Origin of the sequence: Enhydrobacter aerosaccus (genome assembly GCF_900167455.1) — a bacterium.
GTDB classification, from domain to species: Bacteria; Pseudomonadota; Alphaproteobacteria; order Reyranellales; family Reyranellaceae; genus Reyranella; species Reyranella aerosaccus.
This window is the reverse complement of record NZ_FUWJ01000007.1, coordinates 224,708-272,888: the sequence shown is the minus strand read 5'-3', so window position 1 is coordinate 272,888 and position 48,181 is coordinate 224,708. Positions and strand designations below refer to the sequence as shown.

Below are 48,181 nucleotides of genomic sequence, written 5' to 3'. Positions count from 1 at the left end.
CGCAAGTTGGCGGTGATCATGCATCGGATGTGGCGCGACGGTACGCCGTTCCGCTGGACTGCACAGGAGGCCTGATAGAGTTCCCACAGCAATCGGTCGACGGCAGATCAAAGCCTGACCGATCCGAGGTCCCGGCAGGGACGGGGATGAGACGAAGGCCGCACGAGTGCCTGGGCCATCAATGCTAGCTATCGAGCCCGCCGTTTAGCTTGGTCCGTCTCACCTTCGAAGCCCATCATGCGGCGACAACGACCGCGGACAGAAGCGTGACCCCATGCCGGGAACCGGATCAATTGCCCTTGACGCCCAGACCCCGACTACAGATGCAGTTCGTCCCGGAGCTTGCCGTTGAAGCTCTCGATGAAGCCGTTCTGCTGCGACTTGCCTGGCGCGATATAATGCCAGCCGACGCAGGTCTGCTGCGACCAGGCGAGGATCGCCATGCTGGTGAGCTCCGTTCCATTATCCAAGACGCAGCTGAGCGGCCGGCCGCGACGGGCGATCACCAAGTCTAACTCGCGGGTGACCCGGATGCCGGACAGTGATGTATCGGCGACCGGCACAGGCACTCGCGGGTGAAGTTATCGACGACGGCAAGAATGCGGAAGCGCCGTCCGTCGGTCAGCGTGTCGCTCAGGAAGTCGAGCGACCGACGCTGGTTGCGGCCCTGCGGCAACAGCATCGGCGCCCGCGTTCCCAGGGCCCGCTTGCGGCCGCCGCGCCGACGCACCTGTAGCCGCTCCTCGCGATAGAGCCGCCGGAGCATCTTGTGATTGAGCCGGACGCCTTCGCGATCGAGCAGCACGTGCAGCCGCCGATAGCCGAAGCGGCGCCGAGTCGCGGCCAGTTCCCACAACCGGGTTCGGATCGCCGCGTCGTCCGGCCGCCGGCTCCAGTAGCGAATCGAGCTGCGGTCGCTGCCGATTACCACACACGCCCGCCGATCGCTCACCGCGTACGCCTGACGCAGGTGAGCGACGGCCTCTCTTCAGGCGACCGGCGCCATACTTCGCCTTCCACTTGTAGGACGTCGTCTCGCTGATCCCGTGCTTGCGGCACACTTCCGCCGTCGCCACACCGGCCTCCTACTCTCGCAGGATCCCGATAACCTGCTCCTACGTAAACCGCGATCGCCTCTCATCCGTCTCCTCTCCGCGACGGACTCTACTTAATTCCGGAGGAATTCCGAGGGCGCAGGTCACACTGCATATGACGCAGGCTAAAGGAGGTGTATCGGGGTTTGCTTAAATGGAGAGCGACACCTTCGCTGCGTACATGTCAATTTGCGCACATTTTTAAAGCTTACTTGACGCTTTCGCCAGATGGACGTGAAATATCAAAAATAAATATAAGTAGCTGAGATGGTCGGGAGCGATCGAGATAATTATGATTTTCCTAATTGGAACCCAAAAGTCAGGGACTACGTGGCTACGGAACTGCTTTTCGCATGTGTGTACGGTCCCGCTGCAACAAGAGCTTTATTTTGTGGAGTTGTATGAGCACATCTCACAGCATATCCATACTTATGGCCATTTGGGCGAGGAAGAGACGCTAGAGGCTATTCGCAGAGTGTCAGCGTCGTCGTGGCGATCATTACTCGATTGCGTTAAACCGGGCACTGAATTTGATAAGAGTGCTTACCCGTGTGCGACAGCGCATGCGCCTATTCGTAATGATCTCCACCCATATGCGGTGCGAAGAGCGAAAGAAGTATTTCCCGATGCGCGAACAGTTGTAATCGTGCGGGATCCGAGAGCAGTATATAGCTCCCTAGTTGAGTACCTTAATGGCTTTCAGTCCGGATGGGGACAGAAGATCGATCCAGTTGAATTTGGCCAAACCTGGCAGCTACAGAATACGATCTGGCTTAACGATAGGCCCTCTATTTACGTTAGATATGAGGACTTAAAGAAGGACTTCGTCAATTCTCTGTCGCGGATCTTCGTCGCTTGCGATCTGGTTTATCCTCAAGGGACGCTCGCAAAAATTACCGAGGAAGAATACAAGATTGATGTCGGCAGAGCGCGGCAGCCAGAGATATATCGCCTAGGACGTGTTGATGATTTCAAAGTGCGTGTAGCGCCCTCGGTTATCAAGCAAATTGAGACCGCAGCTGAAAACCTTATGAGTTTTCTGGGTTATCGCCCGGTGGGCACCTAAGTCTGAGCCGATAGTCTCTATTAATTAGGTAATCCCTAACGAATCCGGACCAAGATTGGGTCGAGATCGTTGAGGTTTGTGGTTCCTAAAAGCTTGTGTAGCAAGGGATATAGGGTAAGCGTCGTTTTCAGGCCACGGCCTTGAGGTCGATCGTTGCGTGATAAGCCCAGGGCAGCAGCTCATCGAGGCGGCTTTGCGGGTGACCCTCGACGATGCGGGCGATGACGTCGGCGAGGTAGCGGAACGGCTCGACGCCGTTGAGCTTGCAGGTCTCAACGAGCGAGGCGATCACCGCCCAATGCTCGGCGCCGCCGTCGGAGCCGGCGAACAGGGCGTTCTTGCGCGTCAGGGCGAGCGGCCGGATGGTGCGCTCGACGACGTTGTTGTCGATCTCGATACGGCCGTCGTCGAGGAACAGGCAGAGGCCCTGCCAGCGCGACAGCGCGTAGCGGATCGCCTCGGCGAGCTTGGTCTTCTGACTGATGAGCTGGAGCTTGTCGCGCAGCCACGGCTCGAGCGCTTCGACCAGCGGCCGGCTGCGCTCCTGGCGGACCTGGCGACGCTGCTCGGCCGAACGACCGCGGATCGTAAGCGATGTTCTGGCGCCACGTTGTAGTGACGTGGTGAACTGCGCGAGTGTCGGCAGGCCAGGTCATTGGAGTTGGGCCTATGTCGGACACAGTGCGTAAGCCTATGTCGGAGCCGGTGCGTCGGGTGGAGATCTTCACGGGCGCGGGCCGGCGGCGGACGTGGAGCGTCGAGCAGAAGGCGGCTGTGGTTGCCGAAAGCCTGGCCGGGGCTGAGTCGGTGAGCGCGGTTGCGCGGCGGCACGGGCTGACGCCGTCACAGTTGTTCGGCTGGCGTCGACAAGCGAGCGGCCGTTCGGTGGTGGCTCAGGAGCGATTGAGCTTCGCATCGGTTGTCATGGGGACCTCGCCGATCGAGATCGAGTTCGGCGGGGCGACGATCCGCGTATCGACGGGCAGCGATGCGGCGACGTTGCGGGCCGTGTTGCAGGCGCTGAAGGCCGTGGCGTGATCGTCGCTTCGGGTGGCGTGCGGGTGCTGGTGGCGACCAAGCCGGTCGACTTCCGCAAGGGCATGGAGGGCTTGGCGGCGCTGGTGCGCGAGGCGATGGGCGCCGATCCGTTCAACGGCGCGGTCTACGTGTTCCGTGCCAAGCGGGCCGATCGGGTGAAGCTGATCTTCTGGGACGGCACGGGCATGGTGCTGATGGCCAAGCGTCTGGAGGACGGCAAGTTCCGCTGGCCCGGCGTGCAGGACGCGATCCTGCGCCCGAGCGCGGCCGAGCTACAAGCCCTGCTCGAAGGGCTCGACTGGCGGCGGGTGCACGAGCCCCGACAGATCGCGGTGCCGATAGCGACGAGTTGACTCGGTCGGCGCAAAACGGTCGCAAGGGCCGAGCGTCTGTGATCCATTGTGCCGGTGAGCACGCCCGCCCTGCCTGACGATCCTGGCCTGCTGAAGGCGATGCTGATCGCCGAGCGGCTGGAGAGCGAGCGGCTGCGCCAGATCATCCGGGAGTTCCAGCGTCATCGCTTTGGCCGGCGGGCCGAGAGCGTGGCCGAGGACCAGCTTCAGCTCGCGCTGGAAGACGCTGAGCAGGAAGCCGCGGCGGGGCAGGCCGAGTCCGAGCAGAAGAGCCCGGCCGAGCGCAAGGCGCGCGCTGCCCGGCGCCGGAGCAACCGCGGCGCGCTGCCGTCCGGCCTGCCGCGCATCGATACGGTGGTCGATGTTGCGAGCACCGTCTGCCCGTGCTGCGCAGGAACTCTGCATCGCATCGGCGAGGACGTGTCGGAGCGCCTGGACGTCGTGCCGGCGCAGTTCCGGGTGCTGGTGGTGCGTCGGCCGAAGTACGCCTGCCGGGCTTGCGCCGGGGCCGTCGTGCAGGCGCCGGCGCCGGCCCGGCTGATCGAAGGCGGGTTGCCCACCGAGGCGACCGTGGCCCACGTGCTGGTGTCGAAGTTCGCCGATCACCTGCCGCTGTATCGCCAGGCCCAGATCTACGCGCGCCAAGGCATTGCCCTGGATCGCTCGACCCTGGCCGACTGGGTGGGGCGGGCGGCGTTCCTGCTGCGGCCTGTGCACGAGAGGCTGCTCTACCGGCTGAAGGCCTCGCCCAAGCTGTTCGCTGACGAGACGACGGCGCCGGTGCTCGATCCGGGGCGTGGCCGGACGAAGATCGGCCAGCTCTTCGCCTATGCCCGGGACGACCGGCCGTGGGGCGGCAGCGATCCGCCGAGCGTGGCTTACGTTTACGCCGCCGATCGCAAGGCCGAGCGGCCGATCGCCCATCTGAACGGCTTCACCGGCATCCTGCAGGTGGACGGCTACGGTGGCTACAAGGTGCTGGCCAGGCAGACCAACGTGGCACTCGCCTTCTGCTGGAGCCACGTGCGGCGCAAGTTCTACGAGCTCGCCACGCCCGGTCCCGCGCCGATCGCCAGCGAGGCGCTGACGCGCATCGCCGAGCTCTATCGCATCGAAGCCGAGATCCGCGGTAAGCGTCGTTGTCAGGCCCCAGGCTTGAGCTCGGTGCTAGCGTGATAGGCCCAAGGCAGGAACTCGTCGAGACAGCTATTGGGATGGCCGTTAACGATGCGAGTGATGACGTCGGCGAGGTAACGGTAAGGTTCGAGGCCGATCAGCTTTGCACGGCGAGCCTGGACCATATGGCCTTCATGCTGGGCAAGCGCAGTTCGGCGAGCAACAGCTCGGCGCGTGCGGCGTCGACGGTCATGGCTGTCGTCATGGCGCGACCTCCAGGCCGGCCGTGAGCGGGGTCGTCGTGGCCTCGACCGCGGCGAGTTCGTCGTAGATCGCGAGCGGCGCCAGTTCGACGGCAACCGCCGGGATCGGGGTCTGCTGTGGTCGCAGCCGCGCTCGCAGCTCGCCGGGATCGGGTAATCGGCCGGCGTCGAGATCGGCGCCGATTAGGCTCGCCAGCTCGGCTTCGCGGGCACACTCATAGGCAAGCGCCAGCAGCTCGACAGTGACCTTGCAGGCACGCCGCGCATCGTCTTGGTCACGCCAGGCCTCGAAGGCGCGAGCATAGGCCGGCCGCGGGGACAGCTGGTCGCGGTAGACCAAGTTGAGCAGTGTCATCGGCTTTCGGCGCAAGGCGTGGATCACATGCCGCTAGTCGACGCCATGGCCGCCCTTGTTCTCCGACAGCGGCCGGCCGCGGCGCGGTTGTTGGCGTTGCGCCGCCCGACGATCTGGTCGACGAAGGCTCGATAGGCGTCGAGGTCGACCCGCAAGCGATGCCCACCGGCCAGCTCGATCTCGATCGAGTCTACCCTTGCTCGAGGTCGGCAACGCCGGCGCCACAGCAGGCAACGCGACTGGAACAAGCGCTGCCTTCGACCAGCGTCAGAGGTCGACTGAGCTTGGAAAGGAGATAGTCCTAGGGCACCACGGAGCATCACCGTTTAGAGACGGCCACGATACCCACGCTAGTACCGGCCGGGATCAGAAAGGTCGAGATGATGGCGCCGACCTTCTGAAGCTCGGCTGCCGGCGCGTTCGAAACGAACACCAGGTCTTTGTTGTGTATCGGGAAGCGCTGCGCCAGGAAAAAGGCGCTCGGAGCACGCATGTCCAGACGATAGATGACCGGTATCTCCTTGGCCTCGTCTGCCGACGGTCGGGAGTAGCCAAGCTGGTCATACGAGGCGGTCGGCTCGAATCGAATCACGAAAACGCCACCGGGGTCGGCCCGCAGGTCGTTCAAGCCTCCTGCTTTTGCAATTGCTTCCTCGAGTGAAATTCCGATCGCGTCGAACGGCAAGACATCGTTCGTTCCGGTTGCGCCCGCGGCAGTGAATGTCTGCCGCTCCTTGTCGACGCTAATGACGTCGTCTGGTGCAACTGCAATGTTCTCCTTTGGATCGGTGAGCAGCACTTGCATCGGAACGCGCACCGACCGCTGGCCCCGCATGAGCGTCAGAAAGGTTTCGTAAGGAGGAGATTTCACCCCACCTGCCGCTGCGACGACGTCCAGAATGCGATCCCCCCGGACGCTCAGAGGAATACGCGCTCCTGATGTCACTTCTCCCAGCACACTGACCGTGCTTGAAAGGTTTTTCGTCACTGTCACCAGCACCTGCGGATCAACGACCTTGTTTTGCAGGCGCTCTACGATCAAGCTCTCCACCTGATGCGGAGAGCGACCAGCCACTGCAATCCTGCCGGCGTACGGGATGGTCACTGAGCCGTCGGCACCTACTACCTGCTCAGGAATGGATGTTGCTCTCGACCCGGTTGAGCCGCTCCCGCTTACGGGGGGCGAGCTAAAGAGGCCACCGGACGACACTTCCCAGATGCTGACCTGGATGACATCTCCAACGCCTATGGTCTGCGTCCGAACGCCCCCTTGATTACCGAAGGTTCCCTGAAGACTCGACGTCCTCCAATTCTCCATCGACGTCACGACGCGTGATGAGAGGTCAATCAGGGCAAACCGAATCCCATCGCCTTTGGCGGGGGACTGCGCCGCGGCCAGGATATCGGATCGTGAAGGGCCGGCTGAAGGCAGCGTGCACGAGGTCAGAGCCAGTAGGACAAAGAGGACGAGGGGGATGGGGAAACAGGAACGCATCGCGTGCCACAGGCGCTCTCCGCACTGCACCGTGAATTCGCGCATCTTACGCCCCTACCCCTGTCGACCCGGCAACTTAGCCATGATTTAATCTTCTTCCTAGCAGCTAGCTTGTGTCCAGTCGCCTCTTCTATCGCACGACATGGAGGATGACGACCGAATCTCATGATCCAAAGGCAGACCGCACCAGATCGGTCTCACGGATTTCGCCGCATTCGCCGCCGCGCTGGCGCTCGACTGACGCCAGCGGTGCGGTGCGGCCAGCCTGACATGGCGATCGCCAGCTGCTTAGCTGGAACCCAGATCGGCTACTTCCAAGATCGCCTTCCCTGCGTCGTTCCAGGTCGGAAACGCTTTCGGTGTGGCGAGCGCCGTGGCGATGCGTCTAGCGGCCCGTGCCAACGAAGCTTCGTCCGTGATCCAGGCACTCATCGCTCGAGTGAGCGCTTCGGGACGTGCGGGATCGAAGTAAACGGCAAGATCGCCGCCGGATTCGCGTGTTGCGCCGACGTCCGCAGCAATACAAGGCACGCCCTGAGAGATGCTCTCCTGCACGGCCAATCCCCAGCCTTCGCCATGGCTCGGCATAACTGTGAATCGCGCACGACTATAGAGGGCGCCAAGATCGGTATCGCTGACGTTCCTGAACCAGATGACCTTGCCTTCGCGGGCAGCCCTGGCAAGTCGAGCCTCTACGTCGCCTGCCTTCCATCCTTTGCCACCGACGACGACGAGTTGGGGCACACGAGCGCCCAGTTGCGCCCGCAGCGTCTCGATTGCATCAAGAAGGGCCGGAAGATTCTTGCGAGGCTCGACGGTGCCCACGAACATGATGTAAGGCCCCTCCACTATCGCGGGACGATGCGGGCTGTTGCCGGGGAAGCTATCCCAGCCGACAGGCATGATCGAGATAGGCCGTTCGGGCAATCCACGCTCGGCAAGAATCCGCCGGAGCCGCTTCTTCGTAAATTGCGAAAGCACCAGCCAGTGGTCAACGGCCGGAGCAATCTGCACAAGCTGACGTGAGAATGCGCGCACGGCATGAGCCGGGGTCCATTCCGGTCGCTCGATCAGATAGAGATCGTGGACCTGCTGCACGATGCGTAAGCCGGTGCGGGTCTTCAGGTCAGCAACGATCGGTGCATATGCTTTCTGCCACCAAAGATCGCCGGGGTTGAACAGGCTATCGCCCCTTGCAGGAGGTTCGACGATCTGCAGCGACGACCTCCGCCCCGGAACATAGCCGAGTGCCAAGTAAGGTATATGGAAGTACTGACCTTCACGAAACGCGCCTGCAAAGCTCGCATGTCGCAGCGCCGCCGAGTGAAGTCGCCGTAGTGCTGGAATATTGCCTATCGCACTTGGGTCGATCTGGACGAAGCGATTGTCACCGAGCAGTCGGGCAACGAACTCCACTTTGCCGGACTGGCGGATGGCATCGGACGCTGCGATCTTCTCAATCACTCGCTGCACGCCACCAGGACGCTTGAAATAGGCATACCAGTGCAGAAGCCCCGTGAGATCGAAGAGCAGCCGTCCGCTCATTCGGCCAACCCGAGTACGGTCTGGCCGGCATCGTTCCAGCTTGGGAAGATCCCATTTTGAAGAGTTTCTCGAATGAGGGCTCTCTGTCGCGCGAGCATCTGCCCATCCGTAATCCACTTGGCCATCAGGGCTTGTAAACCAGCCCTATCTGTCGGCTCAAAATGCACCGCCAGCCCGCGACCGGCTTCTCGAAGCGCCCCTGCGCTGGACGCGATACAGGGTACGCCATGCGCGATGCTCTCTTGGACTGGCAAACCCCAGCCTTCCATGTGGCTGGGTGCCACAGTAAAGAGTGCCTGGTTGTAAAGAGCCGGCAGCTCCGAATCTCGCACTGAAGACAACCATCGCGTTGACGGCTCTTGCCAAAGCCGCTTTGCCATTCGCATCGACCGCCAACCATAAGTGCCCACCACGACCAATGTGGGAACGCGCGCCCCCAGGTCACGTCGAAGACCTTCCATAGCATCCAGCAGTGTGGCCAAATTCTTTCGCGGTTCGATCGTACCCACGAATAGGATGTAGGATTTTTCTGTGAGGTTATACCGTCGCAGTACCTCCTTGTCGGCGAGGGCGGACGGCTTAAAACTATCCCACCCTATTGGCAGCACGTCGATCGGCTTGACCGGCAGGGACTGCTCCGCCAGCCACTTTTCGAGGCGATCCTTCACGTAGTGCGAATTGGTCACCCATCGATCGACGGCCGGTGCGATCCTGGTGAACGTCGATACGAAGGTGCTCACAAAGCTCCTCCCGAACCAATCCGGCCGGTCAATCACAAACAGATCGTGGACCATCTGGACGACTCGCACGCTGGTCCTGGCTTTCAACTCAAGAGTGAAGGGCGCATAGCGCGGCTGCCACCACAAATCGCCTGGATTGAATAACGTATCGTCTGGGCCAGGTGGTGCCACAGACTGAAGTGCAGGCAAGAGGCACGCCGAGAGTCCGAGGCCGAGATATGGGAGATGATACCACCACATGTCCGCCATGAGAGCCGCCGGTTGCGCTCCTCGCATGCTTCTCACGAAAAGAGCGCGCAGCTGTGCCGGATGGCCAAAAGCCGCTGGATCGATTTTGTAGAACGTGCTGCCACCAAGGCCGCGCGCGACGTACTCCACCGTCTCGCTCTGCCGAAAGGGCACAGAACGAAGTAACCCTTCTGTCACCCGCTGAATGCCTGAGGGGTTCGAAAAGTAAGCATACCAGTGAAGCAGCCCGGTGACGTCGAACAGAAATCTGCGAGGCATCGTTGGCTGTCATATCGCAACTGGTAAGGCAATTTCAGACTGTAATTGTACAGCCGCGCTCTGGCAAGGCTCGGGGCGCACGTGCTAAACGGACTAGCGCTGTAGCCAACGTCAGCTTGCCCGGTGAGAGCGAACGTGAAGATCGTGCTCTGCCATCTTAATAGCCTTTCATGCCTGCCTGGGCTCAACCAGTTATTCAAGGATATCGGCAACGACATTGGCATGGTCATTTCCTCTACACGGTTTGGTTCCAGGCATGGAACTTTCTGGCAACAAGTGCGAAACAGCGTTCGACGCCACGGACTGCCGCTGACGCTTTGGCTGGGCTGCGACATCATCGCGGTTCAGTTCGTAACGACGGTGGCGCGCGTCGTATTGTGGATCACCGGTCGCCCCGCCGATCTTGCGACACTTCCGACGCTCACCGCACTTCGCGGAGCCCGGTTCCTCAAAACAGCGAACATAAATGATGCCGCCACGCTCGCAGCCGTCTCCGAATATTCCCCGGATCTGATCGTCGTCATGAACTTCGATCAAATCCTAGGCAGGCAACTGATCGAGAAGCCGCGCCTCGGCGTTCTGAACGTGCATCCCGCGCTTCTGCCGGAGCTTCGTGGCCCCTGCCCGGTTATATGGGCTCTCATGCAGGGCCGCGCGATGTCAGGAGCTTCGATTCACATTATCGAAGATGAAACCATTGATAGCGGGCGCATTCTGGCGCAAGCGGAGGTTGCCATCGATGGATCACAGTCGGTCGCCCGCATCAATGCAGCGCTGTTTCTGGCCGGTGCTCGGAATCTCGGAGCAGCAATCTCAGCCTTGCGCGCGAACCCAACGGCGGGAAGCGTTCAAGATTCCAGCCGGGCGAGCTATCTAGGATTTCCCACTCGAGAAGAAATGGTGGCGTTTCGACGAGCTGGTCTGAGGCTGTGCCGGCTTTCGGATCTATTTCACTTATTGGCAGCAGCAAGCGGCCTCGGATCATGGCGATCATAGGACCTACCGCAGCCGATGAAACTGCGAGCTTGAAGTCGCGCGCCGTAGTTACCCCTCAAGCGCCTTTTTGATGGGGCGGGCTGCAGAATAGGCGATCGGCGATTGCCACGTACCATCGTCGACCTCCGCAATTTGCTGCGCAATCGATGCCGAGACGATGCGTGAAAAGGGACCAAGGTGGAGATAAAAGGCGCACATCAGAGCGACTGCAGGCAGCGCGCCTGGGTTCGTTCGGGCGCAAACGTAGAGAGTTTCCAGATAGTGCCGCAAGGCAAGCGGATGCAATCTGCAAGCCGATCGCAGGAGGCGGAAGAGATTTCGCCAGTCATCGGATGAAAGACCGGCAAACCGCCATCCCGTCGGGACCGTGGCTTTTGGTGGCCAGAAACAATCAAGCTGGCGGGCCAGCCGCTTGGTCCGTCCGAAGTATGATTCCGGGGTATAAATGCGGTCGATCACATTCTTATAGTCCATCAAAACCTCTCGCCGCGGCCGCTTCGTTTCGAAATTCAGGCCGAGGGTACACTGGTCGCCGCCCTTTTCGGGCCACGCCCGCAAAAGCCAATCCGCGGGAAACATCCTGCCTTCCCTTTTAAGGCGTGTCGTGAGCTGCGTGTTGGCAAGGGCGGTGAGCAGTCCGACCATGCAAACTGGAATGTCGGCTTCCTCTATGCAGTTCACCATCTCTTCGGCGATGCTGCCCTTTTCGGTGTCGAACCCAACGATGAAGCCCGCGATGGCAAAAATGCCGGCGCCATATATCTTGTGAAGACTGTTCGCCAGACTCCGGCGTGTATTCTGTTTCTTCTGCGCTGCCACCAGCGTATCTCCATCGGGACTTTCGATACCAATGAACACCACGAAGAAGCCGGCTTGCCGCATCATCGCAAGCAATGCATCGTCGTCGGCTAGGTTTACCGAAGCTTCGGTCGAGAAGATGAATGGATAATCGTGCTTCTGCTGCCAAGTGATCAAATGGGGCAACAATGTCTTTACCGCCTTCTTGTTGCCAATGAAGTTGTCATCAACGAAATCGAGATGGCCACGATAGCCACCAGCATGAAGAGCATCGAGCTCACGGAGCATCTGATCGATCGTCTTCACGCGCGGGACCCGACCGTAAAGCTCAATGATATCGCAGAATTCACAATTGAAGGGGCAGCCTCGCGAGAACTGGATGGAAAGATACTGATAGTCGCTCCGTCGCAACAGGTCATAACGAGGCGATGGGCTCTTGGTGACGTCGACCGTGAACTTCTCGGCAATGAAGACGCCGCGACGTTCACCGCTTTCCCAGGCAGCAATGAAATCCTGGATGACCGCTTCGGCCTCACCCTTGACGATAAAATCGGCACGATGGTAAGATTCAGGCTCAGAGGTCACGTCTGGCCCGCCAACCACGACGACTTTTCCTAAGGCCTGTGCTCTCGAGATGATGTCCAGGCAGTCTACGCGCTGGACGTTCATGCCGCCGGTCATGACCAGATCGGCCCATTCGAAGTCGGCATTGCTGACGTCAGAAACATTCCTATCGATCAATCGACATTGCCAATGTGCAGGCAGCATCGCGGCTACCGTCAGCAATCCCAACGGTATCGCGGAATGGCGTGCTCCCGTAACTTTGACCGACTCTTTGTTGTTCCAGAACGTCGCAACGGGGAATGCCGGCGATATCAGCAACACGCTGCATGAGGTTTTCAGCATAGGGTCCGGTCCTCCTTCGTAGTGTGCGGGCACCGCTTGAAATGCGTGCAATCATTGTTGCCTATAGGAACACGCTGCTGAACTCCCGATACCTATTCGAAGGGCGTTAATGCACGATCGGCGTCCCGGAGTTCCCGATGCTGTGGAGCTGAAGCTGCGGTGCAGGAACAATTGCAATGCAGCGACTCAACAAAGCCTCCAAAGCTTTCCGGAGCAACCAGCCTGGGCGCCGCCCGGAGCTCTGCGAAATCTGCGTTGCGGCGCAAGGCCTAGGCCTCCCAAGCAGCTTGTCTACCCAGGCGGGTGTTTCGGAGGAATGCTAACAAGATGCTGTACCTGTCGGCACGTGATTGTTGTAGCGTCATTCGCTCTCCTTGAAGTGGAAATGAAGCCATGCTTCGGCAGGCCCTTGAAGTTGGCAAAGCGGACCACCTTGGCAAGCCCCCGGGAAGCCGTCGATGCCGAAGGGCCTTGATGCTTCCGGCAATGCATATCGAGGTTGCCATGATTTTCAATGGCGCTAAGAGAGCCGGGCGTAGTATCAGAAAACGTGCGGGGGTGCGCCTGATACAACTGCTCCTTGAGCGTGGCGTGATTATTGCAGATCCACGCTGGCGCAGGGATCCATCAGCCGCCCAAGGACGGCAATTCGTCGATGAGGGTATAATGGTAATTCGTCGGTAAGAGTATAATGGTAATCCGTCGGTAAGGGTATATAAATAGCAGGTATTACGGCGGCGATTTAATGCGTCGAAAATTTTGAATCCGCCGCACATCAGTGCGTCTGCAAATTCCGACTTTGATTCATAAGGCTTCCAATTATAACAGGGGGTGGCAGCGGAGGCGAAATGAACGGTTTCGGTTTGTTTTTGCCTCGATGCGCTGAGGCTTCGAACCTGCCTCGGCAGGTCACTTGGGGGATGGTGTGGCAGCGAAGCAGCGAGCTGAAGTAGCGATTATTGGATATGCGTGCCGAATGCCTGGCGCGCGCGATAACGAACGCCTGTGGCAATTGCTGAAAAATAACAAGTGCAGCGTTACCTGGGTTACTCCAGATCGATTTTCCACTGAGGGCTATTACCACCCTGCTACCGATCGGGCCGGGCGGACCTATACTTTCGCGGCCGGGGTGATCGACGACGCCTGGGGATTCGACGCCACAGCCTTTGGCATGAGCCCGCGCGAAGCGGAACAGGTGGACCCACAGCACCGGCATCTGCTTGAGGTCACCTATGATGCGATTGCGCATTCAGGTGTGCGGCCGTCAACCTTGAGCGGTAGCGATACGGGCGTCTACATAGGTGCGTCGTCGGTCGACCACGGCACGCGCTTTCTCGCCGACCCAGCAGTGGTGGACGTGCACATGATGACGGGCAATGCGCTCAGCATCATGGCCAACCGAATTTCCTATAGTCTCGATCTGCGCGGCCCGAGCTTCGCGATCGATACCGCCTGCTCATCCTCCCTTGTCGCTCTTCATCTTGCTGCAGACGCGATCCGCAATGGCACGATCGATACGGCGATCGTCGGTGGCGTCAACATGATCCTGTCGCCGCTTTCCTTTGTCGGCTTTTCCCGTGCTTCGATGCTGTCACCGACGGGTCTCTGTCGTCCATTCGACTCCGCCGCCGACGGTTACGTCCGCGCTGAAGGAGTTGCCGTTTTCGTTTTGAGATCGATGGCTGCAGCCCATAAGGCACGCAACCGAATCCGTGCGGTCATCGTCGGTACCGGAATCAATCAAGACGGCCGGACTACCGGTCTCTCCTTGCCGTCCGCTAAGTCTCAGCAGGCACTTCTTGATCGTGTCTATTCCGATTTCTCGGTCGATCCAGCGGATCTGCTTTTTGTTGAGGCGCACGGGACCGGTACGCGGGTCGGCGATCCTCTCGAGGCACATGCCCTCGGCTCGGCGCTGGCACAGCGTCGCGCGCAAACCCTACCGATCGGCTCGATCAAATCGAATATCGGCCATCTCGAACCCGTCTCAGGTCTCGCTGGTCTGCTCAAGACAGTTATGGCGCTGGAGCACGGTGTGGTGCCGGCGACCTTGCATCAGAAGTCACCCAACCCCGACATCATGTTCGACGAACTCAACCTCAGGGTGATTGATCGCAATCTTCACTTGGGTGACCACCAGGGCGATGCGTTGGCGGGGGTCAATTCGTTTGGCTTCGGTGGGACAAACGCACATGCCATTGTCCGGGCAGACAAGAGCGTGGAGCGGCTAGTCCAACTGCCTCCGCATTGGGTGCCTCCTCTAATCTTGTCTGCGCACAGTTCAGAGGCACTCACAGCGCTGGCCGCGCGGTATTTCGACCAGTGGCCCGCCACTATGCGCAGTGCTCTCGAGTTTATAGGCGCCAGCGCCTTTTCCAGAGATATGCTTCCGCATCGGGCACTGTTCCTGGGAGCGAGCACGGAGGAGATCCGCCGCGGGGTTGGCGAGTTCGCAGAGGGCAACGAGCCCGCGTCGGCAATCGTCGGCCAGTCCCTGGGCAGCGATCTTCCGGTCGCGTTTGTCTTTGCCGGCAATGGCTCGCAATGGGCGGGTATGGGCCGCACGGCCTGGGAGACGAACGAGAATTTCCGTGATGCGCTCCGTGAAGTCGAAGAACATTTCGCGAAGGTGCAGACGTGGTCGATCATCGATACGCTCTTCGCCGCCGATCTGCCGGAGAAGCTGCGGCAGGCAAGCTATTCGCAACCGCTGCTGTTGGCGCTGCAGGTCGCGACAGTACGCGCTTTAGAATCGATGGGGGTAACGCCGTCGGCGACCGTGGGCCATAGCGTTGGCGAGATTTCGGCAGCGTGGGCCGCCGGCGCTCTCAGCCTCAAGGATGCAATCGACGTCGTCGTGGCCCGCAGCCGCCATCAGGAATCGGCGCGTGGCGCAGGCGGCATGGCAGCCGTCATGCTGAGCGAGCGCGAAGCCAAGCGTTTCCTGAGTTCCATCCTCGGCATCTCCGTCGACATAGCCGCCGTCAATAGCTGGCGTAACGTCACGATTTCGGGCCGGCATGAAGATCTGGACAAGGTGCTTGCCGCGGCAAACAAGGCTCGTATCAGTGCGCGGCGTCTGGACCTCGATTACCCCTACCACAGCCCGCTAGTTAATTCCGTCCGCGCGCCTCTCCTCCGGGAACTTTCAAAGGTCAGGTCGCTGCCCCCTCGCCGCAAGTTCTTCTCAACCGTGACCGGCGCTGCGATTGAGACCGAAGCACTTGGAGCCGAACATTGGTGGCGCAACGTTCGAGATCCGGTTCAATTCTATGCAGCCATCAATGCGATGGTGAAGGAAGACTTCAGGGTCTTTGTGGAGATCAGCCCGAGGACAGTTCTTGCCAACTCCGTTCGCGATGTTCTGCGTGAGAAAGGTATTCGCGGAGCCGTCATCGACACGCTGCGCGAAAAGGAGGTAGTCGAGAATGGCGCCAGCCTGCGGGCCGCAGCAGCTCGGGTCGTGGTGTCAGGGGGCACCGTCAATCTCCATCGGTTCTTCGGACAACCGCCAGCCAGTTCGATCGATCTGCCGCTCTATCCGTGGCAACACACGCAGCTCAAGATTGGACAGTCCAAGTCTGGCAATACGTTCCTTGATCCTCCGTCGCACCCGCTGCTCGGCCGCAGGCCCAGGCAGGATTCAATGGAGTGGTTCTCAACAATAGATTCGCAACTCTACCCCTGGCTCGAGGATCACAAGGTCGGCGACATTTCAGTCATGCCGGCCGCCGCATATGTCGAAATGGCTCTTGCCGCCGGCCGTGAAGTGTTCGGTGACGGCCCACTGGAACTCAGGGACTTCGACATTCTGCAGCCGCTCCAGTTCGATGGGCGTACAATGCACGAATCGCAGGTTCGTCTGTCGCCCGAAACTGGCCTCATCGAACTGCTGTTCCGTCAGCGCGACGAGATTTCAGAATGGGCCTTGCATGCCCGGGGAGTTGTTGGCATCTCTCCCGTCGTGGGAAAGAAGAAATCCCTCCCCTCCCCGGGCCCGGTGATCGTTCTCAAGTCCAAGGTGTACGAAGTCTCGCGGTCGCTCGGGCTGGGTTACGGCCCGGCGTTCCAAAGACTTGAGAAAGTCAGTTTCCCTCAGCCCAAGCTTGCCTTGAGCTCCGTTACGCCCGTACTTCCGCTACCTCCCGCCCCCTATGTGACGGACCTCACTGCATTCGACGCCTCTTTCCATGCGCTGTTTGCTGCGGAAGAAGCCGGCGTCGCGGACATGCCGATGAAGCGCTATTTGCCGGTTCGGCTGGGTTGTGTGCGCGTCTACAAACCCAACGCCGTAATTGCGACCATTGTCGCCCGAACATTGCGCCAGTCGCCAACGTCCTTGTTGGTCGACATCGAACTGTACGATGAAGGCGATACGCTGGTACTAAGCGCCGAACTCGTGAGGCTTGTCGAAGCGCAGAGCGAGGCTGGCGCCAATCCTCAAGCGCTGAGCTATCACGTTTCAGAGTGGGTGCACGATAGACCGGGTACCACTTCCCTGCTTGTGCCTACTCCCTTTGCCACGGCAGACACAGCCGCCACGGCATCGTTTGACGAGGCCAATCTGCTCCTCAATGCCGGTTGTTTGCGCGCTGCATGGAAGGCCCTTTCGATGCAGTCCAGTTCTGAACAGCTGGACGACGCCCTTCAGCCGGACTGGCTGCCATTCCTGCGCAGCTCGCTGTTCTGGCACCTCGAGTCCAGAGGCCTCGCCGGCGAACAGGAAGGCAGGCGGATTTTCGCGGCGAGTTGTGAGCTACCCGAGATCAGCTCGATCGTGAAGTCCCTGACCGTGCGCCATCCATCGATGATTGCCGAGATCACCGGTCTCGCGAGAATTGACGAAGTTCTGCATGGAATCATTTCCGGCGAAAGGAACGGCGCGGCGGACTTCGCGTCGAATCATTGGCGGCACCTGAGTGCCTCGTCGCCCCAAGTTCAGCTTCTGCGCCAGGCGGTGGTAGGACGCTTGTCAGAAATGATGGCGGCAATGGACGCCGACCGGCTGGTGCGGGGGCTCATGATCGGCGCCGAGCATATCGAGGTCGCGTGTACGCTTATGTCCCGCTTCTCCAATCTCGAACTCATCGTCACGGATGCGGACGACTCCCGGATCGAAGAAGCTGGCATCGCTCTTTCGGATGCTTTCCCTCGCATCCGGTGCATGTCGTGGTCGTCGATCGGAGAGATTCCGGCACAGAGTCTGGATTTCTGCGGCGCCGTTGATGGCCTCAGCGAGGCCGCTGCGATGCCCGACGCGCTGCAGACATTGCACCGACTTTTAAGGCCAGGGGCTCCCCTGCTGGCGGGTGAGCTCAGTCCCAGCCTGTTCTGGGATATCGCCCGCAGTACGCGTCGCAGCTGGTGGCATCGCTCAGCCAGCGCGGAATTCCCTGTTGGTGCCCTGTTGACGTCTCAGGAATGGACGCAAGAGCTCGAATCAGCCGGCTTTCGGTCCATCGTCGTCCTGTCAGCGGACAAAGAATCGGCTTTCGGAACCCTGCTTGCTGCCGTGGCCGGGAGGCTTGCTCCTGGTTTGCCCGCAACGAACGACAACGCCCCGGTGTTTTCCTGGGAAGGGCCGGCCAACGACGGCGGTCTCCTTACCAGCTTGCGCAAGCAAGTGGCAGGCAGCTTGCCACACACACCGGCCGTCACATCCACTGCAGAGGCAGCTCCCTCGGTCACGGATATCGTCTGGGCAGTGGACCGCATTGACGGAGGCTCATCGGAACTGGCCGCGGAACTCTTGGCAATTGCCGAGCGGCTTCGATTCAGCGATACAACGCCGGCAAGGTTTTGGGTGGTCATCCCCTTCGAGAATGCCGGCGAGTTGCCGTCGCATCGCCCGCAATGGTGCTCTCTTGCAGCAGCAATGCGTGTCGCGCGGAATGAGAATGCTGGGCTTGAGATCAGGTGTCTTGGCGTAGCTGGCGAGACATCCGACGTCTTCGAAGCCTTGGCAGCGGAGTTGATGAGCCCGGACGCTGAGCACGACGTGTTCATCGAGCCCGCCCGGCGCACGATATTCCGGCTGGAACGTGGTGTGGCCGAGCAGGCCTCAGATGCTTGCCATCAGCCCGATACGACCGTCGTTCTCGAAAGCGGCAAAGGCTTCGCGCGTCAAAAGCTTGTCTGGGCTTCGGCGCCCCGGCCCGTTCTCGGAGCCGACCAGGTTGAGATCGAAGTCAAGGCGGTCGGCCTCAACTTCCGGGACGTAATGTGGAATCTTCGTATGCTGCCCGAGGAGGCGCTGGAGGATGGATTTTCCGGTCCGGGTCTTGGCATGGAGTGTTCGGGTGTCGTTTCCCGCGTGGGGGCCGAGGTAAGTCAATTCAAGCCGGGCGATCGCGTAGTTGGCTTTACCCGACAGGCATTTTGCGGCCACGTCGTCACTCCGGAGTTAACGGTGGTTCGACTCCCCGAGAACCTGTCCTTCGAAGCGGCAAGCGGCATTCCCGTCGCGTTTCTCACCGCTTACTACTCGCTGATCCATCTGGCTAAGCTGACCGCGAAGGAAACCGTACTGATCCATGGCGGCGCTGGCGCCGTGGGGCTGGCGGCAATCCAGATTGCCCGGCGACTGGGCGCGCGAACCATTGTCAGTGCAGGAAGCGAAGAGAAGCGCGCGCTGCTTCGCAATCTCGGCGTCGATTTCGTCTGCAACTCTCGGACCTTGGCCTTTGCTGACGAGGTCCGCGAGTTCACAGGAGGCAAGGGCGTCGATGTCGTACTGAATTCGCTCGCCGGCGAGGCAATGATCCGATCCGTGGATTGCTTGCGGCCTTTCGGGCGATTCGTCGAACTCGGGAAGCGCGATTTCTATTCGAACACTCATCTTGGCCTGCGCCCGATGCGCCGGAACCTCACCTACTTCGGCGTCGACGTTGACCAATTGATCGGCGAACATAGGCATTTGGCGCGTCAGCTTTTTGTCGAAGTACTCAACCTCTTCAGATCGGAGGATCTTTCGCCGATCCCCTATCGTGTGTTTGACGGCGAGTTCGTAAACGACGCATTCCACCTGATGCAACGGTCCGGCCACATCGGCAAAGTCGTAGTGACACCGCCGACATCGGCCGCCACGGCAAGCCGGGCCGGCGCGCACTTCCCGGTCGATGGCCTCGGGACCCATGTCGTATTGGGAGGCACGAGAGGCTTTGGACTAGCGACCGCAGAATGGCTTGTGGCACGCGGCGCCAGGAACATCGTTCTGGCCAGCCGGAGCGCAGACCTTACGGATAGCGGCCTCGCCAAGGTTGAGGCCATGCGGCTGCGCGGCGTCACCGTTTCAGTCGAATCGGTGGATGTGACGAGCAAGAAATCGCTTGCAATTCTCTTTCATCGGTGCGCGGTTACCGGGCCGATCAAGGGTATCGTGCTCGCAGCCATGGCGCTCGACGATCGCCTGATGGTTAATCATGATCGCGTTTCGATCGCCACTGCTCTCGAGCCGAAGGTGGATGGCGTGATGAATCTTGAAGCGATCGCACAGGACCTGAAGCTCGATTATCTGCTCCTCTATTCGTCATTCACGACCATGTTCGGCAATCCGGGCCAATATAATTACGTCGCTGCAAATGCCTTCATGGAGGGCATGGCCCGACGGATGCAAGCCCAAAACATCCCGGCCGTCGCCGTGGCTTGGGGCGCGATCGAGGACGTGGGCTTCCTGGCTCGCAACATGGTTACCGATGCGCATCTGAAAAAGCGCTTCTCCTCGAGCCTGATTACCTCTCAGATGGCTCTCGATGCTCTCGATTGGCTTTGCGACGACAATGGCCGCTTCATCACTGCGAACTGTGGCATCGCGCGAATGGACTGGGCTGCGGCGCGCCGTGACCTCGTTACTTTACGGTTGCCTATGTTTACGGCGATTGCAATGGCGTCCTCTGGCCACCAGAGTGAGGAAACGGCGGCGCTCATCCAGCGACTGAAGTCGCTTCCGATCGACGAAGCGACCGATGCCGTAGTGGAAATTGTGGTCGTGGAGATTGCTCGCGTTCTACGCCTGCCTCCAAAGGAGATTGACCGTCACCGGCCACTGGCTGAGATCGGCATGGATTCCCTGATGATGCTCGAGTTGCGCACGACCGTTGAAGCCACGCTCCAAATCGAATTGCCGATGATGTCGCTTTCAAGTGGCATCACGCCTGTCGATGTCGCCCATCGGATTGCCTTGCTGGTGGCGGGCGCCGAACAACAGGCGTTCTCTGGAACGATCGCGGCGATCGCATCGAGTCATTTCACGTCCGATGCCGAAGGCAGCACATCTGCAGAGCAACAGGCGGCGGTAAACGCCATGTTCGGCAAAGTGCGCGAAATGGAGAAGCAATGAATTTGGATCGCCGTGAGGCCGAGAGCACGGTCGAGAGTGTGCGGCTCGCATTGGCGAAATCCGCAACAGTTCCAAAGCGAAACAAGGCGGGAACAGCTGCTTCCATTCCGGCCAAAGGGCGAGCGGCAGATCCCTTCGAGTCCTTACCTGAGTACGAAGTCCTCAGGCTCGGGCAAGCTTTGAGCAGCATTACGGGCGTTGCTAGCCCCTTTCATCGCCTGCATGACGCAAAGGCCGGGGAAATCAGCTTCATCGCCGGTCAACGGGTCGTCAACTTCGCATCCTATGATTACGTAGGCCTCAATGGCGATCCAAGAGTCGTTGAGGCCGTCAAAGCGACCGTCGAAAAGTTCGGCATGTCGGCGTCAGCCAGTCGCTTGGCAGGGGGAGAGCGACAGGTTCATCGCGACCTCGACATTACCTTGGCCCGGCTACATGGTTGCGAGGATGCCCTCGCATTCCTGAGCGGTCACGCCACGAACGTCTCAGTGATCGGGACCTTGCTGGGGCCGAGTGACGCGATTTTTTGCGACGCGCTGGTTCACAATAGTGTTCTGGAAGGCGCACGCCTGTCGGGCGCCAAGCGCATTCTTTTCCCGCATAGCGACCTCGAGGCGCTGGAGCGCGCCCTTCGTCTCAATCGCGCTCGTCATCGGCGAGCCCTGATCGTCGTTGAAGGGCACTACAGTATGGACGGCGACAGTCCAGACATGCGTGAACTGATTAAATTCAAGCGTCGTTATGATGCATGGCTAATGGTCGACGAAGCGCATTCCGTGGGCGTGCTGGGGAGGACCGGGCGCGGCATTGCGGAAGAACAAGGAATCAACCCCTCCGACGTCGACATATGGATGGGAACGTTGAGTAAATCGTTGTCGGCGGCCGGCGGCTATATCGCGGGCAGCTCGGCGCTTATTCAGATTCTCAAGTACAACACGCCCGCTTTCGTCTTCAGCGTTGGCATGCCGCCACCGGTCGCCGCTGCCGCATTGGCGGCAGCGGATTTGATGTTGCGAGAACCAGAACGCGTAGCGCGGCTACGCAAGAACGGTGCGTTCTTTCTGGCTGAAGCCAAGGCGCGCGGCCTGGATACGGGCGTGAGCTCGGGGGCGGCTATCATACCGGTCATCGTGAAAAGCTCGGCCTATGCCCTGATCCTTTCCGACCGCCTTTTGAAGCGTGGTTACAACGTCGTCCCGGCAATCTTTCCTGGCGTCGCCGAAAATCAGGCGCGCTTGCGCTTTTTCGTGACTTCCGAACACGCGCCCGTTCATATCACAGGGGTCCTCGATGCCGTCGTCCAGGAATTGGAGACAATTCGCCAAGAACCGTCTTACGTAAGCCAAGTCGTGGGTCAGCCCACCGGGGACTATACGGCTCTTGCGACCGCGGTGGTCGGCTGATTCGCCTCAAACCTTGGATCGCCGGAGGTTAGATTCTACCAGCTATATCGCGATGGCGGGTTCGGGTGTGCCATCGCGATGAACCAACGAGATCGGGGTTTTCTATTCGATTGCCCCATTGGGGGCGACTAAATCGGAAAATGTCGTGAACCGATTATTGCGTCATGTCAGGCTAAGATGCCGGACAATGCTTCTCATTCGGTCGGTGCGCCTGACTAATGTGCAATGCTTCGTCTTTGGCGTGCGGTAAGACGAATTAGAGATGACGCAATTCCCGCTGGCAGAAGCCCCACCGCCCAAATGGCGATTTTTAGCGGAAGTGGAAAGGCAATGCGGGCGTAGTTTTGGGCAATTCCACGCCGGATCAGTGACGAAGCCCGCTCAGCAGGCATAAGGAAAGGCATCACATAGGGCCAGCGTTCGGTAATCCGGCTTGTCACGAAGCCCGGACAGACAACAGTGACGCCTACACCGTAAGGCCCTAAACTATATTGTAGGCTCTCGCCCCATACACGAACGGCTGCCTTACTCGCATTATAAGTGGCCGCATACGGTAGCCCCACAAAGCCTGCGAGCGATGCCATAATCGCAATTTGGCCACGTCCTCGTGCAACAAGGCGCGGCAATAAAGGCAGAATTGTATTGAACATCCCGCCGACGTTCACAGCCATCGTCTCGTGCGCCAAAGTTAAATCCGATAGGTGGGCGTTCTCGACATCGGGTGAAATGCCGGCATTGGCAATCACGAGATCGATCGGTGAGGCATCGTCGAATTCTGTCAACCAGGCCGTCACGGCTTGGCGGTCGGTAACATCGATTTGCCGTGCACTGACAATGGCACCGCGCTTTTGACAAGCGGCAACGACGGCAGCTAAGCGCTCTGAGTCGCGACCAAGAAGCGCCAAGGTAACTCCGGGCGCCGCATAATCTAAGGCGAGCGCCGCCCCGATGCCGCTCGATGCGCCAGTAATCACAATGCTATTAAAGCGGGTCATAAATTTGCCTATGTCTCAAAAAACTGGGTTGCGACAAGGCAAATAGAGGATGGGACACTGTTTTGGGAGCCATTTGAGGCCGCCTGGCACATCGTTAGTCCCATTCGTCGTGGCAATTGCTAGTACTGACCTCCGCACCAACACTTAGGCCAGTCCTTGGTCGCCCACAGAACCAATAGCTCTTATCAATTCTCTAATACACTTTCGAATTTGCGCCTCGCGAATATTTCCGTATGCCTTTGCCAGTTCAGATGCCTCCAGATTAATTGAGGGATCCCGCTTATATTCCGCTGAAATTGCCGCTTGCCTTTGCCCATGCCTAGATGCGGTCATTGAGACTCGGCCGCTAACGGGCAAGTCCCCAAAGAAGTATGATATGGGCACATCGAGAACTTGGGCGACTTCGAACAGACGGCTGGCTCCAATTCGATTTGAGGCACTTTCGTACTTCTGAATCTGCTGAAAGGTGACGCCGACGGATTTCGCAAGCTTTGTCTGCGTTAATCCAAGCAAAACGCGACGTTGGCGTATGCGAGCGCCGACGTGAATGTCTACAGAGTGTAACATTACGCTCCCTCACAGGCGTGCAGCGTACCATCGCCAACGCGATCAGAGACCCTCTCGTCGAAGGCATTTGTCGGCACAAATCAATTAGGATGGGCATAATTCAACGCGGCACGCGCTCTCGGCACTCAAAGGGTAGAAAATGAGCGCTTAATGGCGCTTGATTGTTATTGTGATTTACCCCGCCGACCTCGACAAGGCGCAATCGTGAGGATCTTTCATGTTTCCGTTTACTCTATGTCACTCAGTACAAATGCTGCCAAAATGGAAAAGTGGGTGCGCCCTTCCGTGGCATCCGGGCAAGACAATTTGTCTCGGCAGTTTTGGAGCTGGTCTGACTGCATGCTGCGGCTTCACTGCGTCAGCTGAGGCGGCCTCCACGCCTTCAAGCAAGTTGGATATTCGGGTGTAGTTATGGAGAGCGTGCCAGATGCGGGCAGATCCGTCGTGGCTCAGAACACTTCCGACACCAACCGGCCATTCGCACAAGCTCTACTTCGTGACCCAGCACGAGAACGGCGAAGGGGCGAACTGGGCGCAGCTGTTTGTCGAGCTGATATTTTCGAGCTCTGGATAGATCGTTGGAGGACTGCTTTGGCGATCTCTGCTCTCCGCTTATCACTGTCATAGGCGGCATCGGCCATGACGAAGTCAGCCGGCTGGTTCCCACCAGGGCATCGACCCACCTGACCGGGCTTGACGACGCCGCCGATCGTGAACGCCGCGACATTTGGGATCGTACCGTCGATCGATTCCATCAATGGCTCCAGTTCTTAGCGCTCTGCCGCTTTCACGAGAGCCTGCCCCGCCGCCACGCGTTTGTCGGTGGCATCCGTGCGATCGCGTCACCAATTGCTTTCGCTCTCCTGTGTCGACCCTCGGCTCCTGCTACTTCTTCCGCCCGACCCAGATGCCGCAGTTACGAGACGGGAGCTTCCCAAAGGTCCACGAAGCTGGCACGAGCTGAACCGCCAACGGGCTTATCTAAAGCGTCGATCTTGCTGCCTTTCAGGGCTCTGGGACTTCAGTTCAATCCAGTCCGGCAGCACCATTCACCAGATTGACAAGGCACAAAAAGTCCCAGCGGCGATCATACCCGGGTATCGTTGAGGTCGTGTCAAAGATGATCGCGAATGGAATAAAATACCAAAGAGCATAGTGCCCAGACTGCTATGCCCGCAGCAAAAACCATACCCGCTATGCGCAGTCGCCGAGGATAGAGCGCCTCTTCCGGCGTTTTCGGCTTCACGAAGGCATTGAGATAGAGCTGCTGCTTCAGCGCCTCCATGCGCGACTGTTCCCTGGCCTGCAGGGCTGACAGATACAGTTTCTCGCGGAAGGCTTCTTCGAGCTTCAAGGCCTCAAAATTGCCGAGAACGGCAGTGATCGTTGGTGAATCGGACTTGCTGGTCGCGATATCACCCCCTTGCGTCATGGTCGCCTGCTGATCGCGGATGATCTCCCGCAGCGCTTCCATCTCGGCGGCGATATGGCGTAGCTGCGGTGAAAGGGGAGCCGATTTCTGGATCGCGTTGTACTGACTTTGCATAGTCGCCAGCCGTTCGCGCTGCCTTGCCTGAAGACCGATGTCGACGTCGGCCGAGCGCGTGGGATCGAGCATGCCGGCCTTGTCCCTGAACTCGCGCAAGGCGGCCCGAGCCTCGATGAGGTCACGCTCGGCCTTTGCCACCTCCTCGTCGCCAAACGCGATAGCATCCTGGCGGGCACGTGCGGAAAGATCATTTACGGCCTTTTCCGCGCTCTTCAGCACAGTGGTCGCGACAGCCAGGGTATCACCGGCTGAGAAGGCACGGACGGTTACGGAGATCACGCCGGTCGTCATGTCGAAGAATGGATCCACCATACCCCGCCAATATTCGGTCTTCCGCTCGATCGAAGCGTTGTTGGCGAGGCGGCTCAGCCAATCGATTTCGGCACGGCGGTAGATGCGGGCGAAACCAAGGTCGCCATCCAGCGCTTCGACGACGTCGCGACTCTTGATGAACTGTACAATGGTCTGCGAGTCCCAGATCTGGCTTGCCGTCACGCCACCGCCGGCCAGACCAGACGGGACCGTTCCCGAGTTGCCATTGTTGGAGAGAATGGGGTCACTCGCCCGCCGCAAATTGAACCGGAATTCCGCGGCATACTGGTCGGACGCAAAACCAAAGAGATAGATCAGCACCACCACGGTGGGCAGCAACACCAGGAGCAAGAAGGAGATCAGATGGCCCCTGCCCTTGATCCTCGTCCTCGGCGGCTTAGCTTGACCTTCGATGACCGCGGCCGCGGCCTCCGAGGGCGTTTGCTTGCGTAGCCGAATGACTGCGGTATTCATAACCTGCCTACGATTCTGTATCGCTATCCAGGCCAAGAAGCTGTCGATAGTCCCCGATGGCAGATTCGACCGAATTATACATTACGATCTGTCCGTCGTTCAGGATCGCACCGATATCACAATACGACCGGATGGTATCGAAACTATGAGAAACCATAATAACATTCGTGTCGCGGATGCGCTCCTGGAAAGCTAACCGACAGCGGGCTTGGAAGCGTGCATCGCCGACTGCCGTGATTTCATCCACGAGATATACGTCGAAATCGATGGCCAAGCTGATCCCGAAGGACAGCCTAGCCAACATACCGGATGAATAGGTCCGAGTGGGCATGTCATAGTAGCTGCCGAGTTCCGCGAAGTCCTGCACGAATTCGACAGCATATCTTGTATTGGCCCCGTAAACCCTGGCGATGAAGATGACATTCTCTCGCCCTGAGACGTCGGGATGAATGGCACCGCCAAACCCAAGCGGAAAGGAGACCCTCCCCGCTCGCCTGACTGTTCCGCGGTCGGGCAGTTCCGTGCCAGACAGCAGCCTCATGAGCGTCGACTTTCCGGCGCCGTTCATCCCCAGGATGCCGACATTGACTCCGCTCCGAAATGACACGCTGACATCGTGGAGCACGCGACGCGCTGAGTCCGGCGTATGGTAACTCTTGTAGACGTGGTCCAGCGTGATCATGCGACGGTCAGCCGGCGTCTGCATACCCTCTCGAGGCCAAATCCGATCATCAGCGTGCCGATCCCCCACATCACGACATAGGGGCGATTGAGCCAGATCGGATCCCAAGTCTCGAAAAAGCCGCTACGGACCCAATCGATACCCTGCAGCACTGGATTCCACACGAGGATTTCCCTAACCCAGTCCGGCATCTCGATCGGGTTAAGGAATATGCCCGACGTGAAATACAACGCCCGCACGACATTGGCGAAGATATGGTCCCACGACTTGACGAAATGCATGATGCTGGCATTCGTGACACCTATGCCGAAACCTACCAGCCACAGGAAGAACAGGCCGCTTGCTGCGTCAGTCACGTTGTTCGGAGCCGAGGGCAACCCAAGTGTCGCGAATGCCACAAGCACGATGACCGCGACGCAGAACTGAGTAATCAGCTCCAGCAGCCCTCGAGCCAGAAAAACATCGACGTGCTGCACCAACGGGACCTGCAGCAGAGGGCGACTTGCTTTTAGGCTTTGCTGGACACCGAATATCGTGTTGGAGAAGAGCAGGTACGGCAGTACGCCGGTAAAATAGTAGACTACGATGTTGCTGCCGATTGGGGCGTAACCGCCGAGATGCGTCGCAGAGAATACTGAAGCGATCAGAGCGAGATGGCTAATCGGCTCGAGCAGCGCCCATAGATACCCTATTCGCGTTTCCCCGTATCGCGTTTTGACGTCCCTTAGAAGCAGGGCAAGAATCACGCGCCCTTGGCTTACCGCCGCGTTGTCCCAGGTTGGCGGAGGGATCGGACGTTTGCGTCGCTCAGGACGATCATTCTCCTCACTGTGATCCTCAATGGGAGGGGCGATACGCTCGCGCACGAACCCCTTGCGTTTCTCTAGATCTGCGAGATAGCGAGTGAGATCGGGGTTTCCGGGAGCCTGAAGCGTGCTGGCGCGTGCGAATTCTATCGCCTGATCAAGATCACCCGCATTCTCGTAAACAACGCTGTAGAACCAAGCGACCCGCGCGCTCGTCCCTTCGAATGTCTCGGCGATCCTAATGTCGGCGAGCGCTTCCGTCGTGCGCCCGAGATGATTGAGCAGGCCGGCCCGGTGCAGCCGAAACTCGACGTTGTTTGCCTCCAGCAACAAACCTCTGTTGGCCGAGGCGAGCGCCCGGTGGAACTCTCCCAGGGCTTCGAGCGCTCCAGCATGGTTCCGCCATCCCAGCGCGACATCCGGTGCCAGGCGGACGTAGATCGAGAGTTGATCCAGCGCTCCCCGGTAGTCTCGTATCGCGAGCAGGCAAAGGCCGAGCTGGAAGCGGGCATTGAGGTCAGCCGGATCAAGGTCGATTACCGATTGGAGCAGCTCCGACGAGCCTGCGTGGTCGCCGATCGCACGGAGAAGAGCCGCAGCGCGCACGAGCAGGCGGGTATCGGTCGGATTTCGATCAACAGCGCGGCGCGTTACATTCGCTGCCTCTTCGTTCTCCCCAGCGTCCCTCAGTCGCTCTGCGACGACAACAAGGCCGACGGCGTTCGCCGGATCCGCATCCGCGGCCGCGAACGCCAAGTCGAGCTCCTCTTCCAGACCGTGCGTCAAGGCCATCACCTTGCCTCCCGCCAAGGCCTCCCCGAATGCTATCTGACGCGCTCGAGGACACCTTCTGAACGTGCCTCTGCACCAGCGCCGGCTTCGTCTGGCACGAATCCCAGTTTTTCGAGATGCAGCGCGACGTTGGCTTTTAGATTGTACTTGGCCAGCGCATGGTCGCGCGCCGCCTGGTAGCGGTTCTCTCCGCGTTGGATTTTCTGAGCCAGTTCGACATAGTTCCCGATGTCGAATGAAGTGAAGGTCTCGCCATAATACTTTGTCACCTCGGCAAACGACCTGTTGCGCGCGCAGAGCAGGTTGGCGCCACTTTCGATCGCCAGCGCGATCACGCCGGACATGCTTTGCCCCACCTCGAGGTACGGCAGGACGACGGCGTCCGAGGCACGCAACGCTTCGATGAAATGCGGATCGGAAAGCTCGCCGACGAAATGCACCCTCTTGCCGAGATCGAACTTCAGCGACTGCGAGAGGGCGGCTTCGAGTTCTCCCACCAGCTTCCGATTCTCGGACTCCGGCGCCGTTCTGCCTCGAACATACGGGATCAGTCGCCGCCGCAGATCGGAGACCGTTTCCATATTCTCGTCGCCAATCAGCTCGATGAGGGATTCAATATAGGGATCGAAAGGGACGCCCTGCGCGACGCTGCTGGGATGCTGTCCACCGAAGATGTACAGGTGATATTCCTCGGGAAGGAATTTCAGGGCCTTTATAAGGGTTTCGTATCCCTTGTACGAGGAGATGAACCCAAACGCGCCGATCACCTTGACACCGGTATCGATGCCATGGCGGCGGCGGAACTCGCCCGGATCGCTGTTGACTAGCACCTCCTGCCGCTGGTCTTCCGTGAGGAAGGTGATCGGAAAATCGACGACCCGGTCGAACTCGTAAATTTCCTGGACAAGACGTCGCTCACGCTTGGTATGGACCATGATCCATACATTCGCGTGTCTCGCGCGGCGGCGACAGTATTCTATGAGTCTCTTGTAGAGTTTTTCAGCAGGCCGCCTCAGGAAAACTTCATCGAGCAAGCGGCGCGTGGCAATGATAGGATGGCCGGCCGCAATCGATTCCCAGAACTGAAACATAATCTGGGAAACATGGAACGCCGGCGGATCGATGCGGTGCATGGTGACGACGACGTTGCGGCAGGCAGCCAGCAGGATCTTCATCCGGTGCAGGACTTGGCTGTGCGTCGCGCCAAAGAGCCCTGCCTCCAATTGTATGTTGACGTAATCATAGTCCGCGATCTGGGCCGCGATCCGTCTGATATGCCGATCGGCGGCGATCGAGAACTGCGGGGAACTTTTCTGCAGCAGGAACAGATCGAGAGGGATGACATCACACTGCATGTACTTGGAGAACTGCATCTTGAGCACGTGGGCGTAGGACGCGTTCCCACAACTCTCATTGTACGAACAAATGATGGCTATTTTTTTTTGTTTCATACTCGCCAGCAAATTCTGGTAGGTCAGGGCAGTCCGCCTGGAATCTGTCAGTTTGACAATGCGATAATAGCGGTGCCAGCCACATTGTTGAAGCGGTCTGAGCCGCCACCGACCAAGCTCCTCGATCCTGACCACAATGTTCTTTTCGTTGGGCCGAGGACGTTGCGAACACCGCATGCTGACGGCTGAGGCGCCCTCTGATCGCCGCTCGCCGCAGGATCGCTCATGGATCCCAGGATGAGGGAACCAGACCAAGCCGTCGTCCCAGCTTGACAAGAGCGGCGCGTTCCAGGCCGGAGAGCTTGTGCTCAAGCAAGTTCCTGTCCGCCTTGAGCCGCTCGTTCGTCACCAGCGCCTGCTCGAGATTGGACTCGGCCGCCGCCTTTTCCCATTTCAGGAGATCCTGCGCTGCCAAGGCTTCTTGGAAGGCCCTCTCACCATGCGCCACCGCCTGTGACAGCGCCGTTTCGGCCGCCACCTTTTCTGCCTTCAGGAGGTCCTGTGCTGCCACCGCCTCCTGAAATGCGCGCTCGCTATGTGTTGACACTCGGGCTATCTCCAATTCCAGGGCACCCTTGTCGCGCGCCAGTTGTTCGCGAGCCTCGACGACAGCACGCAGTTCCTCTTCCAGGGAAGATATCCTGGCCAGCAAAGGATCGTTTTGCTTGAGCGTTAGGTGGTGCGATGGTCTCGGCGGCGCGGTCGGCCGCAGCTTGACGTAGAACTCCGAGCCGTGGCCGGTCTGGGTCAGCGGATTGGATTCGATCTCCTCGATCTCGAAATCGAACAGACCGATCGAGCCCAACTCGCGGGCGACGGCCGAGAACCCGTCCTTCGAGAATGCCCAGCAATGGACATCGACATACTCCGTGCTCGCCCTGAGAGCCGCGTTGTAGCAGTCGATATCAGTGAAGAGCCGTTTCACATCGGCCAGCGACAATCCCCGCAGCGGAACGTTCTCGAAAGCGAACAGGTTCTGCAGGCCGTCGTAGACCTGCCCGGGCGAAGGGCTCGACTGTCCCAGGAGATACGAGTTGATGAGGTCCGCAGCATTGGTCTCCCGGCGAAAGTATTCCCCGCTGCCACGGATGTCGGGCAGGACCATGGCAATGACTCCATCGTCTTTCAGGACTGCCCGAACTTGATAAAGGTATTCGAGGAAATTGGGGACATGTTCGAAGACGTGACAGGAAACCACGTAGTCGAATTTCCCGACGTCGCCGCTGCATTGCTCGAGCGTCCTGCCCACCTGCCAGACGAAGTCCAGTCTCTGGACCTTGAGGCCATATTCAATCCGGCCGGGATTGGTCTTCTCGCGCTCTAGGAGCTGCTCGTAGGTGAGATAGTCGCAGTAGAGCACGTCGCCCTCGGACTTCGTCACGATGGGCGCCCAGTTCGGCGCGATCTCCAGTCCGAAGCCATCTTCCAGCGGCAGGAAGCGATGCACCGTGCGGCGCCGATCGTCCAGGCCGAGCCTGCCGAGCTTCTGCTCCAGCGTCACAACCGATCCGTTTTCGGGAGTCAGCGCCATGCCACGCCCAGTGTCGACAATACCGTTGTCATTCGACCGCCGCCTGGCGTGCCGCTGGAGCCACCGGACCGGTCTTGTGTCTTTCCTCGGTGCAGTACCATTCCCATGTTTCCCGAAGTCCGTCGGCGATGGAAAATCTGCATCGGAAACTGGTCGCGCCGATTCGGCTGAGGTCGTATTTGCGATACTCCTGACCGTTGGGCTTGGTCCGGTCCCAGCGGATCCTGTCGGTCATGCCGCTGATCTTGCCGATCATGGCCACGATCTCGCCGATGCTGAGTACATTGCCGCTACCGAGGTTCACGGGCCCGTCCACCTCCTCCATGATCGTCTGGAACGCGCGTGCCGCGTCGCGGCTGTACATGAAGTCGCGCCGGGCCGATCCGTCGCCCCAGACGACGACATCGGTGCCGCTCTCCCTGGCGTCGTGGAACTTCTTGATCAGCGATGGGACGACGTGGCCGAGCTGGACGTCAAACCGGTCATGGGGACCGAATAGATTGCACGAGACGACGTATGCCCACCGCAGGCCGTAGCTTTCTTGATATGCCTCCAGCATCATGAGCATTGCGCGCTTGGCGTTCGCATAGGCGCGCTCCGACGCATGCGGAACGCCATAGTGGATCATGTCCTCCTTCAGGGGGACGCCGGGCGGCGGGTAGGGATAGACCGCGCCGGTTCCCATCACAGTGATCTTCTCGACGGCGTATTTTCGGGCTGCCTCGACGACATTCGTATTGATCACGACGTTGTCGTAAAATGAAAGACCCTGGTTCAACATGTTGCCGAGGATGCCGTAGACCCTCCCGGCGGCGTGGAAGACGTGCTCGGGCCGCGTCTGGGCAAATAGCCGCTCGGTGCTCTCGCGGTCTGACAGATCGCATTCATCCCGGTAGACAGGAATAAGGTTTGTGAATCCTTCCCTGGCCAGATGCCGTGCCAGCGTGGTGCCAACCATTCCGCCGGCGCCGGTGATCATGATACGCGTTTCGGGAGTCATTTGCGCGGCTGCCTTTCCGGTCTAGGCATCAACAGCGCAAGTATGTCGTAAAACGCCATCCCCGTAATGCACGCATTCTCGTTTCCTTCTCGAACTCAGCCCGATGTCATTCTGGGCAAATCCCGCAATCGATCTCCAGTCACGCGCCGGTGGGGACAGTATGCGGTGGAGCATCTCAGGTGTCTGCCGGCGAGATCTACCGCTCCCTCATGTTGTCGTGCTCGTAGCGGACCAGGGGAGAAAGGAGATAGCTGATTATGCTTCTCTTGCCTGTCACGATTTCGACCGTCACGGCCATGCCCGGCGCTAGATTGACGATCTTGTCCTCGATCTTCATCTGAGTCCGATCGAGGGAAATTCTGCCGATATAGGCCAGTTCCTTGGTCGAGGGGTCTGATCCCCCCGTTGTGACGGAGTCGGGCGACTTGCCGCCCGGCATGTCGCGGACGGCATCCGGCCTCACCGCGTCCAACGAGACGCTCTGGACGACGCCGTGGATCAGTCCATACTTGGTGAAATCGAAGGTCCGCACCTTGATTTCCGCCGGTTGTCCGACCTCCACGAAGCCAATGTCCTGATTTGCGATCGTCGCCACGACCTCAAGTTTCCGGTCGATCGGCACCAGCACCAGCAATGTTTGCGCCGGGGTGACGATCCCGCCGACCGTGTGCACGGCGAGTTCCTGGACGACGCCGTCGATCGGGGCGATCAGCGATCGCTCCTTCGTGCGCTGGACGGACTTGACGAGATCCTGCGTGAGGGCAGCCACTTTCTGCTCCGCCTTGGACAGCTCGTCGGAGATCTTGTGCCGGAATTCCGCATCGACCTGGTCTCGCGTTGCGGTGATGGCGGCGAGGGCAGCCACGGCCTCGGCGTAGCGGCTCTTCTGTACTTGCAGGTCATGCTCGCCATTCACGAGATCCTGCTGCTCCTGCAGATAGAGCAGCTTCGAGCCCAGATCCTTCTCCATGAGCGTGCGCCGGATATCGTAGCGCTGCCGCAGGATCGGCAGCGTCGCCTCGATCTTGGCAATGGTCGCCGCGATGGTGGAGACCTCCTTTTCCTTCTGGAGCTTCTGGTTGTCGACGGCCGTGCTCTTCGCCCGCCGCTCGGCGATCTCGCTCGCCAGCAATTGGCGCTGGGTGGCGACGAGGGTCGGATCAGCATCGGTCGGCGGATTGAATGCGGCGAGCGGATCCGGGGTGTCGGAGAGTTCCGCCCGCAGCCGTGCTGCGTCGACCTGGGCCGCCTCGAGGTCTGCTTTGTTGCGGCTGCGATCGGCATCGCTCACCGTCGAGTCGAGTTCGATCAGGATGTCGCCGGCCTTGACCGTCCGGCCGTCCTCGACGTGGATGGCGCGCACGATCCCGCTCTCCAGCGGCTGGATCGTCTTGGTACTGCCGCTGGGCATGATCTTGCCGGGCGCGACTGCGATGATGTCGATCGTGCTCACGGAGGCCCACAGGATCGCGGCGGCGAAGAAGGCGATGATCACGCCGCCGATCGCCCGGCCGATCGGAGACGGGGGTGTCTCGACGATCTCGAGGGCGGCCGGCAGGAAGGCGACTTCGTGATTGCGGCGGCGCCGCAGGCGCGGTGGCGGGGCGTCGTCGACCTTCGCCGCCGTCATCGCTCTCGTCCTCCCTCCGATACGGCATGGATGCCTCCCTGGAGACGGTAGAGCTGGGAGTAGCGGCCGCCGGTTCGGATCAATTCCTCGTGCTTGCCGTCCTCGACGATGCGGCCATGGTCGAGCGCGATGATCCGGTCCGCCATACGGACGGCCGAAAGCCGATGGGCAATGATGAAAACTGTGCGCCCCTTGGCGATTTCAGCCATGTTTTCCTGGATGATCCGTTCGCTTTCGTAGTCGAGCGCACTCGTCGCCTCGTCAAAGATCAGGATGCGCGGATCGGTGACCAGGGCACGGGCGATCGCCAGCCGCTGACGTTGGCCACCCGACAGGTTGCCGCCGCGCTCGCCGACGATCGTATCGTAGCCTTCGGGCAGTTCGAGGATGAAGTCGTGGGCGCCCGCGAGCTTCGCTGCAGCGATCACCTTCTCCATGGGCATCGCCGGATCGGTGAGGGCGATGTTCTGGTGCACCGAGCAGTTGAGAAGAACGTTCTCTTGCAGAACGAAGCCGACTTGGCGGCGCAGCCACGCGGTATCGACCAGCGCGAGATCGACGCCATCGATCAGGACCCGTCCGCTCTCCGGCACGTAAAGGCGTTGGACGAGCTTGGCAAGGGTACTCTTGCCCGACCCTGAGGAACCGACGATGCCGACGGTCTGGCCCGCCGGAACGGTGAAATTGATGTCGTGCAGGATCGCCGATCCTTCGAGCCGGTAACGGAAGCCGACGTGGTCGAAAGTGATCTCGCCGCGAACCGGCGGTCGCGCCGCGCGCGTGGGGTTGTAGACGGTCTCGGCCGGCGTATTCAGCACGTCGCCAAGCCGCGCGACCGAGAGGCGGGCCTGATGGAAATCCTGCCAGATCTGAGCCAGGCGCAGCACCGGCATGCTCACCCTGCCGGCCAGGATGTTGAACGCCACGAGCTCGCCTACCGTCAGAGATCCCTCGATGACCAGCTTGGCCCCGAAATAGAGCGTTGCCGCGACGACGAGCTTGTTCACAAGTTGCACGGCCTGGCTGGCGTAGTTGCCGAGATTGGTAACGCGGAAGCTCGCGGCAACGTAACCGGCCAGCTGCTCTTCCCAGCGCCGCTGCATCTGCGGCTCGACCGCCATCGCCTTCAGGGTTTCGACGCCGGTCGTCGCCTCGATCAGGAACGCCTGGTTCTCGGCGCTCCGGCGGAACTTTTCATCGAGCAGCCGCCGGAAGAACGGTGTCGCAGCGGCGGAGATGGCGACGTAGACCGGCAGGGAGCCGATCACGATAAAGGTGAGCAGCGGTGAATAGAGAAACATCACCGCGATGAACACGATCGTGAAGAACAGGTCGACCACAAGGGTCAGGGCTGAGCTGGTGAGGAAATTGCGGATGTTTTCCAGCTCGTGGATGCGCGCGACCGAGTCACCGGCCCGGCGCGTCTGGAAGTAGGTAATGGGCAGCGCCAGAAGGTGCCGGAACACGCGGGCGCCCAGTTCCACGTCGATGCGGTTGGTCGTGTGGGAGAACAGATAGGTCCTCAGAGTGGCAAGCACGGTTTCGAATATCGATATCGCCACTAGTCCGATGACCAGAACGTCCAGGGTGCTCGTGACGCGATGCGACAGCACCTTGTCGATGATGACCTGGAAGAACAGCGGCGAGACGAGCGCGAAGACCTGGAGGAAGAACGAGGCGACCAGGACCTCACCGAGCAGGCGTCGGTATTTGGCGATCGCGCCGACGAACCAGGTGATGTCGAAGCGGCGCGCCAGGTTGGACAGGGCGCCACGCCGTGCCAGCAGGACGATCCGGCCGTCCCATACGTTCTCCAAATCCGCCCGCGTCATGATGCGGGGGCGCGCCGCCGCTGGCTCCTGGACCAGGATTTGAGCGCCGTCGGCGCTGACCTGGCCCAGCAGCAGGAAGCCGCCATCACGAAGGGCAGCAATTGCCGGCAGCGGCGTATGGGCGAGCCGTGCCCAGGTCGTCCGGACCGCCCGTGCCTTCAGCCCATGTTCCCGGGCGGAGCGGACCATCTCGGTGACCCCGACCGCCGCGCCGCCGAAGCGGTGCCGGATCTGGTCGCCGTCGGCGCCGACGCCATGGAACCGCATCAGCATGACCAGCGCGATGATGCCTGCGTCGTTGGGGAGTGGTTTCTCGGCGTCCACGGCGAGCGGGATTCTGCTGTAGTTGTCGTTATCGGAGGTCTCGGACCGACTTTGCCCAAGCTTTCAGTGGGTGGCTAGTGTCCTGCTTCGTAAGTTCGGCGCAAAGTGACTCCCGGGCGCGATGCCGACGAAAGCATTGGCCGACCACCTTGCCGGCCTGGACCTGGCTCTTCTCATCGACGCACGGCACGACGGACCGGTCGGGAGGATCGAGATAGAAGTCGACGATATCGCGGACCTTCTCGGCGAACAGCTGGTCGCTCCATAGCTTGAAGGTTTCGCTGCGATGCGGCTGCACTCCGAAGGCCTTCCAAATGCGATTGATTGTCGACGGCGCACGACCCACGGAGTCGGCCATTGTCCCCAAGCTCCAGTGCGCCGCTCTGGGCGGCCGCGTCTCCAGCGTCCGCCGCGCCGTCTCGGCGATCTCTTCACTACCCAATCTGGCGCGGTACTCGCCGGGGCGCTGCTTGTCGTGCAAGCCGACAAGACGATGGTGATCGACGCTTTTCCTTCGCCATCACGACCTCCTCCAACATCAGGCGGAACGGGCCGAATTAGTCGATCAGGATACAGGGAGCCGTCGCTGCTTCCTCGGCGGCTCTCGGCGCTTGCCGGCCGGGCTCTCGGTTCGAGATGTCAGACGGTGTTTGTTTCTCGCATTATGATGTATAATTCCATAGATTGTGTCCGCATTATCCGGGTGCAGTCACAGCCGGATGCGCGGTTCCCGCGTATCCGATAGGCCTGTGCTGAGGAGCTTTCATGCCGAACGTGGTCGTGAATTTCGGACCGAACATGAAGTCCCAGCTTGAGACCTCGGGAGTCAATGCCTGGGCCGTCTACTTCAATGCGAATGGCACGAGCCCGACATGGGTGCAACTTACCGGCTCGTCTTCCGCCACTTTGAGCCTGCCCTACCAGCAGGGTCTGAAGGTCTATTTCATCATTCAGAGTGCGGGCCAAAATATCGCGTCCGTTCAATCCGCCATTACGACCGAAAGCCAGATCACGACGACCGGGACGCAGACCAGCGCGCAGGCGCTGAACTATCGCTATGACAGCTTTGAAGTGACGTTCACCCCCGCTGCCGCCGATGCGGGCAATCTCACCGACATCAACGGCTTCGGCATCCCGATGGCGATCAATGTCGTCTATTCGGGTACAAATCCAATCACCAGCGCCTCGCGAGGCTACAACATCGCAGGTGGCAGTGTCAGCGCCTCCAGCTCGATGTGGAACGACCTCCTCTCGGCGGGCGGCTCAGCCAGCATCGAGTATTTCACCGCCGGCGTTCTGTCGGGACAGCCGCGGATGGCTCTCTCGCCCGCGGCGGTGATCGCGGGCAACATCAGCGGCACCAACTATGCGACGTCGAACTGGAACGGCTACGTCTCGTCGCTTGAAAATAGTACGGCCACCTCGTCCGGGTCGCCCAATCAGATCCAGATCGCCGGCTATTTCAATGGCGCACCCGACGCCAGCGGCGTCTGGCACAATGCCGGCTTCTATTCCTATAACGTCGCGTTCAGCGGCGGCAATTTCGTCCTGACGCCCACGTCCACCAGCCAGATCCAGGGCACGATCACGATCAGCCCGAGCGACCTGGAGAACAGCATCTACATGACGCTGGGCAACGCGACCGTTAGCGGGCTCGCCAATCCCAACGGCGTCGGTCCGGCGACGACGATGACGATGAACACCGGCGCCAACAACGAATGGGGCGCGGTCCTACGCGACTTCCTCGCCGGGTTCACGGCCGGCTTGTACGATGGCACGGCCACGTCGTTCAACCCGGCTATCACGGGCACGCTCAATCTGAACAAGGAGTGGAACTGGGACCCGAGTTATGAATTCGGTGGCACCGTGCCATCGGGTCAGCCCGGCGCCGTGACACCGTCGGGCAGCGTCTTCTACGACCAGTATGCCAAGACCTTCTTCACCTATACGAATTCGTACGGTAACGGCTATTCCGACTTCCTGACGAGGGCCTTCAATGTCGGCCCGCTGATCAACGTATCCGACGGGTCCGGTACATCGACCGATTCCAACAACATCAGCGTGACGTTGTACGCCGACAGCGACACGCCGGCCGGATACACGCCGCAGGTCATCTACAATTACATCAGCGCCGGCGGCGGGTACCTGGCCCCCTCGCCGACCAACCTGGATGGCTTCCAGACGACGCTCAATTTCGTTACCGGGACGGTTGGCCTCGCGGCCGGGACGCCCGTCACGATCTCATTCGTCAATGCATCTGGTTCCTACACATCGCTGCCGACGATCAGCGCCTTCGGCAATTACGATGTCACGAGCACCGGCAGCGGCTATACCCTGGCAACCTACGGCAATCCGACCTCCGGCGTTATCAACCTCAAGGATCTGCCGTTGCCGGCTTCCGGCACGGCGGGGGTTGCCTCGTATCAGATTACCATCGGCACCGGGAGCGCGGCGAAGGTCTTCAATTACTATATGACGGTCAACAGCGCCGGGAATGTGCTCAATCCCAACTATACGGGACAGGCCGGCGATATGGCGATCGATGGGCTGGCGCTCATCACCGGAACAGGGACCGGGCAATATATCTCGCCGACCAGCGGCGTGACGCTTGCCTTTTTCGCGAACGGCATCGACACGCTCGATCCGTCCTTGATCAGTACGATGCCTTTGCAATCGGGCAATGCCGCCTATCAGGAGCCGACGGCTCCCGTCATCGGCATGCGGCCCGGCTATACTCCTGCAACTGGCGCGCCGTTCCACGAACTATATGACGTCTGGACTGTGCAGACGCCGGCTGTTTCAGGCGGCGCTCCGAGCACGACGCCGGTGACGGTCTACAATGGCGCCCTCGTCTTTGGATGGAATGGTGCGGATAATTCGGCCGTCCTGCAGCGGTCTGCCGTAAGCAGCTCCTTTGTCAGCAGCTACACGAACAAGGTCAATGGCGGGGATGTCGTCAGATTGTTCGTGTCGGGGACCGTAACCGATCCGGCCAGTTCCGGCACGATCGTCAGTGCTTATTATTCAGCGACCGCCGACGCCGATGGCAACTGGGCGACAACAACGCCGGTGACGCTCGCCAATGGCAACTATACCGTGCAGATGCAGGAGTTCTCGCCGACGGACTCGACGTTCAGCACGCCGCTGAACAGTGCCAGCGTCGTGCAGAATTTCACCGTGGCGCAGGGGGCGGTCGTCAGTAGCGGCCAGCAGATTGTCGTGGCGACGGGGCAGACCAGCAATGGCGTCACCCTCGTGTCTTCGGGCTCCATGCTGGTCAGCGGAGGAACGGCGAACGGCACCCTGGTGAGCAGTGGTGGTACCGAATATGTCGTGACGGGCACGGATGCCGCCGCGATCGTGCTGGGTGAGCATCAGGTCTGGTCCGGCGGATCGGCAACCAGCACGACGATCGCCAGCGGGGGCATCGATCGGGTATATGGCACGGCATCGGCCGCGACGGTGAATGGCGGTGGCTTCCAGTTCGTCGGTGGCGTCGCCAACAGTGCGACTGCCAGCGGTACGATCGTCGGGTCCGGCGGCTACCAGTGGGTTCTCAGCAACGGGTGGGCGTCGGGAACGCTGGTCCTGAGTGGCGGAGATCAGATCGTCGGCTCCGGCGGTTTCGCGATGGGCACCACGATCGCCAACGGTGGCTGGCTCGTCCTCGGAGAGGCTGGTGCGAGCGCGGGCAGCAGCTACATCATTAACAGCGGGACGACGTCCCAGGCGACCTTGGTATCCGGCAGCGCCACCATTTCGGGCGGCTATGCCACTGTCTATTCGGGCGGCGTGACCCTGGGGGCGTTGCTGCAGCAGGGGACCGGAGCCTGGGAATTTGCATGGTCCGGCGGCAGCGCCGCCTCCACCACCGTACAGTCCGGGACCTATCTGGATGTCTATTCCGGCGGCCGTTCGCTCGCCGCTACGGTCCTGGGCGGTGGCTGGGAGTATGTGTGGGGCAGCGGCTCGATCGCCTCGAATGCGACAGTGCAAAGCGGTGGGTACGAGTACGTCTATTCCGGTGGTTCTGCCGTGAATGCCACGATCCAGTCCGCGGGCTGGCAGCTGGTCTTGGGATCGGGCACGACAGTGAGCAATACGCTCATCCAGAGCAACGGTATCGTGCACATCGCCAGCGGCGGCTTTGGCACGGGCATCACCGTGCAAAGCGGAGGCTACGAGTACATCTGGACAGGAGGCAGCGCGGCCAACGCCACGGTTCAAAGTGGTGGCTTCGAGTATGTGTGGACGGGCGCCGTTACCTCGCAGACCAACGTCCAGAGCGGCGGCACACTCGACAATTTCGGCAATACGGTCAGCGCGACCATCAACTCGGGGGGCGTGGGGTATGCCTTCTCGGGCGGCGTCTCGACATCGACGCAGATCCTGGGCGGCGGCAATTTCCATGTCGTATCGAGCGGCGTGGCACTCAGTTCGATCATCAACAGCGGTGCCGTCGAATATGTCTGGGGCGGCGGCACGGATAACGCCGGTACGATCAATTCCGGCGGCCTGCAGGTCCTGCTCCAGTCGAACAGCCTCGCCGTCAGCACGACGCTCCAGTCGGGTGGCTCCTCATACGTTTCCTCGGGAGGCACGGCGAGTGGGACGATCGTAAGCGGTGGCGGTACCCTGAACGTCTTCGCAAGCGGGACGGAAAGTGGAGCCACTGTGAACAGCGGCGGCAACGAGTACGTCTGGTCGGGGGGATCCGCCAACGGGACGGTCGTGAGCAGTGGCGGAACCCTGGGCGTCTATTCAGGCGGGACGGAAAGTGGAGCCACCGTGAACTACGGCGGTAACGACTACGTCTGGTCGGGTGGCTCTGCTGGCGCGACCACCGTGAATGGCGGCTATTTGCTGATTGCGAGCGGCGGCTCGGCAAGCGGAAGCACCATCACCTTCGCCGCCGCGGGAGGCGTCGTGAGGTTTGAAGATTCCGTGCATCTCAGTGGAAATGTTGCTGTGTCCGGCCTTACAGCGACCGGTGCCGCCGCCATCGACTTTGGCGACATCGGATTCACGCCGGGGACGACGTCGGCGTCGTGGGCGCAGTCGGCTGGCAGTGGCACGCTGACCCTGACCAGCGGCGCCCTTCAGGCGTCGGTCGTCCTGTTCGGCACTTACACTGCCAGCAGCTTCGTCCTCTCCGGCGATGGCACAGCCGGCACGATCGTCCGGGATCCGGCGACGTCCTTGAACGACGCCCAACCCTGGATAACGCAACCGCGCGTCTGAGTGGTGTTCGTCCGAACCCGGCACAGGGATGACCGATCCATCCCTGCGATTGCCGGAACGACCTTTCTCCGTCCTCCGATTGCCTCGAGAGTGCATGCCCGATCAGATTGCTTCGCCTCCCCAACCGGTCATTTCGGTCACGATCGATGCGCCTGCCGCCGTGGCTCCAGTGTCCGGCACGACGCCAGTGCCAAGCGTCCCCAGCAGCGGGGCGCCTTCGACTGAGGTCACTGCCGCGGCGACGCCGATGCCGGGGCCGCCGCCCAAGAGGGCATTTCCCGCGCCTTCCGATATTCCGACCCAGGAGGGGCCCCGTGGTGTCCGTTTCGACTTCAACGACGGCTGCCGGGTGTCCTTGGAACCGGCAAGCCAACCCTGGAGTGTTCGGCTGAGCGATATCGATACGGGCAACATCCTGTTCGAGACTTCGCTCTTGTCGGGCCGTGTCCAAAGCAGCAAGCGCTACTTCGTACACTTCCGTATCGAGATCGGACAAAAGGGCAGCGACCAGGTCTTCGTGCATGAGTATTCGGCCGCTGGCCGTGACGTGCTCGTTCAACTGCCGGTCGGCACCCTGGGGGATACTCTGGGCTGGTTCCCCTACGCCGTGAAATTCAAGGAACTACATAACTGCAAGCTTACCGTCGCGATGGCCGAGTGGCTGATCCCGCTGTTTCGCGACGCCTATCCGGACATCACTTTCGTCAATCACGAACAGGTCAAGCCCGAAAGCTTCTACGCGACCTACAACATCGGCCTGTTCTTCGACGACAAGGACAATCTCCTGCAACCCTGCGACTTCCGTCTCGTCGGGCTTCACCGCACTGCGGGGTATATCCTGGGTGTCGATCCTACCGAGGCACCGCCGCGGCTTGTCTATGCCGGTGACGCGCGGCCGATTCCGGAAAAGTACGTTTGCATTGCCGCCCAAAGCACCACCCAGGCAAAGTACTGGAATAATCCCACGGGATGGCGCGAGATCGTGGAGTTCCTGAAGCGGAGTGGCTATCGCGTCATCTGCATCGATCAGAAGTCGACCCATGGGCATGGGATTATCTGGAACCATATTCCGTACGGCGCCGAGGACCAGACCGGCGATCGTCCACTCCAGGAGCGCGCGCGCTGGCTGAAGCATGCCGACTTCTTCATCGGCCTATCGAGCGGCCTGTCATGGCTTGCCTGGGCGGCGGGCACGCCGACCGTCATGATCAGCGGCTTCACGCATCCATTGAACGAGTTCCACACTCCCTACCGGATTGCCAACTTTCATACATGCAACAGCTGCTGGAACGATCCGGCGCATCGTTTCGATCATAAGGACTTCCTGTGGTGCCCTCGACACAAGAACACCGACCGTCAATTCGAGTGCACAAGGCTGATCACGGTCGAGCAGATCAAGACCGCGATCCGTCGGATCCCCGGTTTTGCAGAAGGAGCCCCGGCCGCTCCGACCGTCTGATTGAAAGGCGCTAGCGCCGATATGCCTGGCGCGCTCCGCCACGACCGGAGCCTTCGGGCCTAGCCCTTTGTATCGTTCCGTCGTTTTCCCGATTCGGCGTTATCGATAACGATCCGCGGAATTCAGATAGTGGACGTAACGCGCGACGCCCTCGGCTACCGAGGCAAAGGGCGTGCTGTAACCAGCCTCCCGGAGCTTCCCGGCGGAAGCGCGGGTGAAATACTGGTAGCGATCGCGCAGTTCGTCCGGCATCGGGACGTAGCGAATGTTCGGGATACGCCCCGTTGCCGCGAACAATGCCTCGGCAAGTTCGCGAAAGGATGCGGCGACACCGGTCCCGACATTGAACAGTCCGTGGGCCGGCCCGTTGCGAATGAACCATGTTGTCACTGCCGCAGCATCGTCGACATAGACGAAATCCCTCAGTTGCCCGCCGTCTTCGTAGTCTTTCCGGTGGCTTTTGAACAATGTCACAGCCTCGCCTCGAATCACGGCCGCATGGTTCTTGCCGACGACGCTGATCATGCTCCCTTTATGGTACTCGTTCTGGCCATAGACATTGAAGTATTTCAACCCGATACACTTGCGCGGCAGCGGCAGCTTCTTCTCGATCCGCTCGGCGACGACCTGATCGACCAGATGCTTGCTCCAGCCATAGAGGTTCAACGGCCTTAGCGTCCTGATGGCGGCGAGAGAATCATCGTCGACGAAGCCGTTCGTGCCGTCGCCGTAGGTGGCGGCGGAAGAGGCATAGACGAATGCCACGTTGCGCGCCGTGCAATAGTCGAGAAGCGAAAGCGTGAACTTGAAATTCTGCCGGATCAACTCATCGCCATCGGTCGCCATCGTCGATGAATTGGCGCCGAGATGAACGATCGCATCGGGCGTTGCCTCAGCTAGAAATTCCAGCAGCTTCTCTGGAAAGACGAAGTCGCGAAACATGCGCTTGCGCAGGTTCATCCAGCGCCCGTCCTGGCGCAGCCAATCGCAAACGACGATATCGTCTTGGCCTTGCTCGTTCAGTGCCGCGACAACGTTCGAGCCGATGAACCCGGCCGCGCCCGTAACAACAATCATATCGTTACTCGGCGGCGACTGGAGTCGACGGGGCGGACAGATGAGGTTGCGGTCGCCTCGGTCGGCCCGGGCGCGACGCGTCGAATAAGATCCGTTGTCGATTGGCCGGCAACGAGTTCGACACGCTCGACCCTGCCGCCGGCCGCCCGGACGACATCGGCGCCGACGATCCTGTCTTCGGTGTAGTCGGCGCCTTTCACCAGCACGTCCGGCATCAGCATCTCGATGAGAGAAAGCGGCGTCTCTTCTTCGAAGACGACAACAAGATCGACGCAGTCGATCGCACTCAGGACCGCAGCTCGTGCCGCCTCGGATTGAATCGGCCTGGAAGCACCCTTCAGGCGGGATACGGACGAATCCGAGTTGAGACCGACGACAAGGCGGTCGCAATGCCGAGCGGCACCTCGGAGAACGGCGATATGGCCAGGGTGCAGCAGATCGAAGCATCCGTTGGTGAAGCCGACCGATAGGCCCTGCCGCCGCCAGCCTTCGCGGATCGCCATAGCAGATTCTCTGGAAACGATTTCTCCCTTTCGAAATACTGGATGGGCCTCGTAATTGGCCGTCGCCGCGCGAATTTCTTCGAGGCTGACGGTCGCCGTACCCGGCTTCGAAACGACGATGCCAGCAGCGAGATTGGCCAGTCGCATGATTTGCTCGACTGTCAGGCGATTGGCCATGCCGTAAGCAATGACCGCAAAAGCCGTATCGCCTGCCCCGGATACATCAAAAACCGCCTTCGCCGCCGTTGGCATATGTATCGCCCGCATATGCGGCGCAAAATATGAAATACCCTTCTCGGAACGCGTGACCATCAGCGCGGCACCCGTGCGCTTGCACATCATACCCGCGGCCTGCTCGACCTCTTCATCGGTAGAACACGGCATGCCTGAGGCAGCTGCCAGTTCAAGTCGATTGGGCTTGATAAGATGGGCACCAGCGTAACGCGAGAAATCATGTCTCTTGGGATCGATTACGACCGGAATGTCACGCTTCCTGGCCAGACCAATTGATTCCTCAAGCACGCGATCCGTCAGCAAGCCCTTGGCGTAGTCTGAAATCGCCAGGATTTTTGCTTCGGAAAGTGCCGCTTCGACCTGCTCGAGGATGGAATCCTCAACGTTCCGAGAAATTGCGGAAACATCTTCGCGATCGATACGCAAGATATGCTGGTTGCCGGCCATGACGCGCGTCTTCAAGCTTGTGGCTCGACCGGGAACTATCACCGGCTCAAATGTCACGCGGCTTTCTTGAAGCAAAGCCGCCAGCTGACCGCCGTCCTTGTCGTCACCGACGATGCCGATTAGCGTGACTGCACTCCCGAGCGCCGCGATGTTGACAGCGACGTTCCCCGCGCCGCCTGGCACAGCCCTATCCGATCTATGGCGCACAATCGGCACCGGCGCCTCAGGGGATATCCGCTCAACGACCCCATACACATGGAGGTCGATCATGGCATCACCAAGAACGACGATCATGGCATCAGTCCTTGAAAGAGAATTGGATAGCATCGCTCCCTCTCAGCCCGCATATTAGACGTTGCGCCCTCTGCTCTCACCCACGTTCACCGCTCTCGCACGCCTGTTCATTGACCGCTGTGGCAGTACGGCCGCGATTGGCGCCAGCATTACGCACAATCCGGAGCGGAGCCGCTAGAGCACGTCTGTTGAGCGCCGATTCGATGGAGTGGTGACGTTTCGGGCTCTGTTGTGATTCACCGTCTCCATTGAGGGAGGCGGCGATGGCACGGGCTTGTGCGGACGACCTTCGGATGCGGGTTCTGGAAGCGGTGGCGGCCGGCCCCCGGCCCGGCCTGCGGCGGCGCGGTTCGGGATCGGTGAAGATCACGACCTTCACGGGGGCGCTCCGCCTGGTTTGCACCTGGCACTACCCGCCCGGTCACGCCCCCCCCGCTGAGAACGAACCGAGTCTCACGTTTTGAGACGTGAGACTAATACGTGAGACTTTCCCCTGTTTGTTCTCGTCTGTGGATTTCAGGAGTGCACCGCTAAAACGCTGGCTCGCTTGAAACGGATCGATGGTGCCCCCGGTCGGACTCGAACCAACACTTCCGTGAGGAAACCTGATTTTGAGGTGGACGACGCCATTTCAGCAAAGTGTTGGATTTCCTGGGGTTTTTCCGTTCTCGGGTTGCATGTTACCGGCCGCGTTGCGGCCCATTTTAGGCCACTTGTTGCATGTCCACATGAGACCGATCACCTGGTCGCACGAGCGGAGCTTCTTGCGACGAAGCCTCGTCGCTCGCGGGGAAATTGGGATCCACCTTCACGACCGCATATGCTGAGCAGCAGATGGCGCTTGCTGCGATGGAGCCGATTTTGGCTAAGGATATACTGCATTCGATTTTGTGAGGCGGGGCATGCTTGCTCTCGTGGCGCGCAAGGGCTCGTCACGGCAAGGCGAAGCGGCCTTCCCTCACCTTCAACCGAAGGCCGGCTTCGTGATGCCGCCAAACCTCCCTATGCTGCCGAATAGAGGCCCGGTCCGTCGCAGCCGGACGCGCGCAATTCTGTGCTGCTATTCACGACTTCAATTTGCATGTGCTGTGGCGCAACGAGTTGCCCGACCGTAGAGCGACTTTGTCCACGCGTCAGACTCTTGCTGCGTGTGGCCGCGAACATGCGAAAGGCCCCACCCGGGTTCGCCCGGGCGAGGCCCTTCGGAGCTGGACCTACTCGCCACTCGGGCGGCGGCGCGACCAGATCAGGGAGTAGCCCTCGCCGGACTCGTCGTCGAACAGGTTGGCGAAGATCGGGCTGGCGAAGCTTGGATCGTCGAGCTTCACCGAGAGGTAGTCGCGGCCCTCGTTCGAGCGCTTGGGCCAGGCCGCGCCGATCTCGGCTCGCCGGACATAGACGCGATGGCTGGGCGCCTTGTCGCTGGACCTGTTGGCCTCCGGGACAATGCGGACACCCTTGGTCTGAACGCTCAGCGTGACGATCTCGCCCTGGTACTCGTCGTTGACCTTCTTGAAGGAACCGATGTTGGCCATGTCACTTCTCCTTGCTGTTCGGGCCCGCGACCATCGCGGCCTCGATGGCGATCTGCAGGCCGGAGACGATCGCCGACGCACCCGCTTGCGGGCCGGAGCGCAGCGGAGGATGCCCTCGGAGAGACTTTCTTGCCTCGCGAGGAATGGGCGAAGCCCAGGGGAAGAAAGTCGAGGCGATGGCGTTGCGGCTCAGGCGATCGAGGCGCAGCCGGTCTGCGGCCAGATTCGCCACAAAGAGGCCAAGTGCGTCGCGTGCTGAACGGCATACGGAGGAGAGATGTGGCCAATCTCGGTCATGCTTCACAAGAGGCGGGGCAGCGACGGGTGATGAGAAGGATAGCTGAGCGTAGATAAAGGCCGGTCGTCCAAAAGCCAGTCAGTCGAGCGACAAGGCGCCCAGCCATCGCGTCTATGTCCGGCGGGCCGAGGTCGGCGCCACCTGGCCCAAGCGGTCCAACGAAGGCAGCGACCACCGGTCGAGCTCGACGATCCAAGTTTCGCCAGCCCGATCTTCGCCAACCAATTCGACGGCGAGTCCAGCGAGGGCTACTCATCTGGTCGCGCAGCCCGCCGCCCGAGGGGAAAGTAGGTCCGGCGCCCGAAGGCTTCCCGTCGAGAGAACCGAAGGTCGCTGCAAAGACCAGTGGAAGATAACCGCCGGCGCGTCATCCTGGGATCCGGCCGCTTCGCGATGATCGACGATGGGCTCGGCTTTCAACTCGTTCCGTGGCGGCCGGCGCTGGAGTAGCAGCTCGGCAAGCGGGTAAGCGGTGTGATGTTGGCCGGCGGGGGCATCGCGGGTTGGGCCTGTAGCCATCCATACGCGCGTGCTCGGCTCGCGCTACATGAAGAAGCGGAACTGATAGGGCGCGCTGCCCAAGCCCGTCATGCGCTTCACCACCCGCGCCAGCACCTTGGCGTAGCTCATCGTCACGGGCAGCGGATCGTAGAGCGCATCGTTGTTCCAGTTCATTTTTGCCAGACCCAATGCGGCGCGGCACGTGTCGTCCCAGGAGCCATGGCCCGCGTGCCGCACCAGGCGCAGGGGTCGTGGCGTGCTGCGCCCGCCTTGGAAATACGAGTTGCGGTCCCCGATGCCCCGTACGTCGCCATGCGTCCACAACAGTGCTTCGCGCGCGCCGATGCCGATCACGGTGCCGCGCGAAACCGGAAAAGCAGTGGGCTTTCCCTTCGCGTCGCCAGCGCGCCCGTCGATCCTTACACCGCGCCAGCCCACGTCCTCGACGACCTGGAGGAGATCGACCGTTTCGCAGAGATGAAGCGCTTCCATGGCGCCGTCCATTTCCTCCGGCTTGAACTCCGTCGTCTTGTGAACCATCACCCGCCGCGGTGAGCGGCCCGCGTGGCGGCGCCGATAGAGATCCATCGAGCGCGTCATCACGCGGAACATCTCCGTTCTCGAGAGGAAGGGA

General features: G+C 60.4%; 29 protein-coding genes and 6 pseudogenes (1 of these 35 only partly in view). 11 read left to right on the top strand and 24 right to left on the bottom strand.

All coding sequences use genetic code 11. The features are described from left to right. Nucleotides 1–329 precede the first annotated feature (329 nt). Nucleotides 330–1,106 (bottom strand): annotated as a pseudogene (locus B5D62_RS34055) (IS3 family transposase); the annotation flags it as partial. 280 nt (nucleotides 1,107–1,386) lie between these two features. On the opposite strand from B5D62_RS34055, the gene B5D62_RS22840 reads away from it, so the two are divergent. Beyond that, complete coding sequence (locus B5D62_RS22840; protein ID WP_085936239.1) at nucleotides 1,387–2,160, top strand: sulfotransferase family protein; 774 nt, start codon at nucleotides 1,387–1,389, stop codon at nucleotides 2,158–2,160. Between the two features lie 127 nt (nucleotides 2,161–2,287). Here the strand turns inward: B5D62_RS22840 and B5D62_RS22835 are convergent. Continuing rightward, nucleotides 2,288–2,749 (bottom strand): annotated as a pseudogene (locus B5D62_RS22835) (IS66 family transposase); the annotation flags it as partial. 80 nt (nucleotides 2,750–2,829) lie between these two features. On the opposite strand from B5D62_RS22835, the gene B5D62_RS22830 reads away from it, so the two are divergent. From B5D62_RS22830 to tnpC, 3 genes and pseudogenes are all read left to right on the top strand, one after another. Then, the gene (locus B5D62_RS22830) at nucleotides 2,830–3,198 is read left to right on the top strand and encodes a transposase (RefSeq protein WP_085936238.1); all 369 of its coding nucleotides are present in this window, start codon (nucleotides 2,830–2,832) and stop codon (nucleotides 3,196–3,198) included. After that, nucleotides 3,195–3,551 carry an IS66 family insertion sequence element accessory protein TnpB gene (tnpB, locus tag B5D62_RS22825; protein ID WP_085936237.1) on the top strand — a complete coding sequence of 119 codons (357 nt, stop codon included), beginning with the start codon at nucleotides 3,195–3,197 and terminating at the stop codon, nucleotides 3,549–3,551. The genes B5D62_RS22830 and tnpB overlap by 4 nt, the downstream gene beginning before the upstream one ends. Before the next feature lie 99 nt (nucleotides 3,552–3,650). After that, nucleotides 3,651–4,685 (top strand): annotated as a pseudogene (gene tnpC, locus B5D62_RS22820) (IS66 family transposase); the annotation flags it as partial. 8 nt (nucleotides 4,686–4,693) lie between these two features. Here tnpC and B5D62_RS22815 read toward each other — a convergent pair. The 5 genes and pseudogenes from B5D62_RS22815 to B5D62_RS22795 all read right to left on the bottom strand — a co-directional run. Further along, a pseudogene (locus B5D62_RS22815) lies at nucleotides 4,694–4,831 on the bottom strand (transposase domain-containing protein); the annotation flags it as partial. Nucleotides 4,832–4,928: 97 nt separating this feature from the next. Next, nucleotides 4,929–5,285 carry a hypothetical protein gene (locus B5D62_RS22810; RefSeq protein ID WP_139374029.1) on the bottom strand — a complete coding sequence of 119 codons (357 nt, stop codon included), beginning with the start codon at nucleotides 5,283–5,285 and terminating at the stop codon, nucleotides 4,929–4,931. Between the two features lie 319 nt (nucleotides 5,286–5,604). Next, nucleotides 5,605–6,603: a polysaccharide biosynthesis/export family protein gene (locus tag B5D62_RS22805; protein WP_231714908.1), complete on the bottom strand. Its 999-nt coding sequence runs from the start codon at nucleotides 6,601–6,603 to the stop codon at nucleotides 5,605–5,607. Nucleotides 6,604–7,068: 465 nt separating this feature from the next. Further along, nucleotides 7,069–8,325 carry a glycosyltransferase family 4 protein gene (locus B5D62_RS22800; protein ID WP_085936234.1) on the bottom strand — a complete coding sequence of 419 codons (1,257 nt, stop codon included), beginning with the start codon at nucleotides 8,323–8,325 and terminating at the stop codon, nucleotides 7,069–7,071. Beyond that, a complete protein-coding gene (locus tag B5D62_RS22795; RefSeq protein ID WP_085936233.1) occupies nucleotides 8,322–9,572 on the bottom strand; it encodes a glycosyltransferase family 4 protein in 1,251 nt (416 codons plus the stop codon). The genes B5D62_RS22800 and B5D62_RS22795 overlap by 4 nt, the downstream gene beginning before the upstream one ends. A 135-nt stretch (nucleotides 9,573–9,707) precedes the next feature. On the opposite strand from B5D62_RS22795, the gene B5D62_RS22790 reads away from it, so the two are divergent. Continuing rightward, nucleotides 9,708–10,568 carry a formyltransferase family protein gene (locus B5D62_RS22790; RefSeq protein WP_085936232.1) on the top strand — a complete coding sequence of 287 codons (861 nt, stop codon included), beginning with the start codon at nucleotides 9,708–9,710 and terminating at the stop codon, nucleotides 10,566–10,568. 48 nt (nucleotides 10,569–10,616) lie between these two features. Here B5D62_RS22790 and B5D62_RS22785 read toward each other — a convergent pair whose 3' ends face one another. After that, on the bottom strand, nucleotides 10,617–12,272 hold the full coding sequence (locus B5D62_RS22785) for a B12-binding domain-containing radical SAM protein (protein ID WP_085936231.1): 1,656 nt from the start codon (nucleotides 12,270–12,272) through the stop codon (nucleotides 10,617–10,619). Nucleotides 12,273–13,197: 925 nt separating this feature from the next. On the opposite strand from B5D62_RS22785, the gene B5D62_RS22780 reads away from it, so the two are divergent. Both B5D62_RS22780 and B5D62_RS22775 read left to right on the top strand, forming a co-directional pair. Continuing rightward, entirely contained in the window at nucleotides 13,198–20,610 is a 7,413-nt protein-coding gene (locus B5D62_RS22780; protein WP_269435120.1) for a type I polyketide synthase, read from the top strand. Then, nucleotides 20,607–22,013 carry an aminotransferase class I/II-fold pyridoxal phosphate-dependent enzyme gene (locus B5D62_RS22775; protein WP_085936229.1) on the top strand — a complete coding sequence of 469 codons (1,407 nt, stop codon included), beginning with the start codon at nucleotides 20,607–20,609 and terminating at the stop codon, nucleotides 22,011–22,013. The genes B5D62_RS22780 and B5D62_RS22775 overlap by 4 nt, the downstream gene beginning before the upstream one ends. 215 nt (nucleotides 22,014–22,228) lie before the next feature. On the opposite strand, the gene B5D62_RS22770 is transcribed toward B5D62_RS22775, so the two are convergent. The 11 genes from B5D62_RS22770 to B5D62_RS22720 form a co-directional block, all read right to left on the bottom strand. Next, complete coding sequence (locus tag B5D62_RS22770) at nucleotides 22,229–23,008, bottom strand: SDR family NAD(P)-dependent oxidoreductase (protein ID WP_085936228.1); 780 nt, start codon at nucleotides 23,006–23,008, stop codon at nucleotides 22,229–22,231. Nucleotides 23,009–23,152: 144 nt separating this feature from the next. After that, entirely contained in the window at nucleotides 23,153–23,575 is a 423-nt protein-coding gene (locus B5D62_RS22765) for a helix-turn-helix domain-containing protein (RefSeq protein WP_085936227.1), read from the bottom strand. A 1,114-nt stretch (nucleotides 23,576–24,689) separates the two neighbouring features. Then, nucleotides 24,690–25,910: a KpsE/RkpR family capsule polysaccharide export protein gene (locus tag B5D62_RS22760; RefSeq protein WP_085936226.1), complete on the bottom strand. Its 1,221-nt coding sequence runs from the start codon at nucleotides 25,908–25,910 to the stop codon at nucleotides 24,690–24,692. A gap of 7 nt (nucleotides 25,911–25,917) precedes the next feature. Then, nucleotides 25,918–26,592, bottom strand: coding sequence for an ABC transporter ATP-binding protein (locus B5D62_RS22755; RefSeq protein WP_085936269.1), 675 nt, complete (start codon nucleotides 26,590–26,592; stop codon nucleotides 25,918–25,920). Then, the gene (locus tag B5D62_RS22750; RefSeq protein ID WP_085936225.1) at nucleotides 26,589–28,190 is read right to left on the bottom strand and encodes an ABC transporter permease; all 1,602 of its coding nucleotides are present in this window, start codon (nucleotides 28,188–28,190) and stop codon (nucleotides 26,589–26,591) included. The genes B5D62_RS22755 and B5D62_RS22750 overlap by 4 nt, the downstream gene beginning before the upstream one ends. 32 nt (nucleotides 28,191–28,222) lie before the next feature. Continuing rightward, nucleotides 28,223–29,563: a glycosyltransferase family protein gene (locus B5D62_RS22745; protein ID WP_139374028.1), complete on the bottom strand. Its 1,341-nt coding sequence runs from the start codon at nucleotides 29,561–29,563 to the stop codon at nucleotides 28,223–28,225. 301 nt (nucleotides 29,564–29,864) lie between these two features. Continuing rightward, a complete protein-coding gene (locus B5D62_RS22740; RefSeq protein ID WP_085936223.1) occupies nucleotides 29,865–31,172 on the bottom strand; it encodes a class I SAM-dependent methyltransferase in 1,308 nt (435 codons plus the stop codon). A gap of 28 nt (nucleotides 31,173–31,200) precedes the next feature. After that, a complete protein-coding gene (locus tag B5D62_RS22735) occupies nucleotides 31,201–32,151 on the bottom strand; it encodes an NAD-dependent epimerase/dehydratase family protein (RefSeq protein WP_170921079.1) in 951 nt (316 codons plus the stop codon). Between the two features lie 217 nt (nucleotides 32,152–32,368). Continuing rightward, the gene (locus B5D62_RS22730; RefSeq protein ID WP_085936221.1) at nucleotides 32,369–33,802 is read right to left on the bottom strand and encodes an HlyD family type I secretion periplasmic adaptor subunit; all 1,434 of its coding nucleotides are present in this window, start codon (nucleotides 33,800–33,802) and stop codon (nucleotides 32,369–32,371) included. Continuing rightward, nucleotides 33,799–35,958: a type I secretion system permease/ATPase gene (locus B5D62_RS22725; RefSeq protein ID WP_269435119.1), complete on the bottom strand. Its 2,160-nt coding sequence runs from the start codon at nucleotides 35,956–35,958 to the stop codon at nucleotides 33,799–33,801. Before B5D62_RS22725 ends, B5D62_RS22730 begins: the two co-directional genes overlap by 4 nt. A gap of 28 nt (nucleotides 35,959–35,986) precedes the next feature. Then, entirely contained in the window at nucleotides 35,987–36,316 is a 330-nt protein-coding gene (locus B5D62_RS22720; protein ID WP_085936220.1) for a hypothetical protein, read from the bottom strand. Between the two features lie 407 nt (nucleotides 36,317–36,723). On the opposite strand from B5D62_RS22720, the gene B5D62_RS22715 reads away from it, so the two are divergent. Next, nucleotides 36,724–41,199 carry an AIDA repeat-containing protein gene (locus tag B5D62_RS22715; RefSeq protein ID WP_085936219.1) on the top strand — a complete coding sequence of 1,492 codons (4,476 nt, stop codon included), beginning with the start codon at nucleotides 36,724–36,726 and terminating at the stop codon, nucleotides 41,197–41,199. A gap of 94 nt (nucleotides 41,200–41,293) precedes the next feature. Further along, complete coding sequence (locus B5D62_RS22710; RefSeq protein WP_085936218.1) at nucleotides 41,294–42,658, top strand: autotransporter strand-loop-strand O-heptosyltransferase; 1,365 nt, start codon at nucleotides 41,294–41,296, stop codon at nucleotides 42,656–42,658. A gap of 99 nt (nucleotides 42,659–42,757) precedes the next feature. Here the strand turns inward: B5D62_RS22710 and rfaD are convergent, their stop codons facing one another. From rfaD to B5D62_RS22690, 4 genes are all read right to left on the bottom strand, one after another. Beyond that, a complete protein-coding gene (gene rfaD, locus B5D62_RS22705; protein ID WP_085936217.1) occupies nucleotides 42,758–43,735 on the bottom strand; it encodes an ADP-glyceromanno-heptose 6-epimerase in 978 nt (325 codons plus the stop codon). Next, nucleotides 43,732–45,213, bottom strand: coding sequence for a D-glycero-beta-D-manno-heptose 1-phosphate adenylyltransferase (gene rfaE2 / locus B5D62_RS22700; protein WP_231714903.1), 1,482 nt, complete (start codon nucleotides 45,211–45,213; stop codon nucleotides 43,732–43,734). Before rfaE2 ends, rfaD begins: the two co-directional genes overlap by 4 nt. Nucleotides 45,214–46,427: 1,214 nt before the next feature. Further along, nucleotides 46,428–46,748, bottom strand: coding sequence for a DUF736 domain-containing protein (locus B5D62_RS22695; RefSeq protein ID WP_085931990.1), 321 nt, complete (start codon nucleotides 46,746–46,748; stop codon nucleotides 46,428–46,430). Nucleotide 46,749: 1 nt separating this feature from the next. Then, complete coding sequence (locus tag B5D62_RS22690; protein ID WP_085936215.1) at nucleotides 46,750–46,980, bottom strand: hypothetical protein; 231 nt, start codon at nucleotides 46,978–46,980, stop codon at nucleotides 46,750–46,752. Nucleotides 46,981–47,113: 133 nt separating this feature from the next. On the opposite strand from B5D62_RS22690, the pseudogene B5D62_RS22685 reads away from it, so the two are divergent. Both B5D62_RS22685 and B5D62_RS33015 read left to right on the top strand, forming a co-directional pair. Beyond that, nucleotides 47,114–47,337 (top strand): annotated as a pseudogene (locus B5D62_RS22685) (DUF736 family protein); the annotation flags it as partial. 66 nt (nucleotides 47,338–47,403) lie between these two features. After that, nucleotides 47,404–47,493 (top strand): annotated as a pseudogene (locus B5D62_RS33015) (DUF3363 domain-containing protein); the annotation flags it as partial. A 96-nt stretch (nucleotides 47,494–47,589) separates the two neighbouring features. Here the strand turns inward: B5D62_RS33015 and B5D62_RS22680 are convergent. Beyond that, nucleotides 47,590–48,181: the final stretch of an argonaute/piwi family protein gene (locus tag B5D62_RS22680; protein ID WP_085936214.1), read on the bottom strand. 830 nt of this gene lie beyond the right edge of the window; only the last 592 of its 1,422 coding nucleotides appear in the window; its start codon lies off the right edge, out of view — the gene reads right to left on this strand; it ends in the stop codon at nucleotides 47,590–47,592.

Bases quoted from the DNA above. Each gene is read 5' to 3' on its own strand.
- B5D62_RS22840 (WP_085936239.1), top strand. From the start codon at position 1,387: ATGATTTTCCTAATTGGAACCCAAAAGTCAGGGACTACGTGGCTACGG.
- B5D62_RS22830 (WP_085936238.1), top strand. From the start codon at position 2,830: ATGTCGGACACAGTGCGTAAGCCTATGTCGGAGCCGGTGCGTCGGGTG.
- B5D62_RS22810 (WP_139374029.1), bottom strand. From the start codon at position 5,285: ATGACACTGCTCAACTTGGTCTACCGCGACCAGCTGTCCCCGCGGCCG.
- B5D62_RS22805 (WP_231714908.1), bottom strand. From the start codon at position 6,603: ATGGAGAATTGGAGGACGTCGAGTCTTCAGGGAACCTTCGGTAATCAA.
- B5D62_RS22800 (WP_085936234.1), bottom strand. From the start codon at position 8,325: ATGAGCGGACGGCTGCTCTTCGATCTCACGGGGCTTCTGCACTGGTAT.
- B5D62_RS22795 (WP_085936233.1), bottom strand. From the start codon at position 9,572: ATGCCTCGCAGATTTCTGTTCGACGTCACCGGGCTGCTTCACTGGTAT.
- B5D62_RS22785 (WP_085936231.1), bottom strand. From the start codon at position 12,272: ATGCTGAAAACCTCATGCAGCGTGTTGCTGATATCGCCGGCATTCCCC.
- B5D62_RS22775 (WP_085936229.1), top strand. From the start codon at position 20,607: ATGAATTTGGATCGCCGTGAGGCCGAGAGCACGGTCGAGAGTGTGCGG.
- B5D62_RS22770 (WP_085936228.1), bottom strand. From the start codon at position 23,008: ATGACCCGCTTTAATAGCATTGTGATTACTGGCGCATCGAGCGGCATC.
- B5D62_RS22765 (WP_085936227.1), bottom strand. From the start codon at position 23,575: ATGTTACACTCTGTAGACATTCACGTCGGCGCTCGCATACGCCAACGT.
- B5D62_RS22760 (WP_085936226.1), bottom strand. From the start codon at position 25,910: ATGAATACCGCAGTCATTCGGCTACGCAAGCAAACGCCCTCGGAGGCC.
- B5D62_RS22755 (WP_085936269.1), bottom strand. From the start codon at position 26,592: ATGATCACGCTGGACCACGTCTACAAGAGTTACCATACGCCGGACTCA.
- B5D62_RS22750 (WP_085936225.1), bottom strand. From the start codon at position 28,190: ATGGCCTTGACGCACGGTCTGGAAGAGGAGCTCGACTTGGCGTTCGCG.
- B5D62_RS22745 (WP_139374028.1), bottom strand. From the start codon at position 29,563: ATGCAGTTCTCCAAGTACATGCAGTGTGATGTCATCCCTCTCGATCTG.
- B5D62_RS22740 (WP_085936223.1), bottom strand. From the start codon at position 31,172: ATGGCGCTGACTCCCGAAAACGGATCGGTTGTGACGCTGGAGCAGAAG.
- B5D62_RS22735 (WP_170921079.1), bottom strand. From the start codon at position 32,151: ATGATCACCGGCGCCGGCGGAATGGTTGGCACCACGCTGGCACGGCAT.
- B5D62_RS22730 (WP_085936221.1), bottom strand. From the start codon at position 33,802: ATGACGGCGGCGAAGGTCGACGACGCCCCGCCACCGCGCCTGCGGCGC.
- B5D62_RS22720 (WP_085936220.1), bottom strand. From the start codon at position 36,316: ATGGCCGACTCCGTGGGTCGTGCGCCGTCGACAATCAATCGCATTTGG.
- B5D62_RS22715 (WP_085936219.1), top strand. From the start codon at position 36,724: ATGCCGAACGTGGTCGTGAATTTCGGACCGAACATGAAGTCCCAGCTT.
- B5D62_RS22710 (WP_085936218.1), top strand. From the start codon at position 41,294: ATGCCCGATCAGATTGCTTCGCCTCCCCAACCGGTCATTTCGGTCACG.
- rfaD (WP_085936217.1), bottom strand. From the start codon at position 43,735: ATGATTGTTGTTACGGGCGCGGCCGGGTTCATCGGCTCGAACGTTGTC.
- rfaE2 (WP_231714903.1), bottom strand. From the start codon at position 45,213: ATGATCGTCGTTCTTGGTGATGCCATGATCGACCTCCATGTGTATGGG.
- B5D62_RS22695 (WP_085931990.1), bottom strand. From the start codon at position 46,748: ATGGCCAACATCGGTTCCTTCAAGAAGGTCAACGACGAGTACCAGGGC.